General features: G+C 68.4%; 54 protein-coding genes (1 of these 54 running past the window's edge). 40 read left to right on the forward strand and 14 right to left on the reverse strand.

Annotation, left to right across the window (positions count from 1 at the left end; all coding sequences use genetic code 11):
- The 3 genes from ACIBL3_RS37010 to ACIBL3_RS37020 all read left to right on the forward strand — a co-directional run.
- On the forward strand, window positions 1-608 hold the 3' portion of the coding sequence (locus ACIBL3_RS37010; RefSeq protein ID WP_396358560.1) for a phosphotransferase. Its footprint begins 337 nt before the window's first position; 608 of the gene's 945 nt are visible here — the last part of the coding sequence; its start codon lies off the left edge, out of view; the stop codon is at window positions 606-608.
- A gap of 84 nt (window positions 609-692) precedes the next feature.
- On the forward strand, window positions 693-1205 hold the full coding sequence (locus ACIBL3_RS37015) for a hypothetical protein (protein ID WP_396358561.1): 513 nt from the start codon (window positions 693-695) through the stop codon (window positions 1203-1205).
- 51 nt (window positions 1206-1256) lie between these two features.
- Window positions 1257-1511 (forward strand): DUF899 family protein, encoded by a 255-nt coding sequence (locus tag ACIBL3_RS37020; RefSeq protein WP_396358562.1) that lies wholly within the window; start codon window positions 1257-1259, stop codon window positions 1509-1511.
- A 348-nt stretch (window positions 1512-1859) separates the two neighbouring features.
- Here the strand turns inward: ACIBL3_RS37020 and ACIBL3_RS37025 are convergent, their stop codons facing one another.
- Both ACIBL3_RS37025 and ACIBL3_RS37030 read right to left on the reverse strand, forming a co-directional pair.
- The gene (locus ACIBL3_RS37025; protein WP_396358563.1) at window positions 1860-2102 is read right to left on the reverse strand and encodes an antitoxin; all 243 of its coding nucleotides are present in this window, start codon (window positions 2100-2102) and stop codon (window positions 1860-1862) included.
- A gap of 100 nt (window positions 2103-2202) precedes the next feature.
- Entirely contained in the window at window positions 2203-2451 is a 249-nt protein-coding gene (locus ACIBL3_RS37030; protein WP_396358564.1) for a hypothetical protein, read from the reverse strand.
- A gap of 121 nt (window positions 2452-2572) precedes the next feature.
- Here ACIBL3_RS37030 and miaA point away from each other — a divergent pair, with 121 nt between their 5' ends.
- The 4 genes from miaA (at window position 2573) to ggt (ending at window position 6703) form a co-directional block, all read left to right on the forward strand.
- Window positions 2573-3592: a tRNA (adenosine(37)-N6)-dimethylallyltransferase MiaA gene (gene miaA / locus ACIBL3_RS37035; RefSeq protein WP_396358565.1), complete on the forward strand. Its 1020-nt coding sequence runs from the start codon at window positions 2573-2575 to the stop codon at window positions 3590-3592.
- Window positions 3579-4094: a SigE family RNA polymerase sigma factor gene (locus ACIBL3_RS37040; protein WP_396358566.1), complete on the forward strand. Its 516-nt coding sequence runs from the start codon at window positions 3579-3581 to the stop codon at window positions 4092-4094. The genes miaA and ACIBL3_RS37040 overlap by 14 nt, the downstream gene beginning before the upstream one ends.
- Before the next feature lie 2 nt (window positions 4095-4096).
- On the forward strand, window positions 4097-4783 hold the full coding sequence (locus ACIBL3_RS37045; protein ID WP_396358567.1) for a hypothetical protein: 687 nt from the start codon (window positions 4097-4099) through the stop codon (window positions 4781-4783).
- Between the two features lie 99 nt (window positions 4784-4882).
- Window positions 4883-6703, forward strand: a complete 1821-nt coding sequence (gene ggt / locus ACIBL3_RS37050; protein ID WP_396358568.1) for a gamma-glutamyltransferase — start codon at window positions 4883-4885, stop codon at window positions 6701-6703.
- Here the strand turns inward: ggt and ACIBL3_RS37055 are convergent.
- Window positions 6700-7794, reverse strand: a complete 1095-nt coding sequence (locus ACIBL3_RS37055; RefSeq protein ID WP_396358570.1) for a M20/M25/M40 family metallo-hydrolase — start codon at window positions 7792-7794, stop codon at window positions 6700-6702. The genes ggt and ACIBL3_RS37055 overlap by 4 nt on opposite strands.
- A gap of 106 nt (window positions 7795-7900) precedes the next feature.
- On the opposite strand from ACIBL3_RS37055, the gene ACIBL3_RS37060 reads away from it, so the two are divergent.
- From ACIBL3_RS37060 to ACIBL3_RS37075, 4 genes are read left to right on the forward strand one after another with little or no spacing between them, the layout of a single operon-like run.
- Window positions 7901-8626, forward strand: a complete 726-nt coding sequence (locus ACIBL3_RS37060) for a GNAT family N-acetyltransferase (protein ID WP_396358571.1) — start codon at window positions 7901-7903, stop codon at window positions 8624-8626.
- Window positions 8613-9263 carry a MurR/RpiR family transcriptional regulator gene (locus ACIBL3_RS37065; RefSeq protein WP_396358572.1) on the forward strand — a complete coding sequence of 217 codons (651 nt, stop codon included), beginning with the start codon at window positions 8613-8615 and terminating at the stop codon, window positions 9261-9263. The genes ACIBL3_RS37060 and ACIBL3_RS37065 overlap by 14 nt, the downstream gene beginning before the upstream one ends.
- Window positions 9253-10380, forward strand: a complete 1128-nt coding sequence (menC, locus tag ACIBL3_RS37070; RefSeq protein ID WP_396358573.1) for an o-succinylbenzoate synthase — start codon at window positions 9253-9255, stop codon at window positions 10378-10380. Before ACIBL3_RS37065 ends, menC begins: the two co-directional genes overlap by 11 nt.
- A complete protein-coding gene (locus ACIBL3_RS37075; protein ID WP_396358574.1) occupies window positions 10377-11930 on the forward strand; it encodes an amidohydrolase family protein in 1554 nt (517 codons plus the stop codon). Before menC ends, ACIBL3_RS37075 begins: the two co-directional genes overlap by 4 nt.
- Here ACIBL3_RS37075 and ACIBL3_RS37080 read toward each other — a convergent pair.
- The gene (locus ACIBL3_RS37080; RefSeq protein WP_396358575.1) at window positions 11917-12177 is read right to left on the reverse strand and encodes a hypothetical protein; all 261 of its coding nucleotides are present in this window, start codon (window positions 12175-12177) and stop codon (window positions 11917-11919) included. The two genes, ACIBL3_RS37075 and ACIBL3_RS37080, sit on opposite strands and share 14 nt — an antisense overlap.
- A 24-nt stretch (window positions 12178-12201) precedes the next feature.
- Between ACIBL3_RS37080 and dapF the strand changes: the two genes are divergently transcribed.
- Both dapF and hflX read left to right on the forward strand, forming a co-directional pair.
- Complete coding sequence (dapF, locus tag ACIBL3_RS37085) at window positions 12202-13044, forward strand: diaminopimelate epimerase (RefSeq protein ID WP_396358576.1); 843 nt, start codon at window positions 12202-12204, stop codon at window positions 13042-13044.
- 83 nt (window positions 13045-13127) lie between these two features.
- Window positions 13128-14621: a GTPase HflX gene (gene hflX, locus ACIBL3_RS37090; protein WP_396358577.1), complete on the forward strand. Its 1494-nt coding sequence runs from the start codon at window positions 13128-13130 to the stop codon at window positions 14619-14621.
- Between the two features lie 56 nt (window positions 14622-14677).
- Here hflX and ACIBL3_RS37095 read toward each other — a convergent pair whose 3' ends face one another.
- The gene (locus tag ACIBL3_RS37095; RefSeq protein ID WP_396358578.1) at window positions 14678-17044 is read right to left on the reverse strand and encodes an immune inhibitor A domain-containing protein; all 2367 of its coding nucleotides are present in this window, start codon (window positions 17042-17044) and stop codon (window positions 14678-14680) included.
- 208 nt (window positions 17045-17252) lie between these two features.
- On the opposite strand from ACIBL3_RS37095, the gene macS reads away from it, so the two are divergent.
- Window positions 17253-18377, forward strand: coding sequence for a MacS family sensor histidine kinase (gene macS, locus ACIBL3_RS37100; RefSeq protein WP_396358580.1), 1125 nt, complete (start codon window positions 17253-17255; stop codon window positions 18375-18377).
- The gene (locus ACIBL3_RS37105; protein ID WP_396358581.1) at window positions 18374-19018 is read left to right on the forward strand and encodes a response regulator; all 645 of its coding nucleotides are present in this window, start codon (window positions 18374-18376) and stop codon (window positions 19016-19018) included. Before macS ends, ACIBL3_RS37105 begins: the two co-directional genes overlap by 4 nt.
- A 22-nt stretch (window positions 19019-19040) precedes the next feature.
- On the opposite strand, the gene ACIBL3_RS37110 is transcribed toward ACIBL3_RS37105, so the two are convergent.
- Complete coding sequence (locus tag ACIBL3_RS37110; protein WP_396358582.1) at window positions 19041-20225, reverse strand: S8 family peptidase; 1185 nt, start codon at window positions 20223-20225, stop codon at window positions 19041-19043.
- 261 nt (window positions 20226-20486) lie between these two features.
- On the opposite strand from ACIBL3_RS37110, the gene secD reads away from it, so the two are divergent.
- The 3 genes from secD to ligD all read left to right on the forward strand — a co-directional run bounded on the left by secD (window position 20487) and on the right by ligD (window position 25819).
- Complete coding sequence (gene secD, locus ACIBL3_RS37115; RefSeq protein ID WP_396358583.1) at window positions 20487-22790, forward strand: protein translocase subunit SecD; 2304 nt, start codon at window positions 20487-20489, stop codon at window positions 22788-22790.
- 63 nt (window positions 22791-22853) lie between these two features.
- Window positions 22854-24851, forward strand: coding sequence for an ATP-dependent DNA helicase (locus tag ACIBL3_RS37120; RefSeq protein WP_396358584.1), 1998 nt, complete (start codon window positions 22854-22856; stop codon window positions 24849-24851).
- Window positions 24848-25819, forward strand: coding sequence for a non-homologous end-joining DNA ligase (ligD, locus tag ACIBL3_RS37125; RefSeq protein WP_396358585.1), 972 nt, complete (start codon window positions 24848-24850; stop codon window positions 25817-25819). The genes ACIBL3_RS37120 and ligD overlap by 4 nt, the downstream gene beginning before the upstream one ends.
- Window positions 25820-26138: 319 nt before the next feature.
- Here the strand turns inward: ligD and ACIBL3_RS37130 are convergent, their stop codons facing one another.
- Entirely contained in the window at window positions 26139-26645 is a 507-nt protein-coding gene (locus ACIBL3_RS37130; RefSeq protein WP_396358586.1) for a glutathione peroxidase, read from the reverse strand.
- Window positions 26646-26693: 48 nt separating this feature from the next.
- On the reverse strand, window positions 26694-27485 hold the full coding sequence (gene lexA, locus ACIBL3_RS37135; protein ID WP_396358587.1) for a transcriptional repressor LexA: 792 nt from the start codon (window positions 27483-27485) through the stop codon (window positions 26694-26696).
- Between the two features lie 354 nt (window positions 27486-27839).
- On the opposite strand from lexA, the gene ACIBL3_RS37140 reads away from it, so the two are divergent.
- Entirely contained in the window at window positions 27840-28361 is a 522-nt protein-coding gene (locus ACIBL3_RS37140; protein ID WP_396358588.1) for a LysM peptidoglycan-binding domain-containing protein, read from the forward strand.
- 17 nt (window positions 28362-28378) lie between these two features.
- On the opposite strand, the gene ubiG is transcribed toward ACIBL3_RS37140, so the two are convergent.
- Together ubiG and ACIBL3_RS37150 are read right to left on the reverse strand one after the other, a co-directional pair.
- A complete protein-coding gene (gene ubiG, locus ACIBL3_RS37145; RefSeq protein WP_396358589.1) occupies window positions 28379-29158 on the reverse strand; it encodes a bifunctional 2-polyprenyl-6-hydroxyphenol methylase/3-demethylubiquinol 3-O-methyltransferase UbiG in 780 nt (259 codons plus the stop codon).
- Between the two features lie 33 nt (window positions 29159-29191).
- A complete protein-coding gene (locus ACIBL3_RS37150) occupies window positions 29192-29761 on the reverse strand; it encodes a GNAT family N-acetyltransferase (RefSeq protein ID WP_396358590.1) in 570 nt (189 codons plus the stop codon).
- Between the two features lie 72 nt (window positions 29762-29833).
- Here ACIBL3_RS37150 and ACIBL3_RS37155 point away from each other — a divergent pair, with 72 nt between their 5' ends.
- Window positions 29834-30433 carry a TetR/AcrR family transcriptional regulator gene (locus ACIBL3_RS37155; protein WP_396358591.1) on the forward strand — a complete coding sequence of 200 codons (600 nt, stop codon included), beginning with the start codon at window positions 29834-29836 and terminating at the stop codon, window positions 30431-30433.
- Here the strand turns inward: ACIBL3_RS37155 and ACIBL3_RS37160 are convergent.
- Complete coding sequence (locus tag ACIBL3_RS37160; RefSeq protein ID WP_396358592.1) at window positions 30416-31366, reverse strand: nucleoside hydrolase; 951 nt, start codon at window positions 31364-31366, stop codon at window positions 30416-30418. The two genes, ACIBL3_RS37155 and ACIBL3_RS37160, sit on opposite strands and share 18 nt — an antisense overlap.
- Before the next feature lie 97 nt (window positions 31367-31463).
- On the opposite strand from ACIBL3_RS37160, the gene ACIBL3_RS37165 reads away from it, so the two are divergent.
- Window positions 31464-33317: a glycerophosphodiester phosphodiesterase gene (locus tag ACIBL3_RS37165; RefSeq protein ID WP_396358593.1), complete on the forward strand. Its 1854-nt coding sequence runs from the start codon at window positions 31464-31466 to the stop codon at window positions 33315-33317.
- A gap of 61 nt (window positions 33318-33378) precedes the next feature.
- Here ACIBL3_RS37165 and ACIBL3_RS37170 read toward each other — a convergent pair whose 3' ends face one another.
- Window positions 33379-34059, reverse strand: a complete 681-nt coding sequence (locus ACIBL3_RS37170; protein ID WP_396358594.1) for a GntR family transcriptional regulator — start codon at window positions 34057-34059, stop codon at window positions 33379-33381.
- Window positions 34060-34326: 267 nt separating this feature from the next.
- Here ACIBL3_RS37170 and ACIBL3_RS37175 point away from each other — a divergent pair, with 267 nt between their 5' ends.
- From ACIBL3_RS37175 to ACIBL3_RS37220, 10 genes are all read left to right on the forward strand, one after another.
- On the forward strand, window positions 34327-34830 hold the full coding sequence (locus ACIBL3_RS37175) for a carbohydrate ABC transporter permease (protein ID WP_396358595.1): 504 nt from the start codon (window positions 34327-34329) through the stop codon (window positions 34828-34830).
- A gap of 1 nt (window position 34831) precedes the next feature.
- Entirely contained in the window at window positions 34832-36559 is a 1728-nt protein-coding gene (locus ACIBL3_RS37180; RefSeq protein WP_396358596.1) for a glycoside hydrolase, read from the forward strand.
- Window positions 36559-36771 (forward strand): aldehyde dehydrogenase family protein, encoded by a 213-nt coding sequence (locus ACIBL3_RS37185; RefSeq protein ID WP_396358597.1) that lies wholly within the window; start codon window positions 36559-36561, stop codon window positions 36769-36771. Before ACIBL3_RS37180 ends, ACIBL3_RS37185 begins: the two co-directional genes overlap by 1 nt.
- Complete coding sequence (locus ACIBL3_RS37190; protein ID WP_396358598.1) at window positions 36717-37271, forward strand: aldehyde dehydrogenase family protein; 555 nt, start codon at window positions 36717-36719, stop codon at window positions 37269-37271. Before ACIBL3_RS37185 ends, ACIBL3_RS37190 begins: the two co-directional genes overlap by 55 nt.
- Window positions 37268-38152 carry a dihydrodipicolinate synthase family protein gene (locus ACIBL3_RS37195; RefSeq protein ID WP_396358599.1) on the forward strand — a complete coding sequence of 295 codons (885 nt, stop codon included), beginning with the start codon at window positions 37268-37270 and terminating at the stop codon, window positions 38150-38152. The genes ACIBL3_RS37190 and ACIBL3_RS37195 overlap by 4 nt, the downstream gene beginning before the upstream one ends.
- Window positions 38149-39834 (forward strand): dihydroxy-acid dehydratase, encoded by a 1686-nt coding sequence (locus tag ACIBL3_RS37200; RefSeq protein WP_396358600.1) that lies wholly within the window; start codon window positions 38149-38151, stop codon window positions 39832-39834. The genes ACIBL3_RS37195 and ACIBL3_RS37200 overlap by 4 nt, the downstream gene beginning before the upstream one ends.
- Before the next feature lie 304 nt (window positions 39835-40138).
- Complete coding sequence (gene nrdR, locus ACIBL3_RS37205) at window positions 40139-40633, forward strand: transcriptional regulator NrdR (protein WP_360526153.1); 495 nt, start codon at window positions 40139-40141, stop codon at window positions 40631-40633.
- 110 nt (window positions 40634-40743) lie between these two features.
- Window positions 40744-43638 (forward strand): vitamin B12-dependent ribonucleotide reductase, encoded by a 2895-nt coding sequence (locus ACIBL3_RS37210; protein ID WP_396358601.1) that lies wholly within the window; start codon window positions 40744-40746, stop codon window positions 43636-43638.
- An 85-nt stretch (window positions 43639-43723) separates the two neighbouring features.
- Window positions 43724-45352, forward strand: a complete 1629-nt coding sequence (locus ACIBL3_RS37215) for a LuxR C-terminal-related transcriptional regulator (RefSeq protein WP_396358602.1) — start codon at window positions 43724-43726, stop codon at window positions 45350-45352.
- A 64-nt stretch (window positions 45353-45416) separates the two neighbouring features.
- The gene (locus tag ACIBL3_RS37220; RefSeq protein ID WP_396358604.1) at window positions 45417-46490 is read left to right on the forward strand and encodes a class I SAM-dependent methyltransferase; all 1074 of its coding nucleotides are present in this window, start codon (window positions 45417-45419) and stop codon (window positions 46488-46490) included.
- A 10-nt stretch (window positions 46491-46500) separates the two neighbouring features.
- On the opposite strand, the gene ACIBL3_RS37225 is transcribed toward ACIBL3_RS37220, so the two are convergent.
- Window positions 46501-47325 carry an aldo/keto reductase gene (locus ACIBL3_RS37225; RefSeq protein ID WP_396358605.1) on the reverse strand — a complete coding sequence of 275 codons (825 nt, stop codon included), beginning with the start codon at window positions 47323-47325 and terminating at the stop codon, window positions 46501-46503.
- Window positions 47326-47464: 139 nt separating this feature from the next.
- Between ACIBL3_RS37225 and ACIBL3_RS37230 the strand changes: the two genes are divergently transcribed.
- The 6 genes from ACIBL3_RS37230 (at window position 47465) to ACIBL3_RS37255 (ending at window position 54667) form a co-directional block, all read left to right on the forward strand.
- Window positions 47465-48094, forward strand: coding sequence for a hypothetical protein (locus tag ACIBL3_RS37230; RefSeq protein ID WP_396358606.1), 630 nt, complete (start codon window positions 47465-47467; stop codon window positions 48092-48094).
- Between the two features lie 87 nt (window positions 48095-48181).
- On the forward strand, window positions 48182-48835 hold the full coding sequence (locus ACIBL3_RS37235; protein ID WP_396358607.1) for a Crp/Fnr family transcriptional regulator: 654 nt from the start codon (window positions 48182-48184) through the stop codon (window positions 48833-48835).
- A gap of 94 nt (window positions 48836-48929) precedes the next feature.
- Window positions 48930-49817: a hypothetical protein gene (locus ACIBL3_RS37240; protein WP_396358608.1), complete on the forward strand. Its 888-nt coding sequence runs from the start codon at window positions 48930-48932 to the stop codon at window positions 49815-49817.
- On the forward strand, window positions 49814-51919 hold the full coding sequence (locus ACIBL3_RS37245; protein WP_396358609.1) for a hypothetical protein: 2106 nt from the start codon (window positions 49814-49816) through the stop codon (window positions 51917-51919). Before ACIBL3_RS37240 ends, ACIBL3_RS37245 begins: the two co-directional genes overlap by 4 nt.
- Window positions 51906-53276: a hypothetical protein gene (locus ACIBL3_RS37250; RefSeq protein WP_396358610.1), complete on the forward strand. Its 1371-nt coding sequence runs from the start codon at window positions 51906-51908 to the stop codon at window positions 53274-53276. Before ACIBL3_RS37245 ends, ACIBL3_RS37250 begins: the two co-directional genes overlap by 14 nt.
- A 302-nt stretch (window positions 53277-53578) precedes the next feature.
- Window positions 53579-54667 (forward strand): hypothetical protein, encoded by a 1089-nt coding sequence (locus ACIBL3_RS37255; protein ID WP_396358611.1) that lies wholly within the window; start codon window positions 53579-53581, stop codon window positions 54665-54667.
- Between the two features lie 58 nt (window positions 54668-54725).
- On the opposite strand, the gene ACIBL3_RS37260 is transcribed toward ACIBL3_RS37255, so the two are convergent.
- Complete coding sequence (locus tag ACIBL3_RS37260) at window positions 54726-55022, reverse strand: hypothetical protein (protein ID WP_396358612.1); 297 nt, start codon at window positions 55020-55022, stop codon at window positions 54726-54728.
- Window positions 55023-55161: 139 nt separating this feature from the next.
- On the opposite strand from ACIBL3_RS37260, the gene ACIBL3_RS37265 reads away from it, so the two are divergent.
- From ACIBL3_RS37265 to ACIBL3_RS37275, 3 genes are all read left to right on the forward strand, one after another.
- Window positions 55162-55515: an XRE family transcriptional regulator gene (locus ACIBL3_RS37265; RefSeq protein WP_396358613.1), complete on the forward strand. Its 354-nt coding sequence runs from the start codon at window positions 55162-55164 to the stop codon at window positions 55513-55515.
- Between the two features lie 25 nt (window positions 55516-55540).
- Window positions 55541-55744: a KTSC domain-containing protein gene (locus ACIBL3_RS37270; RefSeq protein ID WP_396358614.1), complete on the forward strand. Its 204-nt coding sequence runs from the start codon at window positions 55541-55543 to the stop codon at window positions 55742-55744.
- A gap of 118 nt (window positions 55745-55862) precedes the next feature.
- Window positions 55863-56051 carry a hypothetical protein gene (locus ACIBL3_RS37275; RefSeq protein WP_396358615.1) on the forward strand — a complete coding sequence of 63 codons (189 nt, stop codon included), beginning with the start codon at window positions 55863-55865 and terminating at the stop codon, window positions 56049-56051.
- Window positions 56052-56836: the final 785 nt, after the last annotated feature.

Genomic DNA, 56836 nt, shown 5'->3' on the forward strand with positions numbered 1-56836 from the left:
TGCATGATGGCTGGGGCGGCGTGGAGTTCAACTTGTTGATGGACGCCGGCGTGCGCTTCCAGAGCCTCGCACGCACGATCGCGTCGGCGCCCCACACAGAGCTGACCGCCGATACCGTCCGCGGCTGGCTCGTGTTGGGCAACGAACGAAACGCGCCCGGTCCCGTCGACGCCGTACTCGAGCGCTTCCCGGAGGACTGGCGATTCCTCAATCAGGTCTGCCAGCCCGAGATCTGCCACGGGGACCTGCACATGGCGAACGTGCTGATGCGAACTCTGGCTCCGGACGTCAGCCCGGCGCTGCTCATCGACTTCGAACCCTGCCGGATGCCGTGGGTTTTCGACGCCGCTTACCCCCAGGTGCTGAACTCCGATCCGGCCCGGGCAGGCTGGCAGGACATGGTTGGGCAGATGGCGGACCACCGTCGGGCGCATGGCCTTCCCGTCTGCGCAGACGAGGATCTGACTCGGCTGGCCACCATCGCGCTCGCCTGGTACGCCCTGCGGATGTGGGGGATGCTCGGCCCCACCCCGGACCCCTCCTGGCGAGAGCCCGCGATATGGCACGAGCAGAACAGGACCTACATCGAAGCCAGCGCAGGGCTCTAGATCAGAGCGAATCAACTTAGGTCAGAGGACTGTCGCCGTCCGAGGCCCTACCGTCGGCTGCTGATTCCTGTCTAGCATCCGGTTGTGGTGGGTGCAGGCAAGCCCAAGGGGAGTGGCGCGCAGGAGTGGTCGCTGCCGTTGGATGTGACGGGCGACGCGAGGTACTCGGAAGAGCGGGCCCGGGTTCGCGCCATGCTGACGCATCTGCAGGCGTACGACGGGGGCATGCTGTGGGATGCATCGACGTCGACGCTGACGATTCAGATGACGACGGAGGATGCACTTCAGCAGGCGCGACTTCTCCTGCTGGTCACGAGCCCGACTTGGTTGCGCGTGATCTTCGTCGAGGTTCAGTACTCCGCCCTGGCGTTGGAGGAACTCGCTGCCCGACTGTTCGAGCATCAGACCGCCTGGGCCGGCGCCTCGGGCATCAGCGGCGGCGTCGACTACCGCGCGAACCGGGTACAGATGCTGGTCAACCGCAACCACGAACACGCCGACACTCTGGTCCAAGCCATCAACCACCTGAACGATCCGAGAATCACCCTAGAGATCTACACGTCAGGGTCGGGAGTTTACGGCCAACCGCGCGGGTAACCGGGTACGGATCGCACCGCTCGGCGGCAGCTCAGCGAAAGGAGCGATTCCGTGAAGACGCCACCTGTCGTGTCGGCTGAGGAGTGGAACGCGGCCCGCGAGGAGCTTCTGCGCAAGGAGAAGGAGCACACTCGCGCGAAGGATGCGCTGGCAGCCGAGCGCCGCCGGCTGCCGTGGATCCGGGTCGAGAAGGAGTACACCTTCGAGGGGCCGGACGGAAAGGTGGGCCTGCCCGATCTGTTCTGTTCATTTGCCGTTGTCTCTCACAGCCCGGCGCGCCTCATGACGCCGGTGGGTTTCCCCTGAGTCTGCGAGCGCGCCCGACTTCTCTGAAGGCGTCCAGCTGTCGTGATCCGGCACAGCCGGATTCAGACATCCCCGCCCCGGCGGCAACGACTCACCGCAGGGCGAGCGCGTGTCGGCGGAGACCGATCGGCGAGCTGGTCAGAGGCGCTGGTCCCGGGCTTGCGAGCGAGTTCGTGACCCCCTGGGTCCGCAGTCTGTTCGCGCGATCTGGCTGGGCGGGACTGCGGGGTGCGGCGTCGCCGGAGGCGGTCATCAGAGCAGTCACGCCGTAGGCGTGTCCGGTTTGCGTCGTACCAGCTGGACATGACGGAGGGCCGCAAGGTTTTCCTTGCGGCCCTCCGGTGTGGCTCAGGCGGGGCGGTTCTTGTCGGGGATGTCGTCGTTTTGGCCGTCGAGGTTGTCCAGGCCTTCTTTGGCCTTCTCGACGCCCTGGTCGATCTTGTCGCCGTACTTGCCGCCCGTCTTCTCGTCGATCAAGTGGCCGGCCTTGTCCAGGCCCTCGCCCACCTTGTCGCCGTGCTGGTCGACCAGGTCGCCGGCCTTGTCCTTCAGGCCCTCGGCCTTGCCCTTGAACTTGTCGAAGATGCCCATCTGCGGGGCTCCCATTCCTGCGTAGTTGAATGCTTACAGACAGCTAGCGGTGATCTTCGCATCTACTCCGCCGGAACTGTGGGATCTCCGCTGTGCCTTGTCAGACTCCGGAGCCCTCGATGTCGCCGCCGGACTCGATGTCGCCGCCGGACTCGATGTCGCCGCCGGACTCGATGTCGCCGCCCGACTCGATGTCGCCGCCGGAGTCGCTCCCGCCGCCGTCGCCGCCGTCGCCGCCGACCTCGATATCACCCCCGCTACGCTTCGCCGCGTCGAACTCCGGGCCATCGCCCCCCAGGTCCAGGGCTTCCTTCGCCTGGTCGGACCCTTCTTCGATCGGATTCGTCACTGCTTCCTCCCGTATTGAGTATTGCGATCAGGAGCGTTCCTATCCAAGATCCCGGGTCATCCACAAGACCGGGGGCACCCTCTTGGCCCAGTCTTCACCGGGGTACTGCCAGACTGGAGTGATGGCCGAACCACTCGTCGTCGCGGTCGTCGGCCCCACCGCGGCCGGCAAGTCCGACCTGTCCGTTGCCCTGTGCAAAAACCTGAGCAACGACCTGGGCAAAAACCTGAGCAACGACCTGGGCAAAAACCTGCGCGGCGAGGTGGTGAACGCCGACGCGATGCAGGTCTACCGCGGGATGGACATCGGTACGGCGAAGATCAGTACGGCGGAGCGCGACGGCGTACCGCACCACCTGCTGGACATCCTGGACGTGACCGAGACCGCGACCGTCGCCGAGTTCCAGCAACTGGCCCGGGAAGCGATCGACGACTGCATCAGCCGTCAGACGGTGCCGGTCCTGGCCGGCGGGTCGGCGCTGTACGTGCGGGCGATCCTGGACGACTTCGTCTTCCCGGGCACCGACACCGAGGTCCGGGAGCGGCTGGAGAAGGAGCTCGAGAAGATCGGCTCCGGGGCGCTGCACCACAAGCTCGCCCAAGTCGACGCGGCGGCAGCGCAACAGATCCTGCCGAGCAACGGGCGGCGGATCGTCCGGGCGCTGGAGGTCATCGAGATCACCGGCGGTCCGTACGTCGCCACGCTGCCGGAGCACCGCTACGTCTATCCGGGCGCGGTGCAGCTCGGTCTCGACGTACCGAGGCCGGTGCTGGACGAGCGGATCGGACGTCGGGTGGACCGGATGTTCGACGCGGGATTCGTGGACGAGGTGCGAGATCTGCTGAACAAGGGTTTGCTTGAAGGCAGGACGGCCAACCGGGCCCTCGGCTACTCGCAGGTGATCGCGTTGCTCGACGGTGAGATCAGTGAACCCGAGGCCCGGGAGCGGACCGCGCAGGCCACGCGCCGGTTCGCGCGGCGGCAGGACTCGTGGTTCCGTAAGGACCAACGCATCACTTGGCTGCAGTACGACGACCCCGATCTGGTGGAGAAGGCACAAAGAGTGATAGCCGAAGGCAACCGACGGGGGATCGGCGGCGTAGTCGGGGTGCAAGAAAGCACAGGGCATGCGAGGGGGTGACCGTGAGGCGGAGTTCCGCGAGTACCTGCTCGCGGACCGAACCCGACTGATGAGGACGGCACTGCTGCTCACCGCGGGTGACGTGCACACCGCGGAGGACCTGGTCCAGACCGCCTGTACCCGGGTGTACGTGCACTGGCACCGGATCCGCCACGAGGGCGCCGGGCCGTATGCGCACCGCATCCTGGTCAACGCGTTCCTGGACGAGCGCCGCCGGGCCGGGCGGCACCCGGAGCTGGTGACGGCGGAGACGTTCGAGCCGCGGCTCACCGACGAGGTGGACCCGGTGGACACGGTCGCGGTACGGCGTGCGCTGCTGGAGCTCGCGCCGCGGCAGCGCGCGGTCCTGGTACTGCGGTACTTCCAGGATCTCGACGTGGCCAGTTGCGCGCGGATCCTGGACTGCACCGAGGGCACGGTGAAAAGCCAGACGGCGAAGGCGTTGAAGAGACTGAAGGATCTGATGAGTGAAGAGTCGGATCCGGCGACGGGGAGTAGCTAGAGGTGGATGACGTAAGGAAGATGCTGGAGGGGTTCGCCGATGATGCGGCGGACGGGCTCCCGCCTGCCGACATCGACGCGGATGTCGCCCGCGGCCGGCGCGCGCTGCGCCGGATCAAGCGGCGCCGCCGGGTGACCGGTGTCCTGTGCGTCGCCGCGGTGTCGGCTGCCGTGCTCGCGATCGGCAACCAGGTGAAGTGGTGGAACAACGGCAGTGCCGAGGTCGCGACCGGCGAGACCGAGAAGACCGCGACCGCGAGCGAGGCCGCGACCCCGTCGCCGATGATCGCCGAGGGGGAGGAGTCGATCTCGACGTACGCCGGCCCGATGGTCGAGCTGGTCGCCAACCAGCAACCGTGGAACACAATCGGCTGCACGCTCACCCCGAAGGGCTGGACCCCGGAGACCCCGATCCCACCGAATCGCGTGGTGCTGTCCGGGACCACGGTGCGGACCACCGACGTCGCCACCAAGGTGGTGCTGCAGGCGGCGTCGCAGGCGCGCAGTCTGACCGACGTCCGGGTCGTCGACGCGGACGGCAAGACCTTTCACATCGGCACGCTGAACGGCCGCCTCGCCGGTCAGGTGAAGCTCGCCGACCGCTGGCTGCTGGTCGAGCTCCCGGCCGGCAACGCAACCTGGAACGACGAGAGCCTGCAACGCTTCCTCGCCTCCTGCACCGTGAACTAGACACGCCGGAACAACTAGCCGCGCCAGAACTGGCACAACCGTCGCGTTCGGGATAGGCAAGGGCTTGTCCCTAGTACGTCGAGCCCGCGGGAGTATCCGGTGACACCGAAGAAGCTGGTCGCAGCCCTGTCTGCTGGTGCGCTTGTCCTGTCCGTCCTGACCGCCGGTACGGCGGCCGCTCGACCACCGCAGCCGCCGGTGAAGACGCCGACCTCGATCGGGTTCGGCGGAGCCGTGTCCTCGGTCGACCCCGAGGCGACCAAGGTCGGCTTGGACGTCCTGCGCCGTGGCGGCAACGCGGTCGACGCCGCCGTGGCCACCGCAGCCGCGCTCGGCGTGACCGAGCCGTACTCCGCGGGCATCGGCGGTGGCGGGTACTTCGTCTTCTACAACGCCAAGAACCGCAAGGTCTCCACGATCGACGGCCGCGAGACCGCGCCGGCGGGGATGAAGATCGACTCGTTCGTCGACCCGGCGACCGGCCAGCCGTACCCCTTCGCGCAACTGGTGACCTCCGGCCTGTCGGTCGGCGTACCCGGAACGCTGGCGACGTGGGACTCGGCGCTGATGCAGTGGGGCTCGCTGTCGCTGCGCAAGGCCCTGAAGCCGGCCGCGGACCTGGCCGACCGCGGGTTCGTGGTGGACGCGACGTTCCGCGGCCAGACGCTCGACAACAAGGCCCGGTTCGCGCAGATCGTGCCGACGGCCGAGCTGTTCCTGCCGAACGGCGACGCGCCGGTCGTCGGCTCGGTGTTCAAGAACCCAGAGCTCGCCGACACCTACCGGCTGATCGGCAAGCAGGGCCCGTCCGTGTTCTACAACGGGCCGCTCGCGACGGAGATGGCGGCGACCGCGCAGAACCCACCGAAGACCGCGAACGCGACCCTGCCGGTCTTCCCCGGCAAGCTCACGACCGCGGATCTGGCCGCATACGACACCATCGACCGGGCCCCGACCAAGGTCCGGTACGACGGTCTGGACGTCTACGGGATGGCGCCGTCGTCCTCCGGTGGCACAACGGTCGGCGAGGCGCTCAACATCCTCACGCCGCAGCACCTGAACCAGCTCAGCACTCCGCAGGCGCTGCACACCTACCTCGAGGCGACCGCTCTGGCGTTCGCGGACCGTGGCGCGTACGTCGGTGACCCGGCGTACGTCGACGTACCGACCAAGGAGCTGCTGTCCCCTGGCTTCGGCGCCGAGCGGTCCTGCCTGATCGACCCGGACAAGGCAGCCGTCAAGCCGCTTGCGGCCGGCTCGCCCGACGGCGACTACCAGCCCTGTGCGCCGGCAACCACCGTCACCGACCGGCCGGACACCGAGGGACTGTCGACGACGCACCTGGTCGCCGCGGACAAGTGGGGCAACGTCGTCTCCTACACGCTGACGATCGAGCAGACCGGCGGCAGCGGCATCACGGTCCCGGGCCGGGGCTTCCTGCTGAACAACGAGCTGACCGATTTCTCCGCCGTACCCAACGTCAACGACCCGAACCGCATCGAGGCCGGCAAGCGGCCGCGGTCGTCGATGTCGCCGACGATCGTGCTGCGCGGCGGCAAGCCGTTCCTGGCGCTCGGTTCCCCGGGTGGGTCGACCATCATCACGACCGTTCTGCAGACGCTGACGAACCGGCTCGACCGCGGCATGACACTGCCTGAGGCCGTCGCCGCGCCGCGCGCCTCCCAGCGCAACACCGCCAACGTCACGGCAGAGCCGCCGTTCATCACCGCGTACGACGCGGCGCTCAAGCCGTACGGTCACGTCCTGGTTCCGTCCGGCGACGCGTTCACCTCCGCTGCGGAGATCGGCGCGGTCGCGGCGCTGGAGTTCCTGCCGGGCGGAGCGATTCTGGCGGCGGCCGAGCCGACCCGTCGGGGCGGCGGCTCGGCCGGCACGGTGAAGGAGATCTACCCGGGCTAGATCGTCCTGATGATCGCGGCGACCAGGTCGGCCCGTTCGGCCAGGCTCGCCGCGATCACCTGCTCGTGGCTCGCGTGGGCGCCCTTCCCGCGCGGGCCGAAGCCGTCCAGCGTCGGCACCCCCAGCCACCCGGTCAGGTTGGTGTCGGCCGCACCCGACGCCGCCTTGCCACCGATCTCCTGACCAACCGATCGTCCGGCTTCGGCGACCTTGGCGAGCAACTCGTCCACCGCGTCCGACGGCTGCCAGGCCGGCCGGTTCGACAGCACGGACACTGTCAGTACGGCGTCCCGCCGTACTGGCTGGAGTCCGGTCACGGCATCGAGGACCGCACGCTCGGTCTCCGGATCGACGAACCGGAACCCGAGCTCGGCCGCAGCCTGACCTGGTACGACGTTCGTCCGGCCACCGCCCGTGATCGTGCCGACGTTGCACAGCACGTCGCCGTACCGGGCGACCAGGGCACGGACGACGATCAACTGGTCGACGAGCTCGTCGATCGCCGAGACACCGCGGCCTGGGTCGAGGGCCGCGTGCGCTTCCCGGCCGGTGACCTCGATCCGGACCCGGCTGCTGCCGCGGCGGGACGTCTTCACGTCGCCGTTGGGATGCGGCGGTTCGAGGCCGAGTGCCGCGACCACGCCGGCGGACTCGGCGGTGACGAGGTCACGGGCCGACGGTGAACCGACCTCCTCGTCGGCGGTCACGATCACCCGGACCGGGCGGTGGTCGTGGCCGGCCACCTGTTCGAGCGCGGTCTCCAGGACAACGAGACCGCCCTTCATGTCGAACACGCCGGGCCCGTGGATCACGCCGTCCTGCTCGTGCCAGGGCATCTGCTCCAGCCGGCCGATCGGCCAGACCGTGTCGTGGTGCCCGAGGAACAACAGCGGTGCGTCACCGGAGCGTGGACCGCGGCCGGGGAAGTCGGCGACGACGTGGTCGCCGGTCACTGCCGGTACTCGCCGGGCGGTGCCGCCGAGGTCGCCGTACCGGTGCAGCAGGCGGTCGGCGAACGCGTTCAGGGCGTCGGTCGCCCCGGTCGGTGTCTCATGCTCGACGTACTCGCGCAGACGGTCGATCATCCTCATGGATAGTCAACGTATCATCATTCGGTCACCGATTGACTCCCTCTGTCCGTGAGGGATTTACTCAGGAAGTCAATAAGATCCGTTTCGTATCTTTGAGGAGCTCGTAGTGGCGTTCCGGCCCGTCACGCTCACCACCGCCGAGCGGTTCGCGGAGGCGGCCGCGCTGTACCGCGCGGTCTTCGGCTACCAGGACCCGGAGTACGCGCTGAACCCGCGACTCCTCGGCGCCCTGGTCAGCAACGGCGGTTCGGTCGTCGGCGTCCTCGACGAGGACGATCGCCTGGTCGCCTTCGCGTACGGGTTCTGCGGCACCGACCGGCGCGGCTTCTACCACTACTCGCAGTCGGCCGTGGTCGCCGCGGACCAGCAGGGTCACGGCCTCGGTCGCCTGCTCAAGCACGCGCAGCGCGAGGTCGCGCTGAGCCACGGCATGACCCGGATGCGCTGGACCTACGATCCGTTCCAGATCCGCAACGGTCACTTCAACCTCGACGTGCTCGGCGCGCGTGGTCGGTGGTACGCGCCGGACATGTACGGGCCGGGCGGCGACCGGGTCGTCATCGAGTGGGACCTGCATGCGCAGCCACGCGCTCAGGACAACCTCGACCTGGAGCTGACCGAGGCGGACTGGGGAGTCCTGGGCGGCGCTGGGGACCGCCCATGGCTGGCCTTGCCGTCCGATCCGGAAGCGGTGACGCCGGAGATCGCCGACCGGGTCCGCCAGGGTTTCCTCGACTTGCTCGGTAAGGGGCTGGCGGCCGACTCCTGCCGCCGGCTGCCGAGCGGGACCGCTGTCTACCTCTTCGGGGCGGTGCACGATGGCCGGAGCTGACGAGGCGCGCAACCGCGTGTTGGCCAGTCCCCACGAGCGGTACGACGCCCGCTTGCAACGCCGGTCGTCGACGCTGCTGCAGCGCCGGGTGGTCGAGCAGGAGCGGGCGTCGATCGAGGCGGCCCTGGACCAGATCCTGGCCGACGATGCGATCGCGCAGGCCGCGGCCCGGATCGTCGCGGCCCGCCGGCGCTTCATCGCGGGCTCGGCGAAGTCGTTCTCCTACGCATCGCTGCTCGCCTTCGACCTCAGCGCCGGCCTGTCCCAGGTGACGCTGATCGACGGGACCGTCGTGCGCGGTATCGACGTACTGTCCGATGTCCGGTCCAGCGACCTGATGGTGGCGTTCTCGCTGCGTCGCTACCGCCGCGACACAGTGGAACTGGCCCGCGCCTTCGTCGAGGCCGGTGGCGAGCTCGTCGCTGTCACCGACTTCGAGGACGCGCCGCTGGCGAAGATCGCGGACCAGTGCATCTACGTTGCGACCGGCAGCGCGTCGTACGTCGACTCCCCGACAGTCGTCGCGTCCGTGCTGCACGTGCTGGCGACCCTGACCACGGCCAGCGCGAAGGGCGCCCGCCGGCGGCTCGGCGAGCGCGACCGGCTGAACACGGAGTTGGGACTGTATGTCAACTGAGCTGACCGTCACCGCGGCCCGGCTGCACCGGGTCCGGTTGCCGCTGGTGCACGCGTTCCGCACCAGCTCGCACCGCAAGACGATGCTCGACCACATCCTGATCGAGCTGATCGACGGCTCGGGCGCGGTCGGCTGGGGCGAGATCGCGTCGTCGTCCGATCCGTACTACGCGCCGGAGACCGTCGAGACCTGCTGGCACCTGGCCGAGCACTACCTGCTCCCGGCCGTGCTCGGGAAGTCGTGGGAGCGGCCGGAGGACGTGCCACAGCTGTGGGCCAAGGTCCGCGGCAACCAGTTCGCCAAGGCTGGTGTAGACGTGGCTGCCTGGGTGCTGTGGTCCGCCGCGCAGGGCGTGCCGCTCGCACAAGCCCTCGGCGGCACGCGCACCGAGGTCACGGCCGGGGTCTCGCTGGGCATCGAGCCGACCATCGCCGATCTCCTGACCGAGGTACGGCGTCAGGTCGCGGCCGGCTACCCACGGATCAAGCTGAAGATCGCACCGGGGTGGGATGTCGAACCGGTCCGCGCAGTCCGGGCCGACTTCCCCGACCTGGACCTGCATGTCGACGCCAACGGCATCTACACCGAGTCGGTCGAGCACCTGGCCGCCCTGCGCGCACTCGACGAGTACGAGCTGACCATGATCGAGCAGCCGTTCGCGCCCCGCGACCTGCTCGCCCACGCCCGCCTGCAGCGGCATCTGGTGACGCCGATCTGCCTGGACGAAAGCGTGGAGACACTTGCCGACTTGGAGACCGCGCTGGCGCTGGAAGCCGTGCGGGTGCTGAACATCAAGGTGTCGCGGATGGGCGGTCTCACCGCCGCTCGCGCCGCGCACGACCGCGCGCAGCGGGCCGGTGTACCGGTCTGGTGCGGTGGCATGCACGAGTTCGGCGTCGGCCGCGCCGCCAACGTCGCGATCTCGAGCCTGCCCGGTTTCAGCCTTCCGTCGGACGTGTCCGCCTCGGACAAGTACTACGCGCAGGACGTGATCGCGCCACCGGTGGTCGCCAGGCAGGGCGTCGTACAGGTGCCGACGGCAACTGGTCTCGGCCACGACGTCGACACCGAACTGATCGCCGCGCACACGGTGGCGACACTCGAGGTGAAGGCTTGATCGCGATCACCGGCGGCCACGTCCTGGACGGCACCGGGACCGACGCCGTACCCGCGACCGTGCTGGTCGACGGTGAGCGGATCCTCGACGTCGTACCACCGGAGACGCCGGTCGCGGACGCCGAGGTGATCGATGCCACGGGCAACGTGGTGACGCCTGGCTTCATCGACCTGCACTCGCACGCGGACTTCACCGTGCTGGCGGCGCCGGACGCGACCACCCAGCTGTCTCAAGGGGTCACGACCCTGGTCACCGGAAACTGCGGCTGGTCGCCGTTCCCGATCACGGACCTGGAGACCTTGAAAGCAGGTACGGCGTTCCTCGACCCGGAGCACGACTGGTCCTGGCGGGACACCGGTGGATTCGCCGACCGGGTGGAGTCGGCGGTGAACATCGGGCTGCAGGTGGGTCACTGCTCGCTGCGCCTGGCAGTCATGGGTGGTGCCGACCGGGCACCTTCGGCGGACGAGTTGCGGCAGATGCAGGCTCTGTTGCGGGAGGCCGCGGACCAAGGAGCCGTCGGGTTCTCCACCGGACTGATCTACGCGCCGGGGACCTACGCCGCTGCTGAGGAGGTCGCGGCGCTGGTGGCGACGGCGGGGGAGTGCGGGCTGCTCTACTCGACCCACATCCGCAACGAAGGCGCTCAGCTGATCGAGGCGCTGGACGAGGCGATCGCCGCTGCGCGAGCCGGCGGCGCCCGGTTGGAGGTCTCGCATCTCAAGGCCGTCGGTGCACCCAACCACGGACTGGTGACCGCCGCCCTCGAACGGCTCGACCAAGCGCGTGCCGACGGGCTCGACCTCGGCTGGGACGTGTACCCGTACACCGCGTCCAGCACGACCCTCACGACCCGGCTTCCCAGTTGGGTCTTGGCTGGTGGCACTGCGTCCTTGCTTGCCCGGCTGAAGGACCCGACCGAGCGCGAGCGGATCGCGAATGACCTGCGCACCGCCGACCTGTTCAACCCGCAAGCCGTCGTGATCGCGTCCCTGCCGCCCGGGCGCTACGAGGACAGCCGCGGCCTCAGCGTCGCCGAGATCGCCCGTCGCGACGACGTGGACGCCGCCGAGGCAGTCCTCCGCATCCTCGAGCACCATCGGGCCGCGGTCAGCGTGGTCAATCACGCGATGAGCGAGGACGACGTGGTGACGGTCCTGCGGCATCCCTGCACCAGCGTGGCGAGTGACGGCTGGGTTCTGGCCGGCTCCGGATCCGGGCACCCGCATCCCCGCAACTTCGGGACCTTCCCTCGGGTCCTCGGCCGGTACACCCGCGATCACGGCGTTCTCACGTTGCCCGAGGCAATCCGCCGAATGACTTCGCTGCCCGCGTCTCGGCTGGGCATGGACGACCGGGGCGTGGTGCGACCGGGGGCTGTGGCGGACCTCGTCGTACTCGACCCGGCCGACGTTGCCGACCGGTCGACGTACGACGATCCCTGGCAGCTGTCGACCGGGATTGAGCATGTCCTCGTGGCGGGCGATCCGGTGTGGCGGGACGGCGTACCCACTGGACGTCGGCCGGGGCGCGTGCTCAGGTCTTCTTGAAGCGCTTTGGAGCTGTCGGCAAAGGCGTCGGGGTAGCAGGCTGCTCGTCCGTCGTTTCCAGCCAACCGTCGTACTCGGCGAGAAGGCCGTCCAGCACGGCCTGGTCGGGATCCTCGAGTACGACGATCCACGGGTGGTCCTCGTCGTCGTCCTCACCGTGGAAGCGCCCCCGCCGGACGACACCGTGCAGCCGCTCCGCGACGGCCTCGGCGTCGTCCTGCTCCCAGAAGTAGGCGATCTGCTCCATACGGCACACCGTACGATCTTCCCCATGAGCACCTTTCCCTGGCTGAAGGGGCACGGCACCGAGAACGACTTCGTGCTGCTGCCCGACCCCGACGGCACCATCCACGGGGACCTCGACGCCGGGCTGGTGCGGTTCCTCTGCGACCGGCACGCCGGCATCGGGGCGGACGGCGTGCTACGGGTGATCGAGGGCGGCAAGCAGTCGTACGTCGAGGACGGCGGCGACTGGTTCATGGACTACCGCAACTCCGACGGCTCGATCGCCGAGATGTGCGGCAACGGGATCCGGGTCTTCGTCCGCTACCTGGTGGACGCCGGGCTGGCCGGCGGCAAGCCGGTCCGGGTCGGCACCCGCGCCGGGATCAAGGAAGTCGTCCAGAACGACGACGGCAGCTTCACCGTGGACATGGGCGAGCCGGTGCTGCCCGGTCCGGCCGGCGTCGTGGTCGAGGCGAACGGTCACCAGTGGCCGGCCACGCACGTCGACATGGGCAACCCGCACGCGGTCGCGTTCGTCGACGACCTGAGCGAGCCCGGTCACCTGGTCGACCAGCCGCTGTGGTCACCGCAGGAGGCCTTCCCGGCCGGGGTGAACGTGGAGTTCGTCGTACGCCGAGGGCCGAACGACGTCGACATGCGCGTCCACGAGCGGGGCGCGGGGGAGACCCGGTCCTGCGGGACGGGCACGTGTGCGGTGGCGGTGGCGTCGGCCCGCCAGGCCCGGCAGGAACGCCCGGTTACTTACCGTGTCGGCGTACCCGGTGGTTCTGTAACCGTCACCTGGCGGGCGGACAACCACATCGAGATGACCGGACCGGCCGTGATTCACGCTCGCGGAGAGTTCGATCGGGCCTGGCTGCCTGCCTGAACGGGAATTCAGTCGTGGCGTGGGGCGTTGACGTCTGAAATCGGGTCGCCTGTACTGGTGGCCCGTGCCACGATGGAAGGTATATGACGACCCATTCGAACTTTTACGACGAGACCACCGACGTCGAACTCGACCTGGTGCAGGGCGATGACTCCGGCGATTCGTTGACGGGTCACGACGACTACGAACAAGAGCTGACCACCGAGGGCCTGGACCTCGAGGAGCGCCAGGCGCTCCGCCGCGTGGTCGGCATGTCGACCGAGCTGACCGACATCAGCGAGGTCGAGTACCGCAAGCTGCTGCTCGAGCGGGTGCTGCTGGTCGGCGTCTGGACGGAGGGCAGCGCCGAAGACGCGGAGAACTCGCTGGCCGAGCTGAAGCTGCTCGCCGAGACCGCCGGCTCCGAGGTGCTGGACGGAGTGATCCAGCGCCGCAAGAAGCCGGACCCGGCGACCTTCATCGGTTCGGGCAAGGTGGTCGACCTGCGCAACCTGGTCGCCTCGCTCGGCGCCGACACCGTGATCGCCGACGGCGAGCTGGCCCCCGCACAGCTGCGCAACCTGGAGGACCGGCTCAAGGTCAAGGTGGTCGACCGGACCGCGCTGATCCTGGACATCTTCGCCCAGCACGCGAAGAGCAAGGAAGGCAAGGCCCAGGTCGAGCTGGCCCAGCTGCAGTACATGAAGCAACGGCTGCGTGGTTGGGGTGGCAACCTGTCCCGCCAGGCCGGTGGACGCGTCGGCGCGGCCGGCGGCGGTATCGGTGGCCGTGGTCCCGGTGAGACCAAGATCGAGACCGACCGGCGCCGGATCAACACCAAGATCTCAAAGCTGCGCCGCGAGCTGAAGGACATGAAGGGCACCCGGTCGACGATGCGCCAGGAGCGCCGCCGGCACTCCGTCCCGTCGGTCGCGATCGCGGGCTACACCAACGCGGGCAAGTCCTCGCTGCTGAACAGCATCACCGGCGCGGGCGTCCTGGTCGAGAACGCGCTGTTCGCGACCCTGGACCCGACCACCCGCCGGACCACCACGTCCGACGGCCGGGTCTACACCCTCACCGACACCGTCGGGTTCGTCCGGCACCTGCCGCACGACATCGTCGAGGCGTTCCGCTCGACGCTGGAGGAGGTCGCGGACGCGGACCTGCTGCTGCACGTGGTCGACGGGTCGCACCCCGACCCGCTGGCGCAGATCCAGGCGGTCCGCGAGGTGCTGGCCGAGATCGGCGCGTCCGACGTGCCGGAGCTCATCGTGATCAACAAGGCCGACGTGGCCGACCCGATCGCGCTGGCTCCGATCCTGCACCGCGAGTCGCGGGCGCTGGTGGTGTCGGCGCACACCGGCGAGGGCATCGACAAGCTGCGCACGCTGGTCGAGGCCTCGCTGCCGCAGCCGGACGTGGCCCTCGACCTGCTGCTGCCGTACGAGCGCGGCGACCTGGTCTCCCGGATTCACTCCGAGGGCTCGGTCGACCAGCTCGAGCACACTGCCGAAGGCACCCGGGTCAGTGCCCGGGTCCACCCGGCGCTGGCCGGCGACCTCACGCCGTACCAGGTGGCGGCGGCCCAACAGTAGGACCTACGGAAACGGCCCCGGGAGAAGCTCCCGGGGCCGTTCTGTTGCTCAAGGCATCAGCTGCGCTTGGTGACACGGACCGTCATGGTCGTGCCGTCGCGGTCGAGAACCCTGATGTTGACGCCGTTGTTCGGGACCTTCACACCGGCACTCGGCTGCTCCGCGTACCAGTAGGTCTTGCTGTCGTTGAAGGTGGACACACCGGCCTGGCCACGGATGTAGCTCGGCTGGCCGTTCGTGTGCAGCGTGAACGAGTCCGCCTTCTCCAGGCCGAACGGAGCGTCGTACCCGCTCACCCGCGGCCGCCACAGCGTGCCGTCGATCTTGTTGATCGGGACCGGGTGCGAGTCGATCGGCAGGATCAGGCCCGAACCGGGGTGCTCGTTGGTGTTGTTGTCGTCCACCGAGGTGTCCCAGTAGGAGACCAGCAGACCGTCCTGGTACGGGAAGTGCTCGACCCAGTCCGGCTTGGTGTTCAGGAAGCCGAAGTTGTACGGGCCGGTCTGCAGGTGCGCGTCGTAGTCCACGTAGTTGAGGTGCGAGGCCAGGTAGAAGTTGTCGTGCAGGCTGGTGAAGCTGGCGCCCATCGAGCTGAAGCCGTTCAGCGTCCAGCCCTCGGGGGTCGCCTCCGCACCGGACGTGACCAGCGTGGTCGAACCGTTGGTCACCTTGATCTCGTCGGCGAAGAAGCCCTTGCCACCCGCCGCCGGGTCGGTGCTGTAGCGGAACTGCAGGCCGACCGTCTTGTCGGCGTAGGCCGACAGGTCGAAGGTGGCGTCGACCCAGCCGTTGCTGGTGCCGTCGATGCCGTTGCCCTCGGCGGCGTTCGCGATGCTGCCGGGGATCGCCTTGTAACCGGTGCCGTCGTTCACCTCGACGTAGGCGTAGTCACAGGCCGTCGTACCGCAGTCCTCGATGTCCCAGTTGGCCTTGAAGCTCAGCGTCGTGGTGCCCGCCGGGATCGCGACCTGCCGGCTCATCGTGTTGTTCAGCAGGTGACCACGGCCACTCCACCAGGACTTGCTGCCGGCTGCCGGCGGGACGAGCTCGTTGACCCGTTCCTTCTTCGGCAGCGTGACCACCAGGCCCTGGGCCTTCTTCGAGTTGTACTCGTGCGGGCCGAGCACGACGGTCTTGTTCTGGCCGGCCGCGACGAGCTCGTAGTCCAGCCACCCCAGCTGCAGCTTCTCCCAGGCGCCGAAGTCGGCCGCCTGCTCGCCGATACCGCCGTCGGTGGGCTTGCCGACCCGGCTCTGCGCCATGATCGACCACCAGTTCACGTGGTTCTCGACCGGCGGGCCGGAGGTGTCGTAGAGGTCCGGCAGACCGAGGTCGTGGCCGTACTCGTGCGCGAAGACGCTGATGCCGCCGTTCTCCGGCTGGATGGTGTAGTCGCCGACCCACATCCCGGTGTCGCCGAGCTGGGTGCCACCGACCGGGTTGTTGGCCGGGCCACCGGCCAGACCGACGTACCAGCGGTGCGACCAGATCGCGTCCTCACCCTGCCACGGGTCGCCGTCGGCCTGGTCGCCGCCGGAGTGCACGATCTGGAAGTGGTCGATGTAGCCGTCGGCCTCGTTGAAGTTGCCGTCGCCGTCGAAGTCGTAGCGGTCCCACTGGTCGAACGTCTTCAGCTCGGCGGCGATCTCCGCGGTGGTGCGGCCGGCCGCCTTCTGGTCGGCGACCCACTGGTTCACCGCGTCCCGGACCAGGGCCCAGGTGTTGTTGCAGACGTTGCCGCCGCACGGGAAGCCGTTGGACCGGCCGTAGCGGGCCTCGTTGTACTGGACCTTGACCCAGTCGGTGACCTCGCCGTCGACGCTGTAGCGCCCGGACGACTGCTTCTCGTAGTACTTCTTCACCGAGTTGCCGGTGCCGAAGTACATGTCCTGGAAGTACTGGCGGTTGTAGTCGGGGTGCCAGACGGTCGAGTTGTCGACCGCGCGGTCCGGCTCCGGGATCGCGTTGTGCAGCGGTCCCTCGAAGGTCGCCGGGCCCGGGAACGCCGTCGAGGTGTCCTGGTCGGGGTAGCTCGGGTGCCGCGTGTTGCCGAACTCCGCGAGGACGACGAAGATCCGGTCGGTCTTCTCGCGGCCCAGCTCGACGTACTGGTCGACCCGGCCCGCCGCGTTCGTGACGCCCTTCGTGCCCTTGGCCTTGGGGCCGAGGTTGACGACGGTGCTGGCGCCGCGCTTCTCGACCTTCGCCTGGCCGTTCAGCACCTTGGTCAGGGCCTCCTGGCGCAGCTCGCGACGCTTGTCCTCGAGCGGACTCGGTAGTTCGTCCCGGCCGGACGCCTCGCCCGCGACTTGCGGGGCGTCCGCCTGCTGGGACGGCTGTGCGGCGTTACCGGCTGTGGCGAGACCCACGCCAGCAGTCGCCGCCAGTGCCAGGCTCACGAGCCCGACGGGTAGCTTGCGCACAATTCCCCTCCGTAGTTATATGGATACCCGCCGCGCTTGGTGACGCGACGTGTTCAGAGCTCCCCCGAGCGTGTTCTGCGCGACAGTAGGTCAAAACCGGCGATTCCTGAAGCACATAACGGAAAAACCCGGAAACCTGCGGGGAATCCTGCATCGTCGCGGGGAACTACTCAGGCGCCCGGACCGTAGCGGTTGGCAGACTGTCCGCGTGGAGCGTGACTCGGTCGACCTGCTGCAGCCGCTGTGGCGCGCGCTGGTCGTCTTCCGCGTGATCACCTGGGCGTTCGCCTGCTTCGGCGTCTGGACCCGCTGGGACGGGATCGTCCGGCCGTACGGCGCGGTGCTCCAGCTGGCGATCATGGGGATCTGGACGGTGATCTCCTCGATCGGCTACAGCCGCCGGTGGGGCCGGCGCAACACCAGGCTCGCGTTCGCCGACCTGTTCGTCACGGTCGGCTGCATGTACCTGACGTTGCTCGCGCAGCCGCTGCTGGACATCCGGGCCGGCGCCTCGGTGCTGACCTCGGTCTGGGCGGCCGGGCCGGTCATCGCGCTGGCGATCTCGCGCGGCCGCGACGGCGGACTGCTCGGCGCCGCGACGGTGAGCCTTGCGCTGCTGTCGCTGCGCGGCGTCGACAACGTGTCCAAGATCCTCAGCAACGTCCAGCTCCTGCTGGTCGCCGGCCTGGTCGTCGGGTACGCCGCGTCCACCATGCGCCAGGCGGGAGCCCGGCTCCGGGAGGCCATCGCCACCGAGAGCGCGACCGCCGAGCGGCTCCGGCTCAGCCGGTCGATCCACGACGGTGTCCTGCAGGTGCTGGCCCAGGTGCAGCGCCGCGGCACCGCGATCGGCGGTGAGGCGGTCGAGCTGGCCAAGCTGGCCGCCGAGCAGGAGGTTGCCCTGCGCACCTTGATGTCGTCCCGGCCGACCGTGGCCGAGGGCGACCGGATCGACCTCTGCGGCCTGTTGTTGCCGTTGGCCACCACGCGGGTGGACGTCGTCGTACCGGCCGGGCAGGTCCTGCTGCCGGCCGCGGTCGCCGAAGAGCTGGTTGCCGCGGTCAAGGAAGCGCTCAGCAACGTGGACAAGCACGCCGGCCCGGAGGCCCGGTCCTGGGTGGTGGTCGAGGACCTCGGCGGCGAGGTGCTGGTGTCCGTCCGCGACGATGGAGCCGGTACGACGGCCGAGCGGCTGGAGGAGGCCCTGGCCGACGGGCACCTGGGCGTCAGTCAGTCGATCCGCGGCCGGATCACCGATCTGGGCGGCTCGGTCACGGTCCGGACCGCGCCAGGCGAAGGGACAGAGTGGGAACTGAAGGTAGGTACTGCATGACGCGCGTGATGATCGTCGACGACCACCCGATGTGGCGCGAGGGCGTCGCCCGGGACCTGGGCAGTCGCGGGTACGACGTCTGCGCGACCGCTTCGGACGTGGCAGGCGCGGTGAAGATCGCGCTGGCGACCCGGCCGGACGTCGTGGTCATGGACCTGCAGTTGGGCGACGGATCCGGTGTCGACGCGACCCGGGAGATCACCACGGCGCTGCCGGACACCCGGGTCTTGGTCCTATCGGCCAGCGCCGAGCAGGACGACGTACTGGCCGCGGTGAAGAACGGGGCGTCGGGGTATCTGGTGAAGTCGGCGTCGCTGGACGAGTTCGACGACGCAGTACGGCGTACCGCGGAAGGCGATGCCGTGTTCAGCGCCGGACTGGCCGGACTGCTGCTGGGGGAGTACCGGCGACTCGGGACCGACGCCTCCGGGCCTGAGGTGCCGAAGCTGACCGAGCGGGAGACTGAGGTGCTCCGGCTCGTAGCACGGGGGCTGACCGCCCGGCAGATCGCCGACCGGCTCGTGCTGTCCCACCGGACGGTGGAGAACCACGTGCAGAACACCCTGCGCAAGCTGCAGCTCCACAACCGGGCCGAGCTGGTCCGTTACGCGATCGAGCACGGGATCGACGCCCCCGAGTGACCCCGGGGGCGTCTCTCGTGGCCTACAGGCCGTTGCTGTAGAGCAGGCGGTTCACGGTGCCGCCGGTGGAGCCACCGCTGATCACGTTGGGCGTGGCGTTGGACTCGATGTACGACTTCACCGTGGCCGGGCTCGCCGACGGGCTGCCCTGCAGGTAGAGGGCCGCGACGCCCGCTACGTGCGGCGTGGCCATCGACGTGCCGTTGTAGGACCCGGTGGTGTTCCCGGGCAGTGTGGACACGATCGCCGAGCCCGGAGCGTAGATGTCCACGCAGGCACCGGTGCTCGAGTACGACGCCCGCGCGTCCGTGCTCGTGGACGCCGCGGTGACCAGTGCGGTCTCGATCTTGCGCGGCAGCCGGTCACACGAGTTGCCGCCGGTGTTGCCGGCCGACGCGGCCAGGAAGACGCCGGAGTTGATCATGGCGCGCAGCGAGTTCTCCAGCGTGGTGTTGGCGCTGAAGTTCCACGACGCGTTGGCCACTGCGGGCTTCACCGCGTTGCGGGTCACCCAGTCGACCGCGGCGATCGCCGAGGACGCCGTACCGCCGCCGCTGCAGTTCAGCCACTTCACGCCGTGCAGGCGGACGCTCTTGGCCACGCCGTACGACGCGGAGCCGATGGTGCCGGCCACATGGGTGCCGTGGCCGTTGCAGTCGGTGTTGTTGGAGTCGATGCCGTTGAAGTCGAAGGTGGCCCGGCCGCCGAAGTTCGGGTGTGACGGGTCGACGCCGGAGTCGATGATGTAGGCGTGCACGCCGGAGCCGGTGCGGTTGTAGGTGAACGACTTCGACAGCGGCAGGTTGCGCTGGTCGATCCGGTCGATCCCCCACGACGGCGGGTTGGTCTGGGTCGCGTCCAGGACGTTCTGCACGTACACGTCCTGCGAGATCGCGACCACGTCCGGGTTCTTCTGCAGGGCCGCGACCTGGGCCGCGCTGAGCTTGGCGCTGAACCCGTTGACCGCCGTGCTGAACTGGCGCTGCGGCGCGATGCCGAGCCCGCTCTTCAGCCGGACGCCCTTCTTCAGCTCGACGATATAGGTGTCCTTGACCGCGGTCACACCGGCCTCGGCCTTGGCCAGCTGGACCGGGACGATCCGCTGGGGTTCGGGCGCGGGCGCGGCGCCGGCGGTTCCGGCGGTGGCCAGGGCGAGGGCCGGCGCCAGAGCGGCGGCGGCGAGGGACAGACTGATGCGATGACGCACGGTTCCTCCTCAAGGAACGTCACCCACCGGGGCGGAGGGGTGATCACCCTCGGTCCGTAGGCGACTACGCAACGAGGGTGCTGAGAAGTTAGGGCGCGCTCACCTGAGGCGTCAATCAGTTCGGTTGCGACCTGATGCCATGGCACTCCCTGGCCGCGTCGATACGCTTGAATGGCTCCGTACACTGTGCGTTCCACGCCGGCCGTGGTGTGCTCGCTTTCATGACACCCGCGCGGCGGGTGCCCAGCTCCGGAGGCTGTTGTGAACCGGTCGTCCATCGTCCGTGCGCTGCTCGCGCTGGTCGTCCTGGCCCTGTCGACGTACGTCGTGCTGACCGCCCAGCCCAAGCTCGGGCTCGACCTGCGCGGCGGCACCCAGATCGTGCTGCAGGCGAACGACTCGCCGACGGTGAAGGCCGACAAGACCAACACCGACAAGGCGATCCAGGTGCTGCACCGCCGCATCGACGCCCTCGGGGTCAGCGAGCCGAGCGTGACGCGGCAGGGCGAGAACCGGATCATCGTCGAGCTGCCCGGGGTGCAGGACCCGCGCGAGGCCGCCGAGGTGATCGGCAAGACCGCGCAGCTCACCTTCCACGAGGTGCTCGACCAGGTCGCGACGAAGCCGGCCAAGCCCGCCGCCGGGGAGACCTACCTGCCTCCGGAGGCCGGTGGCCAGGGCTTCCTGCGACTGGCGAAGCCGGCGATGACCGGTGAGCTGGTCAGTGGCGCCGAAGGCCGGCTCGACCCGCAGCAGGCCGCCCAGGGCTGGTTCGTCGAGATGAACTTCAAGGGCGACGGCGGCAAGATCTGGGCGAACATCACCGGCAAGGCGGCCTGCCAGCCGGTCAACACACCTCAGCGGCTGATCGCGATCGTGCTCGACAACGAGGTGATCAGTGCGCCGCAGGTCGATCCGAACGGCGGCAACCAGCTCTGCAACGTCGGGATCGGCGGCGGTACCACCACGATCATCGGTGCCTTCACCGAACCGGAGGCCAAGGATCTGGCCGCGCTGATCTCGGGCGGCGCGCTGCCGCTGCCGGTCGAGGTGATCGATCAGCGCACGGTGGGCCCGTCGCTGGGCAAGGACGCCATCCAGGCCAGCGCGATGGCCGCGATCATCGGCCTGGCGCTGACCGCGGTGTTCATCATTCTGGTCTACCGCCTGGTCGGCCTGTTGGCCGTCCTCGGCCTGATCGCCTACTCCGGGATGTCGTACGCCGCGCTGACGGCACTCGGCGCGACCCTGACACTGCCCGGCCTGGCCGGTTTCGTCCTCGCCATCGGGATGGCGGTCGACGCGAACGTGCTCGTCTTCGAACGGGCCCGTGAGGACTACACAGCCGGCCGGACCGACGGCCTGCGCCGATCGCTGCGCAGCGGCTTCCAGAACGCGCTGTCCGCGATCGCCGACTCCAACATCACCACCCTGCTGGCCGCCGGCCTGCTGTTCTTCCTGGCTGCCGGCCCGGTCCGCGGCTTCGGCGTCACGCTGAGCATCGGTGTGATCGCGTCGTTGCTGTCCGCCCTGGTGGTCGTGCGCGTCCTGGCGGAGTTCGCAGTCTCCCGCAAGTTCGTCATGAAGCGCCCGGGGATCAGCGGTATCGCCGGCCACGGCCGGATCCGGACCTGGCTGGAAGCGAAGCGTCCGTCGCTCATGCAGCACAGCCGCCGCTGGCTGCTGATCACAGCCGCGGTGATCGCAGTCGCCGTCGCCGGCATCGTGGTGCGCGGGCTCAACCTCGGCATCGAGTTCACCGGCGGCCGGCTGCTCGAGGTCAGCACCGCGCAGCGGATCACACCGGACCAGGCCCGCGCCGCGGTCGCCGAGGCCGGCTACCCGAACGCGGTGGTCCAGGCCTCCGGCACCGACGACATCACCGTGCGGACGCAGACGATCAGCGACGACGAGGCCGAGAAGATCCGCGAGTCGCTGTCCCGGATCGGCGGTGGGTCCGAGCTGATCCGCAACGAGAGCATCGGCCCGTCGCTCGGCACCGAGCTGCGCAACAAGGGCCTGATCGCCCTCGGCATCGCCCTGCTCGCGCAGTTGCTCTACCTGGCCGTGCGATTCCGGTGGACGTACGGCGCGGGCGCCGTACTGGCCCTGCTGCAGAACGTCGCGGTCGTGGTCGGGGTGTTCGCCTGGACCGGCAAACCGATCGACGGCATCTTCCTGGCCGCGATCCTGACCATCATCGGGTACACGGTGAACGACTCCGTGGTCGTCTTCGACCGGATCCGGGAGACCCGAAGCGCCCGGTCGAGCGACAACCTCGGCCCGGTCATCGACACCGCGATCGTGAACGTGCTGCCGCGAACCATCAACACCGGTATCTCGACGCTGTTCATCCTGACCGCACTGCTGTTCCTGGGCGGTGACTCGCTGGCCGACTTCGCCCTCGCGCTGCTGCTGGGCATCCTGGTCGGGACCTACTCGTCGAACCTCACCGCAGCCCCGCTGCTGCTGGAACTCGAGCGTCGCTACCCGGCGCCGCCGCCGCGTCCGAAGCGTCCGCAGGTGGACCGGGACGCGCAGCCGGACCGCGGGGCCGTCGTCTAGCTCCCGGGTTATCCACACCCTGGCCCGGCGGACCGGAAATCTGTCCGTGCCGCGGGCTAGGGTGTGGCGGTGGGAGTTGACGTACGCGAACTGCTCGAAGCCGCTGTCTCCGGAATCAACGGTCAGACCCGGCCCGGCCAGGTGGAGATGGCCGAGGCCGTCAACACCTCGATGCACGACGGCTCCCACCTCCTGGTCCAGGCCGGCACCGGCACCGGGAAGTCCCTGGGCTACCTGGTGCCCGCGCTCGTGCACGCGATCGAGGACCGGCGCGTCGTCGTGTCCACCGCGACCCTGGCGCTGCAGTCCCAGCTGGTCGACCGCGACGTCCCCGCGCTGCTCGACGCGACGGAGAAGCTGCTGCCGCGCCGGCCGAAGTACGCGATCCAGAAGGGCCGCAACAACTACGCCTGCCTGCACCGGATCCGGGAGGGCGCGCCGGACGAGGACGGCATGCTCATCGACGTCCCGCCGCCGGGGCCGATCGGCCAGCAGGTGCTGGAGTTGCGCGACTGGGCCGAGCAGCAGTTGCTCGACGGCGAGGCCGGCGACCGCGACCACGCGCCCTCGCACCAGTACCAGGCCTGGCAGCAGGTCGCGATCGCGGCTCGCGAGTGCCTCGGCGCGCAGAAGTGCCCGTACGGCGAGGAGTGCTTCGCCGAGAAGGCCAAGGACGAGGCCCGCAAGGCCGACATCGTCATCACGAACCACGCGCTGCTCTCGATCGACGCCTTCGAGAACCGCACCGTCCTCCCCGAGCACGACGTCGTCATCGTCGACGAGGCCCACGAACTGCCGGCTCGGGTGACGGGTGCTGCCGGTGACGAGTTGTCGCCGCAGATGGTCGAACGCGCCGCGAAGCGGGCCCGCCGGTTCGTCGACGACGACAAGGCCGACGACCTGATCGACGCCTCGGACGCGTTGCGAGCCGCGCTGGACGGGACTCGCGAGGGCCGGATCGAAGCGTCGAACGGTCCCGTTCTCGAGGCCGCCGGACTGATCCGCGACGCCGCCCGCGCGCTGTACTCCGACCTCAACAAGAAGTCCGACGACAAGGACGACGACCCGGACGGCGCCAAGCGGCAGTCGAAGGGCGCGGTCAAGGAGATCTTCGACGTCTCCGAGCGGGTGGCCGCGCTCAGCGACGCGGACGTCGTCTGGATGGTCGATCGAGACCGTTTCGGCCGCGAGCTCCGGATCGCTCCGCTGACGGTGGCCGGCCTGCTGCGCGAGCTGATGCTGAAGGACCGCACGGCCGTGCTGACGTCGGCGACGCTCACGCTCGGCGGTGACTTCGACGCGATCGCCCGGCAGGTCGGTCTGCGGCCGGCGGACAAGCTGGCTGACGACGACGAGATGCCCGACCTGGGGGAGACCTCGGAGACCGGTCCGCTGCCGTGGCGCGGGCTCGACGTCGGCTCCCCCTTCGAGTACGAGAAGCAGGCCATTCTGTACGTCGCCAAGCACCTGCCGCCGCCGCATCGCGACGGGCTCGGCCAGAAGCAGTTCGACGAGATCATCGACCTGATCACCGCTGCCGGCGGCCGGACGCTCGGCCTGTTCTCGTCCCGCCGGGCTGCCGAAGCCGCGACGGCCGCGGTCCGGGAGGCGACCGATCTCAAGGTGCTCTGCCAGGGCGACGCGCAGCTGGGGGAGCTGGCTCGCGAGTTCGTCGACGACCCGGAGACATCGCTGTTCGGCACGCTGTCGCTGTGGCAGGGCATCGACGTACCTGGCTCGACCTGCAACCTGGTGATCATCGACCGGGTCCCGTTCCCGCGCCCGGACGAGCCACTGATGGCCGCTCGCCAGCGCGCCGTCGACGAAGCGGGTGGGAACGGCTTCATGGCCGTCGCCGCGACGCACGCCGCGCTGCTGCTGGCCCAGGGGACCGGCCGGCTGATCCGTCGCAGCTCCGACCGCGGCGTGGTCGCCATCCTCGACCCCCGCATCGTCACCCAGCGGTACGGCGCCTTCCTGCGCGCCTCCTTGCCGCCGATGTGGCCCACCGCCGATCGTGAGAAGGTGCTCGGCGCCTTGAAGCGATTGCAGTCGACATGAGTCCGGTGGCCAGCCCGCCGGTGCTGCCGATGATGGCGGCCGTCGGAGAGATGCCGTCCGGGGCCGGCTGGTCGTACGAGATGAAGTGGGACGGCATCCGGGTGATCGCCGAGGTCGAGGCCGGAGTCTGCCGGTTGTGGTCGCGCAACAGCCGTGACGTCTCCGGCGGATACCCGGAGTTGATCGGCGTGGCCGAAGCGCCGGGGTTGCGGCTCCCCGCCGTACTGGACGGGGAGATCGTCACCCTGGACGAGAACGGCGCACCGTCGTTCGGCCTGCTGCAGCGGCGGATGCACGTCCGGGACCCGCGGCACCTGCGGCACCTGATCACCGAGGTGCCGGTGTCGGTGCGGCTGTTCGACCTGCTCCGGTTCGACGGCAAGTGGTTGCTAGAAGCAACGTACGACGACCGGCGCGGGCTGCTCGACTCACTCGACATCGGCGACCCGTTCTGGGAGACCCCACCGGCGTACGACGACGGGGACGCGGCGCTGGAGCTCTCCGCGTCGACCGGGCTCGAAGGCGTGGTCGCGAAGCGGCGGAAGTCGCGGTACCTGCCGGGCCGGCGCAGCGCGGACTGGATCAAGGTCAAACCGGTCAAGACCCGCGACGTGATCCTGTGCGGCTGGCATCCGGGGGAGGGCAACCGGGTCGGCAAGATCGGCTCGTTCTACTGCGGCGCCTACGCCGAACCCGGTGGTGAGCTGATCCTGATCGGCAAGGTCGGGTCCGGCCTCGATTTCGCCACCCTGGAGATGCTCGGCGCCGAGCTCGCGGGGCTCGAGATCGACCGCCCGGCGTTCGACCCGGCCACCATCCCGACCTCCGACCGGCGGATCGCGCACTGGCTGGACCCGGTCCTGGTCGCCGAGATCACCTACTCCGGCTGGGCCGCCGACGCGCGCCTGCGCCACCCCGTCTGGCGCGGACTGCGCCTGGACATCGACGCCGAGACCGTTGTGGTCTGATCCACTGGTCTCCTCGGCTCCCATCGGCGCGGTGTGATTCGCACCCGCCGTGCGACACGCCGAAGGCAGTTCTCGTCTCAGTAATTGGACATCCCGGGCGAATGCACGCGAATGTGGGTGTGCGCGGGGAGAAAGTCCGGCAGGGGCGGCCGGGAAATTGTCCGGAATGCGGTGAGAAATCCTGTGCCGGTGCGACGGATGGTGTTCAGGTGTCTCATTGCCGGGAAGGTTTCAGGCAATGCCGGCAGGAACTCTGGTGCTTTTTCACGTCAACTGCTGCCTGCCGCGGAATCGCCGCCACGATTCCGCCCGAGGTGAGTCAGTCGTTCGCTTCCCTCGACGGTGCGGGAACCGCCAGGGCCGCCTCGATCTTGTCGGCCAATTTCTCGGGGGAATGGGTCGGCGCGTACCGTGCGATCACCCCGCCGTCCCGCCCGATCAGGAACTTGGTGAAGTTCCACTTGATCCGCCCGCCCAGCAGACCGCCCTGCTCACGCTTCAGCCAGTTGTACAGCGGCAGCGTCTTCGAGCCGTTGACGTCGATCTTGGCGAACATCGGGAACGTGACGTGATAGATCGTCGAACAGAAGTTCGCGATCTCGTTCTCGTCACCAGGCTCCTGGTGGCCGAACTGGTCGCAGGGGAAGCCAAGCACCGAGAAGCCCTGACGCCGGTACGTCTTGTAGAGCCTCTGAAGTCCGGTGTACTGCGGGGTCTGGCTGCACTGCGACGCCGTGTTCACCACCAGGAGCACCTGGTCGCGGAAATCGGCAAGCGACTGTTCATTGCCTTCTATCCGCCGTGCGCTGAAGTCATAGACAGTCATGACTCAATGCTGACACGACACGCCCGACTTCGCTCGCCGTCTGAGATGTCAGACTCGGCGCAGAACTGTTACGACCTTTCCGAGAATGATCGCGTCCTTGCCGTCGATCGGTTCGAACGCTTGGTTGTGTGGTAGCAGCAGGATCTCGGTCTTGGTCTTCTTGAACGTCTTCACCGTCGCCTCGCCGTCGATCATGGCAGCGACGATGTCACCGTTGTCCGCGGTCGGCTGCTGGCGGACCACGACCCAGTCGCCGTCGCAGATCGCCGCGTCGATCATCGACTCACCCTTGACCCGGAGCATGAACAGCGTGCCCTCGCCGACCATTGCCTTGGGCAACGGGAAGACCTCTTCGATCTCCTGCTCGGCCAGGATCGGGCCACCGGCGGCGATCCGGCCGACGACCGGCACGTACGCCGCGTCCGGGTGCACGTCGCCGGCGCCGGTCTCGTCGTACGACGTCTGGCGCACCGAGCCGAGCGTGGACCGGCGGGCGGCGGCGTCGACCTCGCCGGGGTAGCGGACCTCGATCGCGCGCGGGCGGTTCGGGTCGCGGCGGAGCAGGCCCTTCTGCTCCAGCACGCGCAGCTGGTGCGACACCGAGGAGGAACTGGTCAGCCCGACCCGCTCACCGATCTCGCGCATCGACGGCGGGTAGCCGCGGCGGTCGACGGAGTCGCGGATGACGTCCAGGACCCGGCGCTGGCGCGGGGTCAGCCCGGTCGCGTCGGCCGGGCCGTCGGGCAGCTCGGTCACGGTCTGCTCCGCGACGGTCTGGTCCGTGACAGTTCGGTCCGTGGTCGGGTCGTCCTTGCTGGAACCGCTCGGCGTCCTGGCCATCGGTGGTTGCTCCTCGGGTCGGGCCGGCGGTCCGCCGGCCGAGCTTGCTCGACTGACATGACCGTAGACCGAATCCTGAGATTCTTCAAACATCTGTTCGAAGGCGTGTCGGTTCGCACGTCTGTTCGTGTGTCCGGTTATAAGGCGCGCGCGAGCCCCTGGGAATTTCCCGGGCGTGTCCTGGTTGGAGGTGGTTGCGTGACGGGTGCCTGTCGGTTAATCATTCGTACAGGCGTTCGATCGAACAGGTGTTCGGGCCGGGTTGCCAGCCGGGTCTCCGGAAACTGTCGGAGGCGGCCGGTAGACAGGGATCGACACCGCAGGACGAGGTCTGAACGAGGTCTGGAGGATCCGATGAGCACAGCGGCGACAGGCGCGGCGGCGCTGGTGACCGACGGCGCGACGGCCTTGGCGCCGACGGCCCCGGTCCGGCGTTGGTCACCCGAGACGGCCCCTGACGCCCGGCCTCGCCGCCGGCCGAGGATCGCCGGCACAACGACCGAGCGTCTTCCAGTCCGTGCCTGCTCCGGTGATGAGATCGGCCGCCACGATCGGCGCCAAGCGGTCGCGGAGGCGCCGTTGCGGTTGACGCGGCGTGGGCGGATGCTGCTCACCGCGCTGTCGGTGCTCGTGTTCGGTTCGGCCATCGTGGTGCTGGGGTTGCGGATCACCGGCGTCCTCGAGCCGGGGCCGAATTTCACCCACACCGTTCCGGTCCAGGTCGCGCCCGGCGAGTCGCTGTGGTCGATCGCCCAGGAGACGAACCCGACCCAGGATCCCGCCATCGTGGTCGAGAAGATCGCCGACCTGAACAACCTGGCCACCGCGGCTGACGTCGTGCCGGGCCAGACCCTGCAGATCCCGATCGCCCGCTGACCGGGGTTGCCCTGCGACTAGCTGGCCTTGACGGCGTACCCCATGTAGGAGACCGAGGTGTCCTTCACCTCGCCGACGTCCATCGAGCGACTCAGCTGACCGAAGCTGATCCGCCCCTGCCGCGCTTGGGCGAAGTTCCACAGCAGCGCCGCCTTGTTCGACCGCGGTCCGAGCCCGGTGATCTCGCCGAGCCGCATCCGGTGCCGGCGCAGTACTTTCTCGAGTTCTGTCGGCTTGATGAACAGCTCCCAGGAGTGCAGTTCGGTGTCGACCACCCGGGTGAGGCGCCACTCCTGCATGACCTTGATCGCCAGCACCTTCGACGCGGTGGTCCGATTGATCGTGTCGAACAGGTAGACCCCACCGGGCTTGAGGATCCGGGCGGTCTCGCCGATCACCCGATCCAGGTCGGACACGTGCTCGAGGACGTCACAGCAGTACGCGAGGTCGAAGGTCCCGTCGGCCAGCGGCAGCCGCTCACCGGTGGCGATCGCGTACCCGATCCCGAGCCCGCCGCCCGAGTCGGCGTGCCGCCGGGCGGTCCTGATCGAGATCGCGGACGGGTCGATGCCGGTGACCGCGCAGCCGAGCCGCGCGAACTCCTCGGCCATGAACCCGCCGCCGCACCCGACGTCCAGCGCCCTCAGCCCAGCCGGCTCCAGCCCGATCCGGTCCAGGACGGCGCGGAAGTACGCGAACCGTCCCGGGGTGAAGCTCCCGTGCAGCATGTTCAGCGGGTTGGCCTCGTCCCACCAACTGTCGCCGATCCGGTTGTAGATCTGGTTGTCGATCCCCACCCCAACCACCCCCGCCACCAGTAAACCAGCAGGTCAGGACCGGGTACGGCGCCATTCGTCGGCCCGCAGCGCGTAGACGTACTCGCTGGCCCACTCGCCCTTGAAGAACGCGCACTCGATCAGATGCCCCTCCCGGCGCATCCCGAGTCGCTCGAGCAGGATCGCCGACGCGGTGTTGCGGTCGTCGAGAATCGCGCAGATCCGGTGCAGCCCGAGGTCTTCGAAACCGAGCCGGAGGACCTCGCGCGCCGCCTCGGAGGCGTACCCCTTGCCGTGGTAGTCGGTGTGCAGCGCGTACCCGATCTCACCCTGCCGATCGGTGTCGCTCGCCCACTTCAGCAGCACCTCGCCGATCACCGTCCCCGTCTCGCGAAGCTCAATAGCGAGCACCAGCCACTGACCCGGCTCGGTCAGCGCGTCCTGGGTGAGCTTGGCCTCGAGCGCCTTCCGGGTCTGCTCGCGGTCCCGCACCGGCCACGGCGTGTACCGCACCACCTCCGGTCGGGAGTGGAACGCGAACAGGTCGTCCAGGTCGTCCCTCCGGTGCGGCCGCAGGTCCAGCCGCTCGGTGCGCAACGGGTAGGTCGGGCGTAGTCCAGGCACGGTGCCGTCCTTCAGAGTAGGCTGTCTAACGATATTAGACAGCCCGATCGGGCTCGCCGACAACGAGGTTTCGTGACCGAACGACGTGATCCTTCGTCCCACACTGCGGCCGGCATCTCGGTGCACGCGATCGCCGACGCGGCGCTGACCGTCATCCAGGCCGACGGCGTCCACGGGTTGACCATGCGCTCGGTGGCCGAGCGCCTCCGCGTCCGCGCGCCGTCGCTCTACCACCACGTCCGGAACAAGGGTGAGTTGCTCGACCTGGTCGCCCGGAACGCGTTCGACCAGTTCGTCGCCGCGGACCGGACGGCGTACGACGAGGTCCGCAGCGTCGACGACTGGATCGAGGTGACGACGGCCGGCGCGCTCGAGTTGCGGGACTTCTACGCCGGCCATCCCGGTCTGGCCGGCCTGATCCAGGCCAAGGCAACGCCCGATCGCGACCAGGGCGACGGATCGCGTGCGGAACTCGTCCGGACCCAGATCCGGTCCCTGGTCGCCCTCGGCGTACCAGAACCGCAGGCGCGGGCCGTCTTCGAGACCAGCGCGCACTGGACACTCGCGGCCGTGGTGGCCGAGCCGACCGAGCCCGACCGCTTCGCCGCCGGCCTCGACCTGTTCATGGCAGGCGTCCGCGCCCGTCTGGTGGAGCTACTTGACCGTGCCTAGCCAGAGGTCGGCGTACCGCGTGGCGTCCACCGCCGTCGCCACCTGTACGACGGTTGGCGCCTGGCCATGCGGATCGCTGGTGAGGTCGGCGGTCCAATCGCGGGTGTCGACGATCGTCCGCCCCCGCGACCAACTGCCGGACAGCTCCACCCGCAGCGGGAACGCCTGGGTGGTGAGACCGGCCGGGTCGATCACCGCGCAGACCGCACCGCCATCGCCGATGCTCGCGCCCTCGGCCGCGTACAGCTCGCTGCGCTTCTCGATCAGCTTCCGGGCCAGCTCGGCACTCGGTGAACCGCCGAGCGACTTGGCCTGGTCCAGCGAGATCACCACGTCGTAGAAGACGTCCAGCCCGTACATCGTCACCGGTACGCCGAGCTCGGCGGCGGCGCTCAGCACGATCGCGGCCGCCTCCGGGTCGGTCCAGATGTTGAACTCCGCCGAGGCCGTCGCGTTCCCGATCCCGGCTGCGCCGCCCATGAACACGATCTCGCGCAGGCCTGCCGCGGCGTCCGGGTACGTGCTGAGCAGCAGCGCGATGTTCGTCATCGGTGCGAGCGGGATCAGCGTCACCAGCTCGCCTGACGCGGCGGCCGCACGGAGCACGTCGCGAAGGAGTTCGACCGCGTGGCCGGTGCCCGCCGTACGGGTGGAACGCGGCCAGTCGAGGTTGCCGAGTCCGTCGGCGCCATGCACGTGGGGTGCGGTGCGGACGGGTTGCAGCAGCGGCACCGCGGCTCCAGCCGCCACCGGTACGTCGGGACGCCCGGCAGCATCCAGCACCGTCAAAGTGTTGGCCACAACGTCATCCAGCCCGACGTTGCCCCCTACGCACGTCACTGCCTTCAGGTCGAGCTCGGGGTGGCGGGCGGCGAGCAGGAGCGCGCAGGCATCGTCCAGCCCGGTGTCGACGTCGAGAATCACCGGTTTCATGCCGCCATCCTCACCCATCGGTGGATCCACCCGGCGTTGGCGGTCAATTCATCACACGCTCTGGTGCTGTTGGTGCCGGTTTCCTACGGTCCTGGCCATGATGCTCATGTCACGCCGCCCCCGTGCAGTACTGGCCGCGCTCGCCACCGGAGCCACCATTACCGCTTTCCTGGTCGCACCCACAGCCGTCGCGGAGCCGCTTGCCGAGCCCACGCCGACGGTCAAGGAGACCTTCGACGGCACCACGTTGCCCGCCGGCTGGACGCCCGTCGACGGCACCTGGAAGGTGCAGAACGGCCGGCTCGTCGGTACGTCGGCCAGCTCGAGCCAGCAGAGCCGGATCACCTTCGGCAGCCCGCTGACCGACTTCCGGATCGAGAGCCGCCTGCGCTTCGAGTCCGCCCTCGACGGCGCCCGTTGGGTCGCGTTCGGGCTCGACCTCGCCGCGAGCGGCGCGGTCCCGTGGTCGATCGCGACGCTGCGGAACGGCTCGACCGCCACCAACGGCCTCGAGTTCGCCCAGCGCACAGCCGCCAACACCTGGAACGTGACCGACACCGCCGCCGCGCCGATCCAGGTCGGCGTCGGCAAGGAGGTCGCCGTCGCGGTCGAGGTCCGCGGCACCCGTGCCACGTGGTACGTCGACGGTCGCGAGTCGCTGCGCACCACGATGGTGAACCGCAGTACGACGGGAGTGCAGGGACTGCTCGTCAACGGGGCGACTGTCTCGTTCGACGACCTGACTGTCACGCCGTTGGCGAAGGAGTCGTTCATCCGCAAGCCGGGTGCGCCGCTGCGAGTGTGGGCACACCGTGGAGGTTCGTCGGCCGCTCCGGAGAACACCGCCGCGTCGGACGAGGTCGCCCGCCGGGCCCGGGCCGAGTGGATCGAGAACGACGTCCAGCCGACGAAGGACGGCGTACCGGTGATCCTGCACGACACCACCGTCGACCGCACCACCGACGGGACCGGCGCGGTCCGGTCGCTGACTGCCGAGCAGGTCTCCGGTCTGGACGCGGGATCATGGTTCGCCCCTGCGTACGTCGGTCAGCGGGTGCCGACTCTGGCGTCGCAGCTCGACGGACTCAAGACGCGCGGCGGCAACCTGCTGCTCGAGGTCAAGGGTGAGCACACCCGCGCTTCGGTCGAGCGGATCGTGCAGGAGATCCACAGCCGGGGGATGAGCAGCCGGGTGTTCGTGCAGAGCTTCGAGCCGCAGCACCTGCGCTGGGTCCGTGAGCTCGCGCCGGAGCTGCCGCTCGGCCTGCTGCGGTCGACACTCGACCCGGATCCGGTCACGATCGCCAAGGACCTGGAACTGTCCGCGTACAACCCGTCCGACGCCGCCTTCCAGACCCGGCCGGGGATCGTCGCCGACCTGCACGCGGCCGGCGTTGCGGTGAACGTGTGGACCGTGGACGACGCGACCCGCTGGAACGCGCTGGAGAAGGCCGGCGTCGACGGCATCATCACCAACCGCCCGGCCGAGCTGGCCGGCTGGAACGCCGCTTTCGCGCAGCGGGTCAAGCCGGCCGCGACCATCCTCAGCCCGGGTGCGGGGGAGCGGGTCGACCGCGCCCAGCAGCTGCGTGTTGCGGTCGGCAACAACTCCGCGGAGCCGGTGACGATCACGCTCGACGGTGCGTCGATTGTCAACGGTTCGATTGTCGACACCACCGCAGTGACCGCCGGCAAGCACGTGCTGAAGGCGACCGTTGCCGGGTCGACCGTCGAGAGCAGCTTCGAGGTGGTCGCGACCCCGACCGGTCTCGCGAACCTGATCCTGACCTCCGGCGCGACCCCGTCGACCGTCTCGACGCTGACGACGCTGCTCGGTCAGCAGCAGTACGCCGTACTCGCGTCCTACGCGAACACGCCGGCCGCACGCGGCCTGACCGCCGTACGCCGCCAGCAGATCATCGCCGAGGCGACCGCCCTCGCCGCCCGCTGACCCAGTTTGTGCACCGTTCGAGCACGGCACGCTGAGCCTGATGCTCGGGCGGTGCACAAAGTCAGCTGTGGCGCGCGGCGATGAGGCGGTGGTAGGCGCCGGTGAGGTGGTTGTCGATCGCCTCGGCGGCGGCCGTCGCGTCGCCGCCGGCGATGATGTCGCGGATCGCCTTGTGCTCGGCGTACGCGATCTCGTGGAAGTCCGGCCGGGCGACGTGCCGCGAGTACAGGAACATCGCGACCTGGCTGCGGATCTGCTGCCACGCCCGGTCCAGCCGGGCGTGCGCGGCGGCCTGGTACAGCACGTCGTGGAACGCGAAGTCCAGATCCAGCGCGGCCTGCGGCTCGTAGTCCGGCCCGAGCGCCCGCATCTTCTCGAGTACGTCGTCCATCGTCGCCAGGTGGGCGTCCGTCAGCCGGGGGAGTGCCCGCCTGACCGCCAGTTGCTCCAGGCTCAGCCGGAGCGTGTAGATCTCCTCGACGTCCTCGTCGGTCAGTGAGATCACCTGAGCGCCGCGGTGCCGCCGCAGTACGACGAGACCCTCGCGCTCCAGCTCGATCAGCGCCTCGCGGATCGGGCCCCGGCTCATGTCGAGAGCGGTCGCCAGCTCACCCTCGGGCAGGTGCTGGCCGGGCGCGAGCGCGCCGCTGACGATCATCTGCCGCAGCGCCGGTACGACGGTCGCCCACAACGCCGGACTGCGCTCGGCCTGCCGGGCGAGCTGATCGAGCGGTCCACCCACGAGATTCCTCCATCGATGTAAATCGTCGATTGTTAACCATTGACTTTTGACAACGCCGAGATCAGGCTAACTGGCAGACCCCCACCACGGCGAGCCCCCGACGCCGGCGACCCCGGCCCCGCGCTCACCCCGCGCCGGATCGGCTGTTCTTCAGTTCCCCGCTCGACCTCGACTCACGTCAGAGGGAGACCCCGTGCTGCCCACCTACCGCCCGAAAAGGCTCACGACCCCGACCAACAGCAGACCAGCAACGCGGCCGTCCTGGGGTTGCTGCTGGCGACGATGCTGATCCCGGGTGAGGTCGTGCTCGTGCCGCTCTTCCAGCAGTTCCGCGAGCTCGGCCTGCTGAACACGTACGGCGCCTTGGCGCTGCCGCACATCGTGTCGCTGCTGGGCGTCGTACTCGTCCGGCAGTTCATCGTGAACCTGCCCGACGACCTGATCGACGCTGCCCGGGTCGACGGAGCCGGACCGTGGCAGACGTATCGGCACATCGTCGTACCGCTGATCCGCCCGGCCCTGGCGACGCTCGGGATCCTGGTGTTCCTGGGCAGCTGGAACGACTTCCTCTGGCCGCTGATCTCGACGAGCTCGCCGAGTATGCAGACCCTGCCGCTGGCGCTCGTCACGTTCCGGTCCGCGTACGGCGACGTCGACTACGGCGTCGTGATGGCCTCGGCGGCGCTCGCGATCACGCCTCCGCTTCTCGTCTTCTTCCTCGCCCAGCGATTCATCATCGCCGGAATCAGCACGACCGGACTGAAAGGTTGACATGACCCAGGATTCAGCGCAGAACGCCTCTCCTAGCGACGTTCAACGTCTTCCCTACGCCCCTTCTGACCCCTCCGCTACACCACTGCGCACGGCTCGCGTCACCGTCGACGCGGCGTCCGACGCCGGCGTACTCGACCGGCCCTGGGCCAGCCTCGGGTACGACGAGATCAACTGGACATACACGCCGCAGGGCCGCCGGACTTTGCAGACAATCGGACGATTCGCGGAGACGCCGTACCACGTCCGTCCGCACAACATCTTCAACAGCGGCACCGGTCTCGGGCTGCCGCACTGGGGCAGCGGCAACGTCTACCACGAGGACGCGGACGGCAAGCCGTACTACGACTTCACCATCGCCGACCTCACGTACGACGCGATCGTCGGCGCCGGCCACCATCCGCTGGTCGAGCTCGCCTTCACCCCGCTCGCCCTGGTGCCCGAGTCCGCCAAGGCGGAGTTCCCCTTCGAGAACAGCCCCAGCCAGTACAGCGCCTACGAGGCCGGCTGGTGGTCGTACCCGCCGAAGGACTACGCGAGGTGGGGTGGCCTGGTCGCGGCTCTCGTCGAGCACTGCCTGGAGCGGTACGGCGCCGACGAGGTCAAGCACTGGCTCTGGGAACTGTGGAACGAGCCGGACATCTCCTACTGGCGCGGCACACCGCAGCAGTTCCACGACCTGTACGACGTCACTGTCAAAGCGATCCGGGACGTCTACCCGGAGGCACGGGTCGGTGGGCCGGCCGTGACCGGCGGCGACCGGGGTGCCGTGTTCCTGCACGGCTTCCTGCAGGCCTGCGCCGACCGCGACCTGCCCGTCGACTTCGTGTCCTTCCACACCAAGGGCTCGCACTTCACGCCCTGGCGTACCTACGGCCCGATCGGCGCGCCGGCGCCCGAGCAGCAGTCGCCGTCGACCCCGAAGATGCTCCGGGAGATCGACCGCGCGCTGCGTGTCATCGAGCAGTTCCCGCAGTACGTCGACGCGCCGGTGATCGTGGACGAGTGCGACGCGTCGGTGCCCGCGCACTGGGGGATCTACGACAACGCGAACTTCGCCTACCGCAACAACGAGTACTACCCGGTGTTCCAGGCGAAGCTGATGAAGAAGGTGCTCGACCTCAACGCGCAGCATGCCGCGAAGGTGCGTGAGGCAACCACCTGGAGCTTCTCGATGGAGGGCGAGCGCTACTTCGAGGGCACCCGGAGCTTCGTCACGGCGTCGGGGATCGAGAAGCCGCTGATGAACGCCTACCGGGCCTTCGCGCACCTCGGCGACCGGCGGCTGGCCGCGACCTCGGACCAGTCCGCGGACGTGTCCGATATCAGTGCCCTGGGCAACGGACTGCCGGAGGAGGTCGACGTCGTCGCGAGCCGCAGCTCGTCCGACGGCAGCGTCGCGATCCTGGTCTGGCGGCACACCGACGACCAGTACGCCGATGGCAAGTCGTCGACTCGCGTTGACCTCGAGGTCAGCGGGCTCGAGACCGGCGCGTGGACCGCGCAGCACTACCGGATCGACCACAGCCACAGCAACAGCCACACCGTCTGGCAGGACCTGGGCGCCCCGCAGGACCCGACCCCTGACGAGCTGGCGAAGATCACCTCCCGGCAGGGGCTCGAGCGCTTCACCGACGACAGCGTGGTGCAGGTCGATGGCGTGCTGGGACTGCACCTGGAGCTTCCACTCCCGTCGTTGAGCCTCGTGATCCTGACCAAGGTGGCCTGATGTTCATCGGTGGTGTCTGGCGCGAGGCGTCCGACGGCCGGACCATCGACGTACTGAATCCGGCCACCGAGGAGGTCGTTGCCCAGGCCCCCAATGCGTCGGACGCGGACCTGGACGACGCCCTGGCCGCGGCGGCGTCCGGCTTCGCGCCGGCCAGGTGTGCATCTCGCCGAGCCGGATCTTCGCCCAGCGGTCGATCGTCGACAATCTGATTGCAGGCGTGCTGGAGCGAGTCGACGGGCTGGAGATCGGGCCGTTGGCCACTGCGCGCCGACGGGACGCAGTCGCCGCGTTGGTCGAATCGAGTGGTGCCAAGGTGCACTCCGGCGGGGTGCGACCCGACGGTCCGGGGTTCTTCTACCCACCGACCGTGCTGACCGACATCCCGGCCGATGCGGCGGTGCTCCGCGACGGGCCGTTCGGGCCGGTCCTTCCGATCCTTCCGTTCGACGACCTCGAGGACGGGCTCGCGCTGGCGAACGCGGTGCCGTACGGCTTGGCGGCGTACGTGTTCACGGAGGACCTGCAACGCGCCGACGCCGCGGTCGCAGGGCTGGATGCGGGCATGATCGGTGTCAACGAGGTGGCCCTGGCGTCCGCGGCCTCACCGTTCGGTGGGGTGAAGCTGTCCGGGTACGGCAGGGAAGGTGGCACCGAAAGCCTGGATGCGTACACGGTGGCCACTGCGGTGACGACGAAAGGAGCTCCATGACGTTGGATCCTGGGGTGTGGGGCGTGCTGGCGACGCCGTTGACGGCGGACGGCTCGGCGGTCGATACCGAGTCGCTGGCCCGGCAGGTCAGGCACTACGAGGCGATCGGCGCGACCGGGCTGACCGTGCTCGGCGTCTTCGGTGAAGCGGCCCGGCTGACCCCGGCGGAACGGCTCACGGTGGTGGAGACCGTCGTCGCATCCGGAGGACTCCCGCTCGTGATCGGAGTCAGCGCACTCTCGGTGGACGAGGTATGCGCGGAAGCCGCGAATGTCCTGCCGGCGGCCGGATCGCGGCTCGCCGGACTGATGGTTCAAGTGAACTCCAGCGATCCGGCTGCCCTGAGCAAACACCTCAACGCGGTCGCCGATCGCACCGAGCGACCGCTGGTCGTGCAGGACTACCCGGTGATCAGCGGGATCCCGATCGCGACCGCCGATCTGGTGGCCGCCGTACGTCAGGTCCCGTCGGTCGTCGCGGTCAAGTCCGAGTCGTCGCCGAGCCCACCCGCGGTCGCGGAATTGGCTGCCGGGCTCGACGTGCCGATCTTCGGTGGGCTCGGCGGCACCTGCCTGCTCGACGAACTCGCCGTCGGCGCGGCCGGCGCGATGACCGGATTCTCCGTTCCTGAAGGGCTTCTTGCGTGCGTCAAGGCGTTCCGGCTCGGTGGTTTCGACGCTGCGCGTGAGGTTTGGCGCGACTACCTCCCACTGGTCAACTTCGAGTTCCAGACCGGCATCGCCCTCGCCCTACGCAAACGCAGCCTGGTCTTACGTGGCCTGATCTCGTACGACGCCGTCCGCCCACCGGCCGCCGTACCCCCAGAAAGCATGCTCCGCCTCCTGGCCGAACACCTCCGCCGCACACCGGGTCTTGTATGAGTGGGATCTACCGCGGTCTCGTCAGCTACGGCGACCGGGACTTCTCCCGCTTCCTCCGACGCGCCTTCCTGCATGCCAGCGGCCGATCGCCGGAGTCGCTGGACCGTCCGGTGGTCGGAATCGCCACCTCCACCAGCGACTTCAACCCCTGCCACCGGCAGCAGCCAGAGCTGATCCAGTCCGTGGCCCGCGGCATCATCGCGGCCGGCGGGCTGCCGATGGAGTTCCCGACCATCTCGCTGGGCGAGAGCTTCCTCGAGCCGACCGCGATGGTCTACCGCAACCTGATGGCGATGGACGTCGAGGAGCTCGTCCGAGCACAGCCGATGGACGCCGTCGTCCTCGTCGGCGGATGCGACAAGACCGTTCCAGCCCAGCTCATGGGCGCCTTCTCGGCCGGTCGGCCCGCGATCCAGCTCGTCACCGGGCCAATGTCGACCGGCCGCTACCAGGGCGAGCGGCTGGGGGCATGCACCGACTGCAGGCGATTCTGGGCGCGCTACCGGGCCAGTGAGGTCTCCGACGCCGAGATCGGCCGGGTAGAGCGGAACCTGGCGACCACTGCCGGCACCTGTGCGGTCATGGGGACCGCCTCCACGATGGCCTGCATCGTGGAGGCTCTCGGCATGGCCTTACCCGACAGCGCTGCCGCACCAGCCGTGCACGCCGACCGGCTACGCGTCGGCGAGGCAACAGGTGCAGCCGCTGTGTCCATTGCTGAAGCCGGCCGCACACCGGACCAGGTGGTCACGGCTGCCTCTGTCCGCAACGCACTACGTGTGCTGCTGGCGATCGGTGGGTCTACTAATGCGCTGATCCACCTAACCGCCATGGCTGGACGGCTCGGTCTGGCGATCGATCCGGATGAGCTGAACGAGCTGAGTGAGACCACACCGGTGCTGGTGGAGCTCAAGCCGACCGGTGCGCACTACATGGAGGATCTACATGCCTCTGGCGGACTCCCCGCCGTACTGCATGAGCTGAGGGACCTACTGGACCTGTCTGCCCGCACAGTGACGGGCGAGACGCTGGGGGAGCGGCTCGGCTCCGGTCCTACCTGGGTGGACCGAGAGGTGGTACGGCCGCTGGACGCACCGAGCCGGGAGAAGGGCGGACTGGTCTGGTTGCGCGGCTCGCTGGCGCCGTCCGGTGCGCTGATCAAGCGGTCCGCCGCTGATCCATCACTCTTCGAGACCACTGGGCGTGCTGTGGTCTTCAGCTCGCTCGAAGACCTTGCGGCCCGCGTCGACGACCCGGACCTCGCCGTCGAGGCGTCCGACGTACTGGTGCTGCAGAATGCCGGTCCGCTCGGCGCCGGCATGCCCGAGGCCGGGTACCTGCCCATCCCGGCCAAGCTGGCGCGGTCCGGCGTACGGGACATGGTCCGGATCTCCGACGCCCGGATGAGCGGTACGGCGTACGGCACGATCGTGCTCCACGTCACGCCGGAGGCCGCGCTCGGCGGGCCGCTGGCGCTGGTCCGCACCGGCGACCGGATCCGGCTGTCGGTCTCCGAGGCGCGCCTGGACCTGCTCGTCGCGCCCGAGGAGCTGGAGAAGCGCCGGACCGAGCTGCCGAAGCTCGAAACGCCGCCGGTGACCGGCTACCGAAAGTTGTTCAGCGACCACGTCCTGGGAGCGGACCAGGGCTGCGATTTCGACTTCTGCCGACCCGCCTCCTGACCCGCCTCCCGACCCGCCTACTGGCCCGTCTGCGGGCCCATAGTTTGCGCCTCGAAGGGGTCATCGCGGCGACGCCACGCGGGACTACACGGGGCCGCGCGAGTGTTGGAACGAAGAGACGCGCGCGGGATTCGGGCGTTCTTGCAAACTGTCGGAGCAGCGATCTAGGATCCCTAGATGTAGTGGTTACACGGGTGTAATTTTCCACAGGTAGTGGTCAGTTGCACACAGCTTCTACACAAGTTGTCCCCAGGCAGATCCACAGGCCGCCGCAGTGACGGCCTCACGGGAGGAGTGATTCGTCGTGCACTGTCCGTATTGCCGGCACGCCGATTCCCGGGTCGTGGACAGCCGCGTGGCCGAGGACGGCGGAGCGATCCGCCGCCGCCGGCAGTGCCCGGTCTGCGAGAAGCGGTTCACCACTGTGGAGCAGATGCAGCTCACGGTCGTGAAGCGCTCCGGCGCGACCGAGCCGTTCAGCCGGGAGAAGGTCATCAACGGGGTCGGCAAGGCCTGCAAGGGCCGGCCGGTGGACGTCGACGCGCTGGCCCGGCTGGGGCAGCGGGTCGAGGACGCGCTCAAGGCGAGCGGCTCGCCGGAGGTGCCCGCGCACGAGGTCGGACTCGCGATCCTCGGGCCGCTGCGGGAGCTCGACGAGGTCGCCTACCTGCGGTTCGCGAGCGTGTACAGGCAGTTCGAGTCGGCCGACGACTTCGAGACGGAGATCGCGCTGCTGCGGGCGGAGAAGGAGCCGGAAGGCACCGAGCCGCGTCCGCTGAAGCCGACCCAGCAGACATAAATCGGGGACCCAGCAACACCACGCAGTACAAGCGGTTGAGCAGTCACGCAGTACTCAACGGGGCGGTCCCGACAGACCGCGGCAGTGCAGACAATGGGCGAGGAGCAACCATGACAGAGACGGTGACCGGCCACTCGGGGTCGACCAAGAGGTCGGCGGCCGGGTTCCGCGGGCGGAAGAACGCCCCCGCGGGACTCACCATCGAGCGCATCTTCACGACCGAGGGAGTACATCCGTACGACGAGGTGACGTGGGAGCGCCGCGACGTCGTGCAGCAGAACTGGAAGACCGGTGAGACGGTCTTCGAGCAGCGCGGGGTCGAGTTCCCCGACTACTGGAGCGTGAACGCCTCCACCATCGTCACCACCAAGTACTTCCGCGGCGCGGTCGGCCACGACAACCGGGAGTGGAGCCTCAGGCAGCTGCTCGACCGGGTGGTCAAGACCTACCGCAAGGCCGGCGAGGACCACGGGTACTTCGCGGCGCCGAAGGACGCGGAGGTGTTCGAGCACGAGCTCACCTGGATGCTGCTGCACCAGTACTTCAGCTTCAACTCGCCGGTCTGGTTCAACGTCGGGACGTCCTCGCCGCAGCAGGTGTCGGCCTGCTTCATCCTCGCCGTCGACGACTCGATGGACTCGATCCTGAACTGGTACAAGGAAGAGGGCCTGATCTTCAAGGGCGGCTCCGGTGCCGGCCTGAACCTGTCCCGGATCCGCTCGTCCAAGGAGCTGCTGCAGTCCAGCGGCGGGACGGCGTCCGGCCCGGTCTCCTTCATGCGCGGCGCGGACGCCTCCGCCGGGACGATCAAGTCCGGCGGCGCCACCCGGCGGGCGGCCAAGATGGTCGTGCTCGACGTCGACCACCCCGACATCGAGGAGTTCGTCGAGACCAAGATGCGCGAGGAGGAGAAGATCCGGGTCCTGCGCGACGCGGGCTTCGACATGGACCTCGGCGGCCGCGACATCACCTCGGTCCAGTACCAGAACGCGAACAACTCGGTCCGCGTCACCGACGAGTTCATGCGCGCGGTCGAGGAGAAGGGCGACTTCGGGCTGCGGGCGCGGCTGGACAACTCGGTGATCGAGACCGTCGACGCGCGTGAGCTGTTCGACAAGATCTCCCAGGCCGCCTGGGCCTGCGCCGACCCCGGCCTGCAGTACGACGACACCATCAACGACTGGCACACGACGCCGGAGACGGGCCGGATCACCGCGTCCAACCCGTGCTCGGAGTACATGCACCTGGACAACTCGTCCTGCAACCTGGCGTCGCTGAACCTGATGAAGTTCCTCCGCGACGACGACCTGTTCGACTCGGAGAAGTTCGTCAAGGCGGTCGAGCTGATCATCACCGCGATGGACATCTCGATCTGCTTCGCCGACTTCCCGACCGAGGCGATCGGCGACACCACCCGCGCGTACCGGCAGCTGGGCATCGGCTACGCGAACCTCGGTGCGTTGCTGATGGCAACGGGCCACGCGTACGACTCCGACGGTGGTCGCGCACTGGCGGGCGCTATCACCTCGCTGATGACCGGTACGTCGTACAAGCGCTCCGCCGAGCTGGCCGGCGTCGTCGGCCCGTACGACGGCTTCGAGCGGAACAAGGACGCGCACACCCGGGTGATGCGCAAGCACGCCGCGGCCAACGACGCGATCCGGACCATGCACGAGATCGACAAGGACGTGCAGAAGCACGCGACCGCGGCGTGGGACGCCGTACTCAAGGTCGGCGCCAAGAACGGCTGGCGCAACGCGCAGGCCTCGGTGCTCGCGCCGACCGGCACCATCGGCTTCATGATGGACTGCGACACCACCGGCATCGAGCCGGACTTCTCGCTGGTCAAGTTCAAGAAGCTGGTCGGCGGCGGCTCGATGCAGATCGTCAACACCACGGTGCCGCGGGCGCTGCGGCAGTACAACTACACCGAGGAGACGATCGAGGCGATCGTCGAGTACATCTCCGAGCACGGTCACGTCGTCGACGCGCCCGGCCTGAAGCCGGAGCACTACGAGATCTTCGACACCGCGATGGGTGAGCGGGCCATCAAGCCGATGGGCCACGTGCGGATGATGGCGGCCGCGCAGCCGTTCCTGTCCGGCGCGATCTCGAAGACGGTGAACCTGCCGGAGACCGCGACGGTCGAGGAGATCGCCGACGTCTACTTCCAGGGCTGGAAGCTCGGCCTGAAGGCGCTGGCCGTCTACCGCGACAACTGCAAGGTCGGCCAGCCGCTGGCGGACGCGAAGGCGAAGAAGGCCTCCTCGGCGGAGGCTGTCGCGGCCGAGGCCGCCGTCGCGGAGAAGATCGTCGAGAAGGTCATCGAGTACCGGCCGACGCGCAAGCGCCTGCCGAAGTCCCGCCCGTCGCGGACCACGTCGTTCAGCGTCGGTGGCGCCGAGGGGTACATGACCGCCGGCTCCTACCCGGACGACGGTCTGGGCGAGGTCTTCCTGAAGATGGGCAAGCAGGGCTCGACCCTGGCCGGGGTGATGGACGCCTTCTCGATCGCGATCTCGATCGCGCTGCAGCACGGTGTGCCGCTGGAGACCTACGTCCAGAAGTTCACCAACCTGAAGTTCGAGCCGGCCGGCCTGACCGACGACCCGGACGTCCGGATGGCGCAGTCGATCATGGACTACATCTTCCGCCGCCTGGCCCTGGACTACCTGCCCTTCGACGAGCGGGCTGCCCTGGGCATCTACTCCGCGGAGGAGCGGTCCCGCCAGCTCGACACCGGCTCCTACGAGCCGGCTCCGGTCGAGGTCTCCGAGGCGGAGTCTCTGAAGTCGGTCGAGCCGGCTCCAGAGCCTGTGGTCGAGGTCGAGGTGGCCGCCGCCAAGCCGGTCAAGGGCGAAGCGCGGACGACGGCGGAGATGTTCGAGCTCATCACCGGCACCTCGGTCGACGCGCCGCTCTGCTTCACCTGCGGCACGAAGATGCGCCCGAGTGGCTCCTGCTACGTCTGCGAGGGCTGCGGGAGCACCTCTGGCTGCAGCTGACCTGCGCTGACCGCTAGCTGAAAGCGCCGCGGCCTCCGGGACTTCCCACCTTCCCCGGGGGCCGTAGCGCGTCTACCGTCGAGGAGTGGAGGAGGTCGGCGGTCTCCTTGCGGCTGGGGAGAAGGCGCTCGGTGACGGGGACTGGGTGGCGGCGCTCGCCGCGTTCGGGTCCGACGGGGTCTGTGAGACTGCCGAGGGCCTTTCCGGGCTGGGCAACGCCCAGTGGTGGCTGGGCGACGTACGAGCCGCCTTCTCCAGCTGGGAACGTGCCTATGCGCTGTTCCGCCGTACCGACCCGGCCGAGGCCGTCTTCCTGGCACTCGGCCTCAGCATGCTGTACGACGCCAACTTCGGCGACCGTGCTGCGGCGCAAGGCTGGGCTGCGCGGGCAGTCCGGGTGGCAGCTGAAGTCGACGACCCTGTCGTGGTGGCGTGGGCCTCGCTGGCACGGGCTGGCGCGGCGGACGACACTTCGGCGGCGGCAGTTTTGTCCGAGGCGGCGTACGAGGTTGGTGCCGAGGCGGGGGACCGTGACCTCGAGCTGTGCGCGCTGAGCCTGTGGGGAGCCGCGCTGATCAACCTCGGCCAGATTATCGAGGGCACTGCGCTGCTGGACGAAGCACTGGCCGGTGCACTCGGTGGTGAGGGTGCCCGGCCGGACACGGTCGTCTTGGCGAGCTGCCTGCTGATGCGCTCGTGCGTCCGCGGCGGCGACTACCTACGTGTCGTGCAGTGGGTCCGGTCACTCGACGCCTTCATCGCCCGCTATGGCTGTCCCTACCTTCACTCTTCCTGTAGAGCGTCGTACGGCGGAGTGCTGGTCTCCACAGGTGATTGGCCGCGTGCGGAGGACGAGCTGAATGCTGCGATGGAGCTGGCTCGCGATGCGCTGCCGACTGTCCAGGCAGAGGCAGCAGCGTTCCTTGCTGAGCTCCGGCTGGCACAGGGCCGAGTCGGTGAGGCCCGGCAGCTACTGACCGGCTTCGAGGACCGCACCGTCGTACGCCCGGTCCTGGCCGCCGTGTATCTGGCTGCGGGAGAGGTGCCGATGGCTGTCTCGCTCGTACGGCGGCAGCTGGACGGCAGCCCGCCTTTGGAGGAGGCCCGGCTGCGTGAGGTGCTTGGCTCCGCCTATCTGGCGTCGGGCGACGTAGCGGGCGCGGCTGCGGAGGCGGAGCGGCTTTCTGGGCTGGGTACGACGACTGACAGTGGACTGATCGCCGCACGCGCTGCACGGTTGTGTGGGCGGACTCTGCTGGCACAGGGGGACTGTCGGGCGGCGGTGGCTCGGCTGGCGGCGGCTCAGACCTGGTTCGGGTTGTTGGAGATGCCGCTCGAGGTTGCGCGTACCCGGATGATGCTGGCGCAGGCGATGGCGCCGTACGACCCGGCTCCTGCGGTTGCCGAGGCTCGGATCGCGCTTGCGGTCTTCGAGGATCTTGGGGCGGCTGCTGATGCTGACGCAGCGGCTGCCTGGTTGCGGGCTGCCGGTGCGACGGCTGCTCGCGTGGGACCTCGTGGGATGGGGCTGTTGACCAAGCGGGAGCATGACGTGCTCGCCGTACTGGCTGAGGGGCTGCCCAATCCGGAGATCGCGGCTCGGCTGTACATCAGCCGCCGTACCGTCGAGCACCACGTGGCCAGCATCCTGTCGAAGCTCGGCGTACGGAACCGCACCGAGGCAGCCGCCTACCTCACCCGCGTCGACGAATAGGCGAACTCACCGATGCTCGGCGTGACCTGCCGATGCGACGCTCCAGGAAATCTTGGAGGTCACGATGAGCGAGACAGTGCTGGACGTGGAGCGCCGAGAGGCGTTCGGGCAACAAATGGTCGACGTGTTCAACCACGCGAACCTGGCGCTACTGGCAAGCATCGGCCACCAGGTCGGCCTGTTCGACACCCTGGCCGAGTTGTCGCCGGCGACGAGCCACGAGATCGCGGGCGCCGCGAACCTGCACGAGCGCTACGTACGTGAATGGCTCAGCGCGCTGACTGTCGCGGGAGTGGTGGAGTACGACCCGGGGCCGCGAACGTTCTGGTTGCCGAGGGAGCACGCCGCGTTCCTGACTCGCGCCGCGGGACCGGAGAACCTGGCTGCGGCGATGCAGTTCGTGCCGTTGGTGTCCGGTGTGGAGACGCTGTTGGTGGAGTGCTTCCGCCACGGCGGCGGCGTGCCGTATTCGGAGTACACGGAGTTCCACCGCTGGAAGGCCGAGGACAGCGAGGCGCTGTACGACCTGGCGCTCGTCGACGACATCCTGCCGCTGGTCCCCGAACTGCCCGCGCGGCTGCGTGCCGGCATCGAGGTCGCCGACATCGGTTGCGGCAGCGGACGTGTCACCAACCTGATCGCCGCGGCCTACCCACGCAGCCGGTGCGTCGGGTACGACTTCGAAGAGGACGGCATCGCGGCCGGCCGCGCGGAGGCTCAGCGGCTCGGCCTGCCGAACGCGGACTTCGTCCTGCGGGACGTGACCGACCTCGGGGAGTACGAGCGGTTCGACTTCGTCACCGCCTTCGACGCCATCCACGACCAGGCGCATCCGGCGCAGGTGCTCGCGGGCATCGCGGCGTCGCTTCGGCCGGGTGGTGTCTTCCTGATGGTCGACATCCGGGCGTCGAGCAACCTGGAGGAGAACCTGGACCACCCGTTCGGCGTCTTCCTCTACGCGGCGTCCACCGTGCACTGCACGCCGGTCTCGCTGTACCTCGACGGCGATGGCCTGGGCACGATGTGGGGCGAGCAGAGGGCCCGCCAGATGCTGGCCGACGCAGGGTTCACCTCGGTCGACGTCACCTACGTGGAAGCCGACGTTTTCAACACCTACTACATCTGCCGGAAGGACTGACCTCCCGGCCTCAGTGGCCTGAACGATCCGAGTCGGCTGCCGCTCGCGCCGTACCGTCGAGGGCGGCCAACGACTGCAGCTCCGCATCGGTCAGGTCGAAGTCGAACACCGCCAGGTTCTGCTCGAGCCGCGCCCGATTCGCCGACTTGGGAATCGGTACGACGTCCTGCTGCGTCTCCCACCGCAGCACGACCTGCCCCGGCGCCCGGTCGTGCGCCTCAGCGATCTGCCGCACGGCCGGGTGCTCCAGCAGGTCGGTGCCCTTCCCCAGCGGACTCCACGCCTCGGTCACGATCCCGTGCTGCTGGTGAAACTCGCGCTCCGCCTGCTTGCCCCACACGGGACTCAGCTGCACCTGGTTCACCTCCGGAGCCACCCCGGTCTCGTCGATCAGCCGCTGCAGATGCGCCGGCTTGAAGTTCGACGTACCGATCGCGCGCACCAGCCCGGCTTCGCGGAGCGCGATCAGCCCTTGCCACGCCTCGACGTACCGGTCCTGGTCCGGGTTCGGCCAGTGGATGAGGAGGAGGTCGAGGTAGTCGACGCCGAGCTTGTCCGCGCTCGCCTCGAACGCCGTCCGGGCGCCGTCGACGCTGTGCCACCGCCTGTTGAACTTCGACGTCACGAACACCTCGTCCCGCGGCGCGCCCTTGAGCGCCCGCCCGACGCCGGTCTCGTTGCGGTAGTTCTCCGCGGTGTCGATCAGCCGGTACCCCACCTCGAGCGCTTGCGAGACTGCCCGTTCGGCGCCGGCGTCGTCCATCGGCGAGGTGCCGAGCCCGATCCGCGGCATCGCGGTCCCACCACTCAGCGTGACGACCGGGACTGAACTCATCGCGTTTCCTCCTTCGGGCCGACGACGTACGGCCACCGTACGTCGTACCCGTCTCAGCGCGCCGAAACCGGGCAGCGAACTGTCGGGGGCGTGGTTCATCATGGTGCGGCGGGATCGGATCGTGCGGAGGGGTAGGCGAATGAGAAATCGGCTGATCACTCTTGTGGACCTGGGTCTGGACAGCTCGTTCGACGCGTCGATGAGCTTCGTCCAGGGCATCACCGGGAACATCAACGCCGGCTGGGACCAGCCGGTCATCGACGTGAACTTCGTCCGTACCCGCGACCACGAGACCGCCTTCTCCGCACTCACCACGCCCTCGACCGTGCTGCACGTGATGGCTCACGGTGACCACAGCGAGGAGCCCTCCTTCCTGTCCACCGACGGCAAGACCCAGGTCTCGCTGCGGTCGCTGGCCGAGTGGTTCCTCGACCGCCAGTGGGGGATCGCCAGCGGTGTCGTGATCGCCGACGGCTGCAAGACCGGCATCGGCAAGTGGCAGCGAGCCATCCGCGACTGCCTCCAGGACGACATCACCTACATCGGCACCAGCACCGTCATCGGCTGGTACGAAGCCACCGTCTTCTGCTCCGCCTTCTACGGCGCCCTGGTCCGCAACCGCGGCCTCGGCCGAACCCCCGCCGAACAAGGCTGGGACGCCGCCAACCGAGCCGTCACCGCCTACGAAACCCTCACCGACGCCCGCTGCCCCTACAAACCCGTCCTCCTAACCCCCTCCCGCCGAGCCCTCCGCTCCCTCACCGGCTGACCGACACGCACTCCGGCGCTACTTTCGGTAGTGCGTGTGAGACTTTCTGTGGCGAGCTCGATGGTGAGGCACGGAGAGTGATCGGCTTTGGGATCGCACCCTACGTTTCGGGACCTGATCGGCGCCGACACCTGGCGCCTCTTGCTGGCAGCGGGGACTCTGCGCAGCTACCAGCCTGGCCGGGACATCCTGCGGCAAGGCGAACCAGGTGGATTTCTCCTCGCGCTCGAGTCCGGCCGCGTCAAGCTGCTCGCAACAGCCGAGGACGGCGCCCGCCTGCTGCTGACAGTGCGAGGTGGCGGTCATCTGCTGGGCGAGCTTGCTGGTGAGGACGGTCGCCGCACCGCCACGGTCGAGGCGATCGACCACTGCACCGCGAGGTACCTGACGCTGCCGCAGTTCACGAGCCGGCTCACACAACTGAGGCTCGGCCCCGCGTACCAGCGCTACGTCACGGGCAAGTTCGATCAGGCGGTGTCTCGTCAGGTCGACCTTGCCCATCGATCGGCACTGCGCCGAATCGCACGCCTCTTGTACGACGTTGTCCGTCTGGCCCCGCCTGAGGTGCAAAACCCGGACCGGGTGCCCTTTACGCAGGAGGAACTCGCCGGATCGCTCGGCCTGGCTCGCAGCACGGTCGCTGAACAGCTCACCAGGCTCCGGTCCGCAGGCGCCCTCGCTCCTGGCCCACAGCTGATCGTTGCAGATCTCGACCGCCTTGCAGAGCTGATCGGCTCCTGAGGCATACCTCACGCCCGGGCTGTCCGATTCCGGACAATCCCCGCCGCCGTTCATCGCGAACCTGGACTCAAGTCCCGCCAACGAGGAGGTTCTCATGACCACACCCCAGGATCCCGGCTACACCGGCGTCTCCGAACTCCCGCCGTACCGCTCCCTACTCGTCGTCGACATGAAGGACTACAGCGGCGCGCCCGGCCGTCATCACGCGCATCTCAACGCTGTGATCCCGGAGATTCTTCAGCGCGCCTTCGCTCGCTGTGGTCTGGAGACCCTGTGGAACGAGACGACGTTCTCAGACTCGACCGGTGACGGGTATGCGATCGGACTGCCGTCCAAACGCCTGCCGTTTCTGCTCAATCCCTACCTCGGAGCACTGCAAGAGGAACTCGCTGAGCGGAGTCGCACGTTGGTCGCTGCGGGCTTCTCGGCGATCCGGATGCGCGTCAGCGTCACCGTCGGGCCGGTCAGCGACTCAGGTGCGAACGGCGTTTCCGACGGCGCGGGCGATGCGCGTGTGGAACTGCATCGCTTGCTCGACAGCGAGCCGGTGCGTGACCTGCTCAACCGTTCCGGCGAGGTGACTCGAGTGGCGGCAATCGTCTCGGCCCGAGCCTTCGAGGATGCTGTCGCGGCGGGGTACACCGACGAAGATCCGAGGCTGTACGTCCCCGCGCCGGTTCGGGTGAAGCGCTACCAGGGCCAGGCGTACCTCCGGGTGCCGTTGCCGTCAGGCGACTTGCTGGCAAGCGGCTTTGGGCGGAAGCCCTCCGACTCGGACGAGAAGGCCGAATCGAAGGCCACACTGTCCGCTGCGGTGACGCCGACGGTTCAGGCAGACGACCACAGCCGGAACCGCCGGGGTGGCATCGGCAACATCACCGGCACCGTCAACTCGCTCGTCACCGATCCTCGCGGTCCGGTCAACACCGGCAGCGGCCACCAGTACGTGAGCGACCGGCCAGACACTCACGAGCCCCGATGACAGCGCAAACCGCGGAGGGAACCGACGACCGGGACGACGGGCCGCCGGCCGTCCAGCCCGGGGCAAGACATGGCGGCTTTGGTGATCTGCAAGGCGACGTCCGGACGGTACTCACGGACGCGCGCGGGGCGGTCAACACAGGCGATGGTCCCCAGTTCAATCTCCATAGCGACTCGATCAGCCTGCTGGTGGCCTCAACCGCCCCGGAGCTGCCGGTTCGGCAGCCGATCGGGATCAAAGCGGTGATGACGAGGATCGAGTTCCTCAATCGGGTCTTTGTTCGTCCAGCTGGCTTCGACCTGGTCGAGGCGCGCTTGCGCCCGAGCGGCACGACGATTGTGCTCACCGGCGAGTCCGGGAGCGGACGCCGGGCCGCAGCCCAGATGCTGCTCTGTCCAAGTCCGCAGGATGCTGCGTCGCTCCGCTTTCTCTCGAGCAATGACCTGGTAGGCGATGATCGGTTAACGTCCGAGGACGTGACAGATGGCGATCGGCTGCTGCTGGATGTCTCCGATCTCGACAGCAGCACCTTCGCGCAACGCCAGACAGACTTGGTGAACTGCGTGTCGATCGTTCACGAGCAGCGGGCGAACCTGGTGATCCTCGTGCCTGATCGCCAGGAGCGAGCTCTGCATGACGACCTCAAGGCGCATCAGGTGAGCTTCAGCAGTCCGGATCGCTGGCGGGTCCTGGCCTCACACCTCTTCGAAGGCTTCGGTCTGAGGCTGCCCCGATCGGGTCTGCGGCCCGCTGACCTCGAGGTACTGGACCGCCAACCGCTGCGCATCGTGGCGCAAGTGGCCGTCCACCTCGATCAGTTCCGTGATCAATCAGCCAATCCGGCCACCTGGTTCAGCCGAGCTATCGAGGGGCTGGCCGATCACGAGGACGAACTCACTGGCCTGCTTCACGAGCTCGACACCGTCGAACAACGGACCCTCCTGCTGACTGCCGCGATGCTCGAAGGAAGCTCCGTCGACGCGATCTACTTCGCCGAACGGAACCTGCAGAAACGCATCGGATACAGATCGGCCGTGGACGGTCACCGGCTGGCGCAACCCGGTATCACCGATCGGATCCGCGGCCTGCGCGACCATCTGGAGATCCTGCCGGACGGCACCGTCCGCTTCTCCCGGATCGCCTTCGGACCAGCTGTTCTGGCGCACTTCTGGGACGCGTACCCGGACCTGCGGACGCCGTTTGCCCGATGGGTCTGGGGCTCGAGTCACTGGCGCGCGATCGAGCCAGAGGATCGCTCAGCGGTTGCGCTGCGGTTCGCGGACCAGGCTGCCCGCACCAACCGGCTCTCGGACTTGTTCAGATTGGTCGAGAGTTGGTCCGACGCAGGGCGAGACGAACCCCGACGGCTGGCGGTCGTCATCATGGCGCAGGTCCTTCTGCGGGACTCGACAGGTCAAGCGGCGCGCAACCAGTTGTACAGCTGGGCCCGCGCTGGAAACCTGACGGCCGCACTCGGTCGAATCGTGATCGAGTTGTGCACCGACGTTGTGGCTGTCAGCCATCTGAAGCAAGCACTGATCAGGTTGCGCTGGCTGGCATCCCGGCCCGCCGTCCGGGCTGAAGCGCGGCAGGCGATCGTGCAACTGTGTGGCGACAATCGCGCGCTCGAGCTCTTCATACATGTCCTGACCGACCGAGACCGATTCGACGCGCACCTGTGCCGCGTCGTACTGGCACCTGACCGACTCGCCCCCAATGCGGACCTGTCGGCGGCACTGTTCATCCCAAGGCTGCGGCAGAAAGCGGTGGCTGCCTGGCGAACCGCGCTGGCCGATCTAGAGCCACCCGACTGGAACCGCGCCATCTTTCCGTGGCTGACGCAGCACGCCCGCTTGCTGGCAGGGGGCGCCCTCGACCTCGCAGCCACGCTGCTCACTGCTGTTGTCGACATCTGCGAAGGCAGGCTCGCGAGTTTGGCCTTGCTGTACGGCGCCAACCAGGCCTGGCTCATGCAATCACACGACCTGGGACCGGCCGCCCGTCAGTCGGCTACCGCGGTCGAACGGGCACTTGCCAGTGCCCTGGCCGATGGGTCCGACCGTCTCCAAAGCATCGAAGGAACTCGTCATGAAACTGACTAGGAACTCTCTCATCGTTGTTACGGTGACCAGCTTTGCCATTGGAGTAGTCGGCGTCATCGCCGACCTCGCATCCCTGGCCACAGTCGTCCTGATGGCGGCCTTCTTGGGAGTGTCTGTCCTGATTCTGCGCGACGAGAAACCGCAGCCTGCCGCCTCGGCGGCGAGCGGGCCGGCGGTGCACATCGAGCCCACACCGGATCCGCCTTCTCCCTCATCACAGGCGATCTACGACGTCAGGCTGCCTTCGGCTAGCGCTGACTACGAGTTCAGCTTTTCCGCATCGATCTACTGGACACCGGTTGGTCCTCCGTCGAGGCATACCGACCTCGGCAGCGTCGCTGTGAACGCCGTGCTGCAGCGGGCCCGCAGATCACTGCTGTCGTCCGAACCGACAGAAGAGGCGCACGCCGTCCATCAACTGAAAGCAGCCATCGGCCATCCCGAGGCCGATGACCGGCAACAAGTCAGATCGTGGGCGGAGGACATCCAGCTTCGGTTGCCCGGCCCGCATGCCGCGCACTTCCAGATGAGGAGTGAACTGCGACGCCAGCAGGAGATCGCCGATCTCCAGCGGCAGCTCGAGCGGGACGTTCGGCAGTACCTCCATGAGGACGCTCTCGCGACAGCTGGTTCAGCGACTGTTTGGTGGCTGGCGAAGCACCCCGAACAGATCGAGCAGTGTGTGGAGCTCTACGAGACCTTGAAGCGACTGTCGAACGCAGCAAACGACAGACTGGAAACGGGTGCGGAGACTTCGCCTGACTGGCCTCAACTGACCAGCAAGCCCAGTGAAATCACTGAGGACGTCGCCTATCCCGTCGTGCCGCAGGACCCGTCGCAGGCCGTGCGGATCGACCTCCGGCCGGCGATGGAGACCTTCCTCGACGGACATGACTCAGCCGAACGCGCCTTCAAGGCATTCGCCCTGGCGAACCTTGAGGAGAAGTTCAACCGACCCGACCGCGCCGAGCGAATCCGAAGCCTGTTCGGCTCGGAGCTGACTGCAGATGACGCAGGAAGGCCGGACGACTCCAGCGAGGCGGCAGCCGCTGACTCGGTCCCGGGTGACATTGCTGACGCGACTACGCCGATGCCGTCGACTGCAGGTACCGACTCAGCGGCCTCCGCTGGACCGGCGTCCTCGACCGCTTTGTCCGCTCCAGCCCTAGCAGCGAACGGCCAGCGATCGCTCATCGCCGATGAGCCCAACTCCTCGCAGACCACCGAGTCGGCGACCACGAGCGAGCCGTACCGTGAGGAGTTCTACTCCGCAGCGGGCGACGAGCACGGTCCGATCCAACCGCGCACAGAGCCGGTCAACGGCGACGAGCCGACGGGTGCCCGAGCGGACGGATGATCGCTTCGAGGACATGCTGACCGACGCGTGTCCGGTCGCATGGCGCGCCTGGGCACGCCGGTTTCGACACCGGCGCACTCGTTCCAACCGATCTGGCGGCGGACCTGTCGACAGGGCAGGCCACCGACACGCGCATGGCGGCTACTTTGGGTTAGGGGTGGGAGACTTTGGGTGGGCTCGTCGCGTGGCGAGGTCCGTGGTCTGGGTTGCCGGTGACCTGGGTGGCGAGAGGACGGGGAAGCCGTCCGGTACGCATTGGCCGACCTCCTGACGTCCGCCCGACGTGGTGAAGGAACGCCGCCATGAAGCTCCATCGGAACTCCCTCCTGACGGCTGCCGCCATCGTCGTGGTCCTGTACGTCGTCTGCCTGATCGTCGGCCTGCCGACCTGGGCCGCGATCGTGCTCACAGTGGTCCTGCTCGTCCTCCTCGCAGTCGTTTGGAAGCAGCCCGATCCGCCTCGTCCGATCGTGACCCCGACACCTTCGCCGCCGTCCGTCGTAATGCCGGACCCGGATCCCGTCTTCAGCGGACCGCCGTCGCGCACGGTCGCCGACGTACGGTTGCCGTCCGCGTCGCCCGACTTCCAGTTCAGCTTCTCGGCCGTCGTGCAGTGGTCGACCGTGTTGACCGGAGCGCGGCACGCCGACCTCGGCGCCGTCGCGGTCCACGCGCTGCTCGAGCGCGCCCGGGCGTTGACAGCGACCCAGCAGGTCACCGAGGAGTCCCTGAATCAGCACCGGCTCGCCGCCATCCTCGGTGAGCCCGCGCTCGACGAGAAGGGACAGGTGCGCTGCTGGGCCACCGAGGTACGCCTTCGCCTGCCGGACGCGGACCAGAAGCACCTCCTGCACCTCGCCGCCCTCCATCGCCGAGAGCAGACCACCCTGCTCGAACGCCGGATGGAGCAGGACAAACGCGCGTACCTGAAGGAGGACGTCTTCGCCACGCCCGGTTCGGCCGCTGTCTGGTGGCTGGTCAACAATCCCGGCGAAGTCGAGACCGCCGTCGGACTCCTCGACACCCTCGCCGAGCTCTCCGCCGCCGCCAACGACCTCTCGGTACGCCGCTCGTCCACCGAGGCCATCGCACACGCCAGGCCGACCCGGGCCGAGCTCGACTTCAACTCAGCCGTCGACCACCTACTCGAAGCCGGCGAACGCACCGACCGGACAACGGATCCGACAACAACCCCGGCAGCAGATCCGGCACCAGACCAGACGACCAGACCTGCCGCGACGCACGCCCACTCGCAGCAGCCCGTGGCCGCCGAAGGGCAACCCGCCCCGCCGGCCGACACCGCCGTACCTAGGCCTGCCCGCAACGGCGCTGCGAAGCCATCGAGTCAGCCACCAGATGGCAAGTATCGGGAAGAGTTCTATTCGGAGTAGGTCGGCGAGGCGGGCCGGCTGCAGGGTGGGCCCGCCCCACCGAGTTCGCGGGCGCATGTCATCCGTCCAGCCACTGGATTGTGGTTGCACCGTTGTGACCGTGGATCGTGAGCAGCGCCTCGATGCCGTCCGGCCACACCGTGGTGGTCGGATACCGCCCACCCCAGTGCAAGGCGACGCTTCCGTCACTCCACTCGACGCCCTCGGCGACGACGCCCGTACCGCTCACACCGGAGACGTCGACATGGCGAACCAGCTGGAAGCAGCGTGGCCCGGACTTGGTCGCGACTTTCAGATGACGCCGTCGCGGGGTCGTCCCCAGCAGCGTGGTGCTTCGACCGCTGATCTCGTTCATGCCAGAAGTCAACGCCCACGGCGCTGTCCTCACCATGAACTGAACAGGTATCCACAGGGCACAAATTCGGCACTCTGACGATCACCCGATCGCCGTAACCTGATTGCAAGGAGTGATCAACGCGCAGGGAGTGATACAGATGACCCTCATCGAGAAGTGGACCGGCCGGCACGCGCACGCTCTGCGCGAGGCGCTCCGGCTGACCAACGAAGCGTTCGCCGAGCATCTCGGCATCGCGCCGCGGACGGTGACCAAGTGGCGCGAGCGCCCGGAGATGGAGCCGAGCCATCTGATGCAACAAGCACTCGACACCTCACTGAGACAGGCGCCTCCCGACGCCAGGATCAGGTTCGCCGCCAACCTGGGCCGGGACGAACCCCAGCTCGTGTTCGACCAGGACGCGCTCAGCCGGCTCAACGAGACGCTCGGCGACCTCGCGCGGGCGGTGGCGCGCCTGGAGTCGGCCGAGCCTGAGCGATCACCGGCACACTAGGTCGACGTACCCGAGAGGAGCACAGGTGAGGCGACGACTGGTGAACTCGTCGAGTGTGCGATCGATCGGCTGGTCCGACGGGACTCTGGAGCTCGAGTACGTCAACGGCTCCACGTACCAGTACTACGAAGTCCCGCAGACCACCTATGCCGCGTTACTCGCCGCTCCCAGCATCGGCGCGTACGTGAACACTCACATCAAGCCGCAGTACGACTACCGCGAGGTTTGATCCAAACCGTTTCTGTAGGCGTTGCGGCGGGAACCGGATTGGCGATCCACACGGGGGTGCGCCCAGCCCTGGAGGTGACATGCGCACTCGTAGAGCGTCTACGACTGGTTCTCGCACGGTGGCGATCATCGTTGTCGTCTGGTTACTGATCGGCTTCGCGGCCGCCGCCCAACGGAACTACTTCGCGGGGTCGGACGCGACGTGCGCCAAGGTGGGCACGACGCTGGTCACCATCGTGGTCGGCCCGCTGAACTACGTCGGTGCCAACCCGAAGATCGACTGCAGCGCACCACAACCGTCGAGGTAGCCCGAGAGGTCGGGGCGAGCAGGACGGTGCTCGCCCCGCCTGGGGCAGCCGGGAATAGCTTCAGCACGGCACCGGTTACACCTGATGCCGTTCGGATCCATGACCCCGGGCCTCAACCTCAGCCGCTACGAGCGGCCACTCGCCGAGAGGCGTCTGCTGGACGGTGCGGTACGTGACTGGTGGGAGTCGGCAACGCCGGCTCCCACCAGGACTCGCAGCTCGCCCCGTCTCTGACGGAGCCTCGGGTACGACGACCTGGTGAGCCGTCGCCATGGACGCCGTACGAAGTCCCGTGGTGGTCGCTTGAGTGGTGGGGCATCATGGGAGATGTCGCTCGTGGAGACGCGAGTGAGTGATGTGACCAGAGGGACCGACGACTGCCTCGCGGCCGTGCCGGCTGACCGGCTCCGAGGGTGCTTCGTAAGGGTTCGGACAGGCTCCGGCACCCCGATTTGCATCTTCACCGCGAATGTCAGTAATGTTCTTCTTGTTGGAGCGAGGCGCGGGACGCGAAAGCGGCCGGCCCTCCGACAAACTCCCTGAAGGTCTCGGAAGCCGAAACACGCCTCGGCGGGTTTCGGACACTGAGTCACGCAGGGGGACTGGGACGAAAGAGGCCGATTTGACCGGCCCCGGACGGAACAGTAAAGTTGGGCGAGTTGCCCCGGAGCTTCAAACGAAAGTCTGAAGCGCGGTGTGCGTCCGATTCTTGAGAACTCAACAGCGTGCCGAAAGTCAATGCCGAAAGATGCATTAACCCCGTACACAGGCATTGGATGACTGTT

It is taken from the genome of Kribbella sp. NPDC050124 (genome assembly GCF_044460355.1).
Taxonomy (GTDB): Bacteria; Actinomycetota; Actinomycetes; order Propionibacteriales; family Kribbellaceae; genus Kribbella.

What these genes read in the sequence shown, in the direction of transcription:
- ACIBL3_RS37025 (WP_396358563.1), bottom strand. Translation starts at nt 2,102, where the DNA reads ATGGGCATCTTCGACAAGTTCAAGGGCAAGGCCGAGGGCCTGAAGGAC.
- miaA (WP_396358565.1), top strand. Translation starts at nt 2,573, where the DNA reads ATGGCCGAACCACTCGTCGTCGCGGTCGTCGGCCCCACCGCGGCCGGC.
- ACIBL3_RS37040 (WP_396358566.1), top strand. Translation starts at nt 3,579, where the DNA reads ATGCGAGGGGGTGACCGTGAGGCGGAGTTCCGCGAGTACCTGCTCGCG.
- ACIBL3_RS37055 (WP_396358570.1), bottom strand. Translation starts at nt 7,794, where the DNA reads ATGAGGATGATCGACCGTCTGCGCGAGTACGTCGAGCATGAGACACCG.
- ACIBL3_RS37065 (WP_396358572.1), top strand. Translation starts at nt 8,613, where the DNA reads ATGGCCGGAGCTGACGAGGCGCGCAACCGCGTGTTGGCCAGTCCCCAC.
- menC (WP_396358573.1), top strand. Translation starts at nt 9,253, where the DNA reads ATGTCAACTGAGCTGACCGTCACCGCGGCCCGGCTGCACCGGGTCCGG.
- ACIBL3_RS37080 (WP_396358575.1), bottom strand. Translation starts at nt 12,177, where the DNA reads ATGGAGCAGATCGCCTACTTCTGGGAGCAGGACGACGCCGAGGCCGTC.
- dapF (WP_396358576.1), top strand. Translation starts at nt 12,202, where the DNA reads ATGAGCACCTTTCCCTGGCTGAAGGGGCACGGCACCGAGAACGACTTC.
- hflX (WP_396358577.1), top strand. Translation starts at nt 13,128, where the DNA reads ATGACGACCCATTCGAACTTTTACGACGAGACCACCGACGTCGAACTC.
- ACIBL3_RS37105 (WP_396358581.1), top strand. Translation starts at nt 18,374, where the DNA reads ATGACGCGCGTGATGATCGTCGACGACCACCCGATGTGGCGCGAGGGC.
- ligD (WP_396358585.1), top strand. Translation starts at nt 24,848, where the DNA reads ATGAGTCCGGTGGCCAGCCCGCCGGTGCTGCCGATGATGGCGGCCGTC.
- ACIBL3_RS37130 (WP_396358586.1), bottom strand. Translation starts at nt 26,645, where the DNA reads ATGACTGTCTATGACTTCAGCGCACGGCGGATAGAAGGCAATGAACAG.
- lexA (WP_396358587.1), bottom strand. Translation starts at nt 27,485, where the DNA reads ATGGCCAGGACGCCGAGCGGTTCCAGCAAGGACGACCCGACCACGGAC.
- ACIBL3_RS37140 (WP_396358588.1), top strand. Translation starts at nt 27,840, where the DNA reads ATGAGCACAGCGGCGACAGGCGCGGCGGCGCTGGTGACCGACGGCGCG.
- ACIBL3_RS37160 (WP_396358592.1), bottom strand. Translation starts at nt 31,366, where the DNA reads ATGAAACCGGTGATTCTCGACGTCGACACCGGGCTGGACGATGCCTGC.
- ACIBL3_RS37165 (WP_396358593.1), top strand. Translation starts at nt 31,464, where the DNA reads ATGATGCTCATGTCACGCCGCCCCCGTGCAGTACTGGCCGCGCTCGCC.
- ACIBL3_RS37180 (WP_396358596.1), top strand. Translation starts at nt 34,832, where the DNA reads ATGACCCAGGATTCAGCGCAGAACGCCTCTCCTAGCGACGTTCAACGT.
- ACIBL3_RS37185 (WP_396358597.1), top strand. Translation starts at nt 36,559, where the DNA reads ATGTTCATCGGTGGTGTCTGGCGCGAGGCGTCCGACGGCCGGACCATC.
- ACIBL3_RS37195 (WP_396358599.1), top strand. Translation starts at nt 37,268, where the DNA reads ATGACGTTGGATCCTGGGGTGTGGGGCGTGCTGGCGACGCCGTTGACG.
- ACIBL3_RS37200 (WP_396358600.1), top strand. Translation starts at nt 38,149, where the DNA reads ATGAGTGGGATCTACCGCGGTCTCGTCAGCTACGGCGACCGGGACTTC.
- ACIBL3_RS37210 (WP_396358601.1), top strand. Translation starts at nt 40,744, where the DNA reads ATGACAGAGACGGTGACCGGCCACTCGGGGTCGACCAAGAGGTCGGCG.
- ACIBL3_RS37220 (WP_396358604.1), top strand. Translation starts at nt 45,417, where the DNA reads ATGAGCGAGACAGTGCTGGACGTGGAGCGCCGAGAGGCGTTCGGGCAA.
- ACIBL3_RS37225 (WP_396358605.1), bottom strand. Translation starts at nt 47,325, where the DNA reads ATGAGTTCAGTCCCGGTCGTCACGCTGAGTGGTGGGACCGCGATGCCG.
- ACIBL3_RS37230 (WP_396358606.1), top strand. Translation starts at nt 47,465, where the DNA reads ATGAGAAATCGGCTGATCACTCTTGTGGACCTGGGTCTGGACAGCTCG.
- ACIBL3_RS37240 (WP_396358608.1), top strand. Translation starts at nt 48,930, where the DNA reads ATGACCACACCCCAGGATCCCGGCTACACCGGCGTCTCCGAACTCCCG.
- ACIBL3_RS37245 (WP_396358609.1), top strand. Translation starts at nt 49,814, where the DNA reads ATGACAGCGCAAACCGCGGAGGGAACCGACGACCGGGACGACGGGCCG.
- ACIBL3_RS37250 (WP_396358610.1), top strand. Translation starts at nt 51,906, where the DNA reads ATGAAACTGACTAGGAACTCTCTCATCGTTGTTACGGTGACCAGCTTT.
- ACIBL3_RS37255 (WP_396358611.1), top strand. Translation starts at nt 53,579, where the DNA reads ATGAAGCTCCATCGGAACTCCCTCCTGACGGCTGCCGCCATCGTCGTG.
- ACIBL3_RS37260 (WP_396358612.1), bottom strand. Translation starts at nt 55,022, where the DNA reads ATGAACGAGATCAGCGGTCGAAGCACCACGCTGCTGGGGACGACCCCG.
- ACIBL3_RS37265 (WP_396358613.1), top strand. Translation starts at nt 55,162, where the DNA reads ATGACCCTCATCGAGAAGTGGACCGGCCGGCACGCGCACGCTCTGCGC.